The following is a 52,592-nucleotide window of genomic DNA, read 5'->3' as shown; positions in this document are numbered from 1 at the left end:
AAGTCCTGGCCCAGGGCGCGGAACTCCTGGGGGACCTCCGCGGCGTCCTGCCGCGGGTGGCCCGCCGGGGCCCCCCCCGGGGGCCCGCTTACATACCCATTCGCACATTTGAAACCATTTGCCTTTTCCTGTACGATATGGGCAGAGAGAAGGGAGTTGTTTCAAATGTTCAAACGGGAGAAGAAAGTGTATCTGGAACTGACGGACGCGGAGCGCCGCCTTGTGCGGATGTATCTGATGGGCTGGCGGAACAAGCTGACCGCCCAGGGCCGGGACGCCGGGCCAGTCAATGACTTATTGATAAAGCTGATGACATAATCAAAGCATATTCCTCCTGCAATACCGTACATACACCGCTCTCGGTCCGCTGGACACAGGGCGGTGTAAATTTTTGAACAGGAGGAACCAGTGAATGGACCATACACCCTTTGAGTACGGCGGTCTACACTTTATCCCGGAACAGCGGTTTGAACCGCAGGGCCAATACCACCGCCGAATACCGCTCTCCCACATGGGACAGGATGCGGACGCCAACCTATTCCCCAGCAAGTTCGCCTACTCCCACAGCGGCTTTTATAAAGCGTCCATGGTAAAAGACTGCGACATATTCCGCTGTGTGGAGGATGGGCAGTTGTATGCCCCCTGCGGGGACGGCTTGCGATACTACAATGAAAGGCCCGCCCCTGAAAGGGGGCGGAAGTATGAACGCTGACGGAGAGAAGCACATAGAGGGCAATTTCCATGCTGTCTCCCTTTCCGGAGGCAAGGACAGTACAGCCATGCTTCTGTTGATGATCGAACAGGATATGCCCATCGATGTGGTGCTGACCGCCGATACCGGCATGGAGTTCCCAGAGATGTATGAGCATCTTCAAAAACTGGACGACCTGCTCTGCCGTGAGCGTGGCATCCATATCACTACCCTGCGGCACCCCAAAGGCTTTGAATGGCTCATGTTTGAGGAACCAAAGATGAGGCAATCCAGCATTGAGAACCGGCAACGGCTTGGGGTATCTCTCTATGGCAACGGTTGGCCTGGCCCCCGTGTGCGCTGGTGTACGGGCCAGTTAAAAACGCACCTTATCCGCAAAGAAGTGAACCGCCTGAAAAAAGAGCGGAACGCCCTGCACTATGTCGGGATCGCCGCAGATGAACCAAACCGTATCAAGGGGGAACAATATCCTCTGGTGGATCAGGGTATCACAGAAGCCGAAGCACTGAGGATATGCTATGACCGGGGGTTTGACTGGGGCGGTTTGTATCAGATATATAACCGCTGTTCCTGTTGGTGCTGCCCTCTCCAACGGATCGGGGCACTGAAAAAGTTCCGCACCCATCACCCTGAATTGTGGGCACGGCTCCGGGAGATGGACCGGCGGGCCATTGAGCAGTTTGGGCACAACGCTTTGGGACAATTTACAAAAAATTGGACAGTAGAGCAGTTAGAGCGGAGATTTGCCAACGAGGACAGGCAGATCTCCGTTTCTGTTAGAGAGGAGCGATAGTCATGGGCAAAGGAAAAGACATAAGCGAGGAATTGTCAGGTATGCTGCGAGGTGTTCCATCGCAAAACATTCTAATCGCCTTCGATGATAAACCCGCCAAATCCCTAGCGGATCTGAAAGAACAGCAGAAAAAGTCCACCCAGAAGAAACGTAGACCGCGTCATGACCGGGAGAGGTGACGGAAATGTTGGGTAAAAAACGAATAATCGAGAACTTTGAAATCATCCACTCAATCCAAATCGGGGCGCGGGAGCTTGTAGTAGGCGTCAGCCCGGAGCTGGAGTTTATGTGCTGCTTCTGCACACAGGATGATATTGCTGAGTATTATTCCGAGGCCATGAGCAGCAGCGAGTATCTGGAGATCATGGAGCTTTACGCGGACAGGCTGAAAGGACAGATAGCGGCAGTTCAGGCCCAGCGCAATACCCTCCACATCCCACTGGATATGCTGGGCCGTGAGCATTGTTTCCCGCTGCTGGACGGCGATGACATCGCCAATAAGGTAGTGGCGATCAACCCGGCTTCCCTGCGCTATGAATATCAAAGAGCGGACTGCCAGTTGATTCTAGTGACAGGAGAAAGCGGGGCACGGAGCAACCCCCGCGGCACTGCGGTCTATGGTATCAACGTATTCACAGGCCGCAGGGCTAGCCAGTGGGAACGTGGTGATATTTTAGGTGAGGTCAGGCCAGAGTGTCTACCGCAGTGGGCAAAGGACCGCTTGCAGGTCATTCAGCGGGAACGCGCTCTGAAAAGGAGTCTATCTGATACCAGGTAAAAGAACAGTTGAAACCACATGCGCAACAGCGGCTTTCAGTGAATAAACTGGAGGTCGCTGTTTACTTAAGAGCGTCTGATACAAACGAAACTTCTGATGGGCGGTTCGCCCTGTACCCATTGGAGCATCGTGCAGACTCCGAACCGGGAAACACAGCCGGAGGGCATGGGCTGGGAGTTATTCCGCAACTATTTGATTGCCAGAGAAGAGCGGCGTAAATTTTTGGAAGGAGGACTTCAAATGAACATAGATCAGGAAAAGCGTATGGCCGGGGACTATGAGATCATCCATGCGCTTCACATTGGCGACCGGGAGATCGTGCTAGGGGAAAACCCGTCAGCGCCGGAGGATGAGCGGTATGTATGCGCGTTCTGCCAGCAGCATGAGATATTCGCAAACTATACCGAGGTCATGGTCAGCGATGACTACCCGGAACTGGTAAAGCTGTTTGGGGAGCGTGTGGCGGAACAGGCGGAAAAGACCCGTATCGCCTTGAACGGCCCGAAAATTCAGGGCATCTCCAATTCGGCCATCACCGCCGAGGACTGTGAACAGGTCAGTTACCAGGAGGACATCCGGGGCAAAGTCGTGGTGATCCGCCCGGAGGTGCTGCGCCGGGAATACCGCCACGCCACCTGCCAGCTCCAGTTGTGTACCAGCGGCTCCGGCGCATACCCCAACAGCCGCGGCACTGCCTGTTACTGCACAGAGCTGTATTCCGGGCAGAGGGCGCGGTTTGAGCGCAGCGACATTCTCGGCGTCATCGCCCCGGAGGACCTGCCCAAATGGGCAAAGCATTACCTGGAGCTGCGACAGGCTGAAAAGGAACGAAACTCTCGTGACAGGGAGGGCCGCTGATATGGGCAACCGTATGAACGCCGGCTATCTCATCACCGACTCCATCCACATCGGGACCACCGAGCTCGTGCTGGGTGTGAGCATAACGGAACGGTCCACGTTTGTGACATGGGCCTGCCAGGGAAGTGATTACTACTACTGGGGCCATTATCACTCCGATCTCCTGGCCGCTAAAAAGGACCTTCTGGAACGGGCCGGGGCGGAACTGGAGTACCAGATGACAAAGCAGGAACGCTCCGGCGAACAGCCGGAGAAATCGGGGAAGGAGCGTGAGCGGGAATGAGCTATGAGCCGGCCTATTCCCCCTGGGGGCTTATCCAGACCCGCAAGACCCTCTGCCCCGGTTTCTTTGATGTTTCCACAGCCAGCCACGGCGGGATCATGGTGGCGCGGGAATTTGTGGCCGGGAATTTATCACCTGCCGCCCAGCGGTACGGGTTCTGGGAAGGCGGCTATCTGTGCTTTGAGGAGGACAGCGACGCGCAGATCGTCCTTCGGGAGTTAATGGACAGAGGGCTTTACACCGCACCGATCAATGAATACTTCGGCCCCGGAGAATACAGCAAATGTATTGATGATACTATCCGGGTATGCCATCCCGACTACTGGCGGGCGCATGAGGCCGGACTGACACAGCCCGCACAGCCGCCGAAGATAAAGGCGCGTGAGCGATAATGGAGCTGACCTTGCGGCCCGCAACCCCTGCCGAGCGGCTTTATGCCTATGAGCAGCCCGGAGAGATTGCCGGTCAATGCGGAAGTCCGGGCTATTTATGGGGAGAACTGGATAAGGACAGCAGTTCGACCTTCTTTAGCGGCTGGGTAGCATTTGACCGTTCTCTCAATACGCCGGAGTTCAAAGCAGAATCTAGATCTGTGCAGGAAATGCTCCGTTTTGATGAGCGATACCATCATCAGCTGAATAATTGGACCGCCATGATTTGCTGCTGCGTGGATAACTCCCAGGGATTATTCCGCAACGGCTATGAATATGTGTTCCGCGCCGACACCCAGGACTATTCCTATCTGATCCGATGTACCCCGATTGGAGAGGAAAACCATGTCCATATCTATCCGTATCGCCGGGGATTGCTTGACCGGCACATGAAGCAGGCCGAAAGAGGCATCCGCTTCATCACCACGGCTGGCAAGGAGAAATTCAGGGTAGCAGACGGCGATATGGTGCGTGTTATCATCGGTGAACACAGGGGGGTGAGCACGTGGCCCGGTATATTGACGACTGCCACACCGCAATCGGCGGCAGCGTTTACCATATCCGTGAGTATGCGTCATACCTGGAGCAGATTGGCGGGAAAGCGATCCCAATACGACCGGGCTTGCCGGAAAAGTGTTATGCCGTACTGCCCAGCGGCGATGAGATCATTACCGTCCGGCACGGTGAGGCCGGTTATTATCACACGGATAAATACGGCCATGACCGCGCTCACGTGCAGGCCATCGTAGATGAATACAACGCACAGATCAATGTGACCAAGGCGCAGGCAGCGGCGATGCTGGCGGGCTCCCTGTTCGGCTGGGAGACGCCAGCTGCCGACCCGAAAAACTATGATGGGCAGGGTCAGCCCATCAAGCCCAAACACCATGACCGGGGCGACGCCCGGTAGAAGTTCTATCAATATCGTTATAGAGAAAGCGGCTATCAGTGAGAAGCTGGTAGCCGTCTTCCTATTGACAAGGAGCGTGATCGTATGGAATTGACCATTCGTGCCGCTGCCCCAGGGGAGCGGCTTTATATCGCCAGGCAAAGCACACAGATCGAGGGCCAGACCGGGAGTGTCGGGCACTTTCGAGCGGATATGGGTGAGGACGGCAAGGGGTTCTTTCCCCAATGGACCAGCCACCGGGAAAACCTGGACACCGAGGAATTTCAGCAGGATCTGGAGTGTGTCATGGAGGCCCTGGTGGGCGACGAGCAGTACGGCGGGTTTCTGAAAAGCCGTGACGCCATGCGGGACTTCTGCCGGGAACACCCGGAGAGCGCGCTTGACCACGGCTTTTTTTCATTCGGCTTCCGGGCGGAAACAGCGCAGTATGCCTACCTGATCCGGCTGCACCCCTACAAGGGGGAGGAAAATCTGTTCATCTACTGCTACCGCCGCGACTGGCTGGACCGGCACATGGAACAGGCTGAAAAGGGCATCCGGTTCATCGACCCGCATTACAAGGAGCTGTTCCGCATCCCGGACGGCGGGCAAATCCGTATTCTCCGGGAGGGCTGCGCGCCTATAGACCGGACCTGCCGCTATATTGATGACTGCCATGTGGAGGTGGGCAACGGCTGGGACAGCCTGTTTCACATCTGCCAGTTTGCCGAACAGATGGAGCGGTGCCACAACGAGGTGATCCCTCTGACGCCGCCCCTGCCGGAGAAGTGCTTTACCGTCCAGCCGTCATCGGGTGAGCTGATCGCCATAGAGCGGTACAAGCCGGGGTATCAGGTGTCCCCCATGGCCCATTTCAAAGGGAAAACGCCCCAGCAGACGGCGGATGTACTCAACGACGATATGGGCGTGACCAGGGCGCAGGCGGCGGCAATGCTGGCCGGGGCGACCCTGGGCTGGACATCCCCTGCCGCCGACCCGAACCGATACAATAAGCGTGGCCGGCCCATCCAGTCCCGCCGCCACGAAAGGAGTGGTTCACGATGACAGAGCAAAGGCACTTAATATGGAGCAACTACGATCTGGACTATGAGGACTGGAGGGACGATCTGGAGGAAGATCATCCGGAGCTGACCGAGGACGAGCGCATGGCCCTGATGTATGAGATCAATAACCGATATCTGGACGATGAGCGCGTCAATCTGAACATCCAGCTTGACCAGCCCATCCTTGTGATTGCTGACCTGGGACTTTGGAATGGGCGGCGTACAGGCTATCAGGAAATCTCCAGCGGCAATATCCGGGACTGCCTTTACAGTGGCCGGGATATTGAATACGCCACATGGTATGTGGATAAGCTGGGCGACCTGCGCTGCGACGCCATACACCACGACGGTACGAACCATCTTCTTTACCGCACATATAAGCCCGGAGCGCGGGACTCACAAATTGACTTGCTGAAAGAAAAACTATATTACGGAAAGGCCGTCCACACCGATATAACCCGCATTACCCGCAGGCTGGGAGACGAGATCGGCAAGGCGTACGGCTGGGATTTTCCCAAGCCCCGGCAGGCCGTTTCCGTGGAAAGGTAGGACGATGATGGCACAAATACCCAACATCAAATTAGAGCTGCACCCCTCTATGTTTGACCTGTTGATGACTGTCCTGGCATACAACGCCGCTAACGCCCCCGTGGAGAGCGTCCGAAGCGGTGCGAAGGACTTGATGGAGAAACGTATGCGCTTTACCCGGCTCTATATGGGTAAGGGTGGCGAACAATACGCCAGTCTGCGTATGTACGAAAATGAAGCGGAAGAAACAATCTGGCAGCTCCTTTTAACCGCAGCCCTCAACTATGATGTGAGCGAGGAATATCACAAAAAGTTGAAGGTGGAAAGCAGGAGTGATCCCCAATGAAGGGCGTACCCATCGACGAGGCCCTGTGCGCCTACCTGAAGAAATACCATAAGGGACAGGAGAACGCGGCTTCCAGCAAGGAGCTGGAGGCCACGGTTCATGTCGGCGGGGCGGAGCTGCGGCGGGCGGTCAACCGCCTGCGCTGTGACGGCCACCCTATTTGCAGCGCCGATGCAGGCTACTTCTACGCGGCGCGACGATCAGAGGTCAGGGCCACCGTCGCCCAGCTCACCGGGCGCATCTCTAAAATCGCCGTGGCAGCAAAGGGCCTGTTGCAATCTTATGAGGAAACGGAGGGATAGAGCATGGCGAAAAAACTGGACTCCATTGTAGAGCTTGCGGCGCAAAAGACTCGTGAAATTTCCGCCAACAGCGGGAATTACATGGCCTTTCTGACCACCGCCGCTCACAACTTCAAGTACGATTTCCGCGACCAGCTTTTGATCTATGCGCAGAAGCCGGATGCCACCGCCTGCGCGCAGATCGACTTCTGGAATAAGCATGGCCGCTATGTCAACCGGGGCACCAGGGGGATCGCCCTGCTAGTGGACACGGACCGGGGTTATAAGCTGCGGTATGTCTTTGATATGTCTGACACCAACAGCCGTCAGGGGCGCACCATCCCCATCTGGAAGATGGAGCCGCGGTATGAGGACACGGTGATCGAGGCGCTGGAGAACAGCTATGGCGAGTTCCCGGACCGCTCTGGTCTTGCCGCCTGCCTGCTGGAAACGGCGAAGGTCATTGTAGAGGACAACTTTGGCGACTACTACACGGAACTGCGGGGCGTCAAGGCGGGCAGCCTGCTGGAAGAGCTGGACGATCTCAGTACCGAAACATGGTTTAAGGGCTTGGTGGAGAGCAGCGTGGCCTTTATCATGCTGACCCGGTGCGGCATCGACCCCATGGACTATTTCAGCGGCGAGGATTTCGCCCATGTCTATGACTTTGACACCCCGGAAACCCTGTCCATCCTGGGCGGCGCGGTGAGCGATATTGCGGAAATGCCCCTGCGGGAGATCGCCACTACGGTCTTGAGCCTGTACCGGACAGAGCAAAGGGAAAATCGCACATTTGACGAAAATTCTGACAGGCAGTATCATGATGGCAGGACAAAACAGGAAAGGAGCGTTGAACATGGAACTGACATACCGAACGGAGGGCGACTACCGTCTGCCCAACCTGGAAGCGCCGGAGGCCCCGAAGGTCGGAAAATATGGGATGCTGCGGCGCAGCTACCTTCAGACCCACAGGAACGCCTACTACACGGGGATGCTCCTCAGCGGCAGGCTGAACGCCCATCTGGAGAAGATCGACCGGCAGGCCACGGAGATGGTGGAGCAGCTGACGGCGCGGATGGCGCGGGAGCAGGGCGTGACGGAGGAGTTGAAGGCCAGCGATCAGATGAAGTGGGTGGGCCTGATGAACAACATCCGGGCAGCGGCGGAGGAAGTGGCGCTGACGGAGCTGGTCTACACGGACGCATAAGCGGCCCGCTCATCGCCGGGGAAGAACTCCCGCAGGCCCCTGTTGACGGGACATCAGGTGCTACCGGACTTCAAAACAAGCACCATGATTTTAATGCCCGCACGGACATCCCTTACTATCACGAGGACAGCGAGAAACAGGAATTACTCCGTATCAGCGACGCCCTGAACGGCCACAGGGCCGAGATCGCCGCGTTCTTTGAAGCCCATGAGGGCAGAAAAGAGCGCGGCGATTTCATTAAGGGCTTCTTTGACAACACCTATGTAGAGAAAATCTTGAGCAATGGCCAGCGGGCCGGGTATCGGGCATGGGACGATGTGCTGAACCTCTGGCGCGGGGCGTACCTCTCCCGCGAGAAAGAGGTGTTCCTGCGGTGGCCCCATGTTGCCGACACCATCTACGGGATGATCTTGCTGGACCAGTGGCTCGACCCGGAGGAACGCCCCCTGCCCAGCGAGGCGGAGCAAATCACATTCATTGAACAGGCTGAAAGAGAAAAGAGAGAAGTTTTCACTCTGCCCCAGGAGGCCATAGACTATGTCCTGTGCGGCGGCAGCGGAGTGTCCGCAGGGAAATTTCGCATTTATGAACAGTTTCAGAAGCAGGAGAGCAAGCAGGAAAATATCAAATTCCTGCGGGATGAGTACGGTATTGGTGGGCGTTCCGACGCTATACCCGGCAGCGGCTATTGGGAAGATCACGACGGTAAGGGTATCACCATCTCCCGCGACCTCCAAGACCCCAACGGCAAATACAAAATTACCTGGGCCAAGGTGGAGAAGCGTATCGGGGAACTGATCGCCGCAGACCGCTATCTGAACCGGGCTGAAAAGGAGCAGTATCCGGCGTACCGGGCTGATGTTCAGCGTCGGACAGAGCGGTGGAAGATCGCAAAAGAGATTCGCTCTATCATCAACGACTATGTAGACTTCAAGACCCAGCTTGGTGAAAAGGATCAATGCGATGAGGTGCTGCTTGCCAAGCGGTGTGCGGACTCGTTTGGTGTTGGGGAAAAGAAGTGCTATGTCCTGCGGAAAAAGGGCGACTTTGTTCTGCCCACCATGCGGTCGGCCATGCAGACCATCATCGCAGACAACACTCACCTGACGGAACGCTGTGAGGCCATGCTTGCCGCCCTGGACGGCCCCCTGGCCGCGCCGCTGGAGCCGACCTATGACGAATTGAACCCGCCCCTGGAGCTGCCGAAAGAGCACCGGCTGTCCCTGGGGGCCACGGTGTATCTCGGCTCCCAAGAATATGAGCTGCTGGCCTTTGACGAGCAGACCGTCCGGCTCTACGACCCGTCATTTCCCATCATCAACAAGGAGATGGCGCGGGACGAGTTTGACCGCCAGCTGGCGGAGAACCCGCTGAACGACAGACTGCTTCAGGTGGCGGAGGACGCGGCTCCTGTGGCTGACGCCGAAGAACCGGACGCTGAGGAACCGCTGAACGCCCCGCTGCCCGTGGGCAGGATCGACTTCCTGGGCACGAATGGCATCGTGGGCGAGAGCGTGGAGTACACCGACGCGGAGGAATTTATGCTGGCGATCAGGGAGGAGAACCGAGTCGGCGCACCCATGCGGATCGTCCTCTACCGGGACAGCGAGGGCCAGACCATCCCCCAGGACTTCCTTGCCGATCTGGACCCGCCGCCCCAGGGCTTCCAGGTCATTGACATGGCGCAGGCCCAGTTGGAGCAGACAAAATGGCTCATCAACGCCTACTGCATGGAGGTCTTTGAGCAGGAGGCCGACTTCTCCGATCTCTCCCATGTCCCCCTGGCGTTCAGCTCCACCAGCGACAGCGCCCATACCGTGGAGATCAGCGCCGACCTGGTATCCTTCCGCCTTTCCTATCTGGTGGACGGTGCGGAGGCAACGGCCATCCAATGCGCCGGCTTCCGTGACCTGAATGAACTTCTCGCCAACCTGGATTTTGACGAGATGGTTGCCTTTACAGAGGAGGAATACAACAAACAGCAGACACAGAAAAAGCAGACGGAAGTGCAGCAGACAGAGGATGACCCTTTCCCGGAGATAGACCCCGCCGCCATCCGCAGAACTCTTGCAGAAAGAGGCATTGTGGACGGAAAAGTCATTGACCCGGATAAACTGAATGCCGACCCCTTTATTCAGCGGGTCATGGCCGATGCGGAACAGGCTTCCGCCCGTGCGCCACAGTCTGATAAACGCTTTTCCCCCATCGAAACTGAGAACGGCTACGCTGTGTGGGACAACATTCGAGATGAGATTTATGTGGATGATGAGGGCGTCAGTGAGGAATTTACCAGCCGGTGGCAGGCGGAGGAGTACGCCCACCAGCTGAATCAGGTGGACACCCTCGCCCGGTATTATGGGGAGGGCGAAACCATCCTGATCCGGCAGTACCCCAACGGCCAGTATTATGTCCAATACTGCTATGACGATCAGGATAACACGGTGTATGCGACGGCGGGTGGCTTTGATACCTTTGAGCAGGCCGAAGCAGCACTTTATACCCATCGTCCCCAGGCAAAAAAAGACCCCATCGCCGCCCAGGACCTCGCGTACCGGCAGGCCGCGGAATATTGGTCCGGCGACGAGCATCTTGTGATCTTTCAGGAACCAAACGGGACCTTCTGCAATCAGTACGGCTTCATTTCCGGCAGGGTGACACCCACGACCGGGAGCTTTGCCACACTGGAGGAGGCGGAGAAACAGCTTTACGCGGACCGCCCTCTGGCCCAGAAGGTCCAGGCACAGGAGAAACCGCCCGCCCATGCCCCGGCAGACCGGGACGAAGCGGAGCGCCGCTATCAGGTGGTGGTCTACCACCACCTGGAAAACGGCATGGACGAGAAGCTGGAATATGCGACGCCGGAGGAAGCGGAACAGGCGGCGCGGGGCTATTTGGAAGGCACAATGGAGCCAGACGGCTTTGCCTACGAGGGGGCGGCTGTCTACGACCTGCTGGAGAAGAAGTGGCTCCGCGTGATCGGGGACTTCCCCACACCGGAACGTCCCGCCGCAAAAGAGGAACAACCTCCGCCTCCGCGGGAGGATACGGAAACGGCTGCTGCGGACCGTGACCTGATCGGTAAAGAGGTGACGCTGGAGGGCCGGCGGTTTCTTGTAGAAAAGATCGACGAGGATGGCCGTGCCTCCCTGCGGGACCTCACCTTTGAAGGGGCTGTGGGCTTTCCAATCGAGCGTGTAGAGCATATTTCCGCCATTCGGCGTCTGATGGGACCGGCTGAAAAGACAGCGGGACCGGAAAAGAGCGCGAAAAGTACAGCGGATGGGCACGGCCAGGGCGGTAAAGAGCCAACTCTGGCCCCACCCCAATCCCAGCGCAGGGCCAGGGTGTCCCCCTTTGTCCTCCATCCTGAAGTCCCCAACGCGGACCGGCATGAGTACTGCATCACCGATGACGCCATCGGCACAGGGACGCCAGGAGAACGGTTCAACAACAATGTCCGGGCCATCCGCCTGTTGAAAAGGCTGGGGGCCGAGGACCGGCTTGCCACCCCGGAGGAACAGGAGGTATTGGCGCGGTATGTGGGCTGGGGCGGTTTGGCAGACTGCTTTGACGAGCGCCACAGCAAGTACGCCGAGCTGAAAGCCCTGTTGACCGAGGAGGAATATGCCGCAGCCAGGGAATCCACCCTCACCGCCTTCTACACCCCGCCCGTGGTCATCCGATCTATCTATCAGGCCCTCACGAACATGGGCTTCCAGACCGGAAACCTGCTGGAGCCGTCCTGTGGCATCGGCAACTTCATCGGTATGCGCCCGGAGGCCCTGGCGGACTCCAAAATCTACGGCGTGGAGCTGGACGGTATCTCAGGCCGCATCGCCCAGCAGCTTTATCAACGATCGTCTATCGCTGTCCAGGGGTTTGAGAAAACAGACCTCCCGGACAGCTTTTTTGACGCCGCTATTGGAAATGTGCCCTTCGGCTCCTTCAAGGTGATCGACAAGCGGTATGACCGATATAATTTCCTCATTCACGACTACTTCTTTGCCCGGACACTGGATAAGGTCAGGCCGGGCGGCGTCATCGCCTTTGTTACCAGCAAAGGCACGATGGACAAGGACACCCCCACCGTGCGGAAGTACCTTGCCCAGCGCGCCGACCTGTTGGGGGCCATCCGTCTGCCCAACAACACCTTCAAGGACGCCGCGGGCACGGATGTGACCAGCGACATCCTCTTTTTGCAGAAGCGGGACGCCCTCTCCAGCGAGGAACCGGATTGGGTACACCTGAACACCGACGCAAACGGGCTGAAAATGAACCAGTATTTTATTGACCACCCGGAGATGGTCATGGGCGAAATGCGGGAGATCAGCGGCCCCTATGGGCCGGAAACCGCCTGCCTGCCCATTGAGGGGCGGGACCTGGGAGAACAGCTTGCCGCCGCCATTCAGAATATCCAAGGCTCCATCACCGAGTATGTCATGGACGACCCGGAAATCGAGGGCGAGGACAAGTCCATCCCCGCGGACCCGGAGGTACGGAATTTCAGCTATACCATCGTGGACGGCAAGGTGTACTACCGGGAAAACAGCCGCATGAACCCGGTAGAGGTGTCGGTGACGGCGGCCAACCGCATCAAGGGGCTGATCGGCATCCGGGACTGTGTGCGGACGCTCATTGAGTACCAGACCGAGGACTGGCCCGACCAGGACATTCAGGCCCAGCAGCGGAAGTTGAACGCCCTCTACGACGCCTTTGTGGACAAGTACGGGCGGATCAACTCCCGCGCCAACAGCTCTGTGTTCAGCATGGACAGCGCCTACTTCCTCCTGACCTCCCTGGAGGTGCTGGACGATGAGCGCAACTTCGTCCGCAAGGCGGATATGTTTACCAAACGCACCATCAAGCAGAAGGTCACGATCACTCATGTGGATACCGCATCCGAGGCCCTGGCCATATCACTGGCTGAAAAGGCAAAGGTGGATATGGACTATATGGTGGAGCTGACCAGCAAGACCGAGCAGGAGATCTACGCTGACCTGACCGGCGTGATCTTCCTGAACCCCATGCACGGGTATGGCAGCAGCTCCGAGGAAAAGTACCTCACCGCCGATGAATACCTCTCCGGCAATGTGCGGGAGAAGCTGGAATGGGCAAAGCGGAGCGCCGAACAGTACCCGGAGGACTACGCCGCCCATGTCCAGGCTTTGGAACGGGTGCAGCCGGTGGACCTGACCGCCAGCGAGATCGCCGTCCGGCTGGGGGCTACCTGGCTCCCCACAGAGGTCATTGACCAATTTATCTATGAACTGTTCGGGACTTCTCTCCGCAGTCGGCGGATGATACGTAGCCATTACTCCCAGCACACCGGCGCATGGAATATCGAAAACAAATTTGCCGACAGGGGCAATATCAAGGCGGAGAACACCTACGGCACCACCCGTGTCAATGGCTACAAGATCATAGAGGAAACCCTGAACCTCCGGGATTTGCGTATTTTTGACTATGTGGAGGACGAACACGGCAACCGCGTTCCTGTCCTGAACAAAAAGGAAACGGCTATCGCCCAGGGCAAGCAGGAACTTATCAAGCAGGCGTTCCAGGACTGGATTTGGAAAGACCCAGCCCGGAGGGAGCGGCTGACGCGGCTCTACAACGACAAGTTCAACAGCACCCGCCCCCGCGAATACGATGGGAGCCACCTGAACTTTGTGGGTATCAACCCGGAGATCACCCTGCGGCCCCATCAGGCGAACGCCATCGCCCACATCCTCTATGGCGGGAACACACTGCTGGCCCATGTGGTGGGCGCGGGCAAGACCTTTGAAATGGTAGCAGCGGCTCAGGAGAGCAAGCGGCTGGGCCTGTGTCAAAAGAGCCTGTTTGTGGTGCCCAACCACCTGACGGAGCAGTGGGCGTCGGAGTATTTGCAGCTCTATCCCTCCGCCAATATCCTGGTAGCCACCCGGAAGGACTTTGAAACCAAAAACCGCAAGCGGTTCTGTGGCAGGATCGCCACCGGCGACTATGACGCCATCATCATCGGCCATAGCCAGTTTGAGAAGATCCCGGTGAGTGTGGAGCGCCAGCGGTTTCTTCTGGAACAGCAGAGGGATGAGGTCCTGAACGGCCTCGCGGAACTGAAAGCCAACCGCGGGGAACGCTTCTCCATCAAGCAGATGGAGCGCACGAAAAAGTCCATTGACGCCAAGCTGGCAAAGCTGAACGACCAGAGCCGTAAGGATGATGTGGTCACATTTGAAGAACTGGGCATTGACCGCCTGTTTGTCGATGAGGCCCACTACTACAAGAACCTCGCCGCCTTTTCCAAAATGCGGAATGTGGGCGGCATCAGCCAGACGGAGGCCCAGAAGTCCAGCGACCTCTATATGAAGTGCCGGTATCTGGACGAACTGACCGGGGGCCGGGGCGTGGTGTTCGCCACAGGCACCCCCATCTCCAACACCATGGTGGAACTATATACCATGCAGAAGTATTTGCAGTACCACGCCCTGGAAGAACACGGCCTGCTCAATTTTGACGCCTGGGCCTCAACCTTTGGCGAAACTGTCACCGCTATTGAACTGGCCCCGGAGGGCACCGGCTACCGGGCCAAGACCCGGTTCTCCCGGTTCTATAACCTCCCGGAACTCATGTCCATGTTCAAGGAAGTGGCGGATATCCAGACGGCGGATATGCTCAAACTCCCCGTGCCCAAGGTCAACCCGCACAATATCGTGCTGAAACCATCGGAACAGCAGAAAGAGATGGTGGCGGCGCTGGGAGAGCGGGCGGAAAAGGTCCGCAACAGGAAGGTAGACAGTACCGTGGACAATATGCTGCTCATTACCAACGATGGGCGCAAACTGGCTCTGGACCAGCGGCTACTCAACCCCTTGCTCCCGGACAGCGACACCAGCAAGATCAACGCCTGCGTTGATAATGTATTCGAGATCTGGCAGCGCACAGCGGACCAGCGTTCCGCGCAGATGGTGTTCTGCGACCTCTCCACCCCTGGCAAAAGCCGCCCCATCGAAATGGTCCCAAACGGGCAGGGCGGCTATGAGATGGTGGAATTTCAGAATGTCTACGATGACCTGCGAAATAAGCTGATCGCCAGAGGCATACCAGCCGAAGAAATAGCCTATATCCACAGCGCCAACACAGAGGCGCAGAAAAAGGAGCTGTTCGGCAAGGTGCGCTCCGGGCAGGTCCGGGTGCTGATCGGCTCCACCCAGAAGATGGGCGCGGGCACCAATGTCCAGAAGAAGCTCGTGGCGCTGCACCACCTGGACTGTCCTTGGCGGCCCTCTGACCTTCAGCAGCGGGAGGGCCGGATCGTCCGGCAGGGCAACGAGAATGACGAGGTGGACATCTACACCTATGTCACCGAGAACACCTTTGACAGCTACCTCTATCAGCTGGTGGAGGGCAAACAGAAGTTCATCGGGCAGATCATGACCAGCAAATCCCCGGTCCGGTCCTGTGAGGATATTGACGAAACCGCCCTGTCCTACGCGGAGATCAAGGCCCTGTGTACCGGCAACCCCCATATCAAGGAAAAGATGGACCTGGACATTGATGTGCAGCGGCTCCGGCTCCTGAAAGCCAACCACCTCAGCCAGCGGTATGCCCTGGAGGATCAGATCATCAAAGAACTGCCCCAGGAAATCGCTAAGTATGAGCAGTATATTGAGGGCTATACCTCCGATATGGCCCGGCTGAAGGAGAACACTCACCCCAATGAGGACGGCTTCTCCCCTATGGAGGTGGAGGGGACCGTCTATACCGACAAAAAAGCCGCGGGCAGCGCCATCCTCGCCGCCTGCAAAGCCATGACCAGCCCCGAACCTGTCCCCCTGGGCCAGTACCGGGGCTTTGCTATGGACCTGTCCTTTGAGAGCTTGTTCCGGGAGTTTAAGATCACGCTGAAAGGGGCGCTTTACTACACCACGGCTCTCGGCACCGATATTTTCGGCAACATCCTCCGCCTGGATAATCTGCTGGAAAGCATGAAGGAGCGGATAAACACCTGCCGGGAACAGTTGGAAAATACCAGGATACAGCTTGAAAACGCCAAACTGGAGGTGGAAAAGCCCTTCCCCCAGGAGGACGAGCTGAAAAGAAAGTCCGCCCGTCTGGATGAATTGAACATCCTGCTGAACATGGACAAGCGGGAGAGCGAGATCGTGGACGGGGATGTGGGGGATGAAGTCACAGCCCCCGCCCGCGGCAACCCCGACCGGGAACGCTGAAAGGGCGAGAAATGTCTGACCCTCAAAAACATGATACGGGAGCAAGCCGCAGACTTGCCCCCGTACATAGTCTGTTGTATCATTTTCGCGGATGGGCGTCCCACGCCTATCTGCATACAGTATCACAATTCATGATAGAATGGAGTGGAACTCTATGGCGACCTATCTCACAGGCGACACGCATGGGAATTTTCTCCGCATGGACGCCTTTTGCCGCACAATGGAAACAAGAAAATCCGATACTATGATTATCCTCGGTGACGCGGGCTTCAATTATTACCTGAATGACCGCGACGCCCGTGCAAAAGAGTATGCCAGCGCCCTTCCGGTCAAATTCTTCTGTATCCACGGCAACCATGAGGCCAGACCCCAGCGCATCCCATCCTATATCGAAGGGGAATACTGCGGCGGGAAAATTCTCTATGAGGAAGCATTTCCGAACATTCTCTTTGCTGTTGACGGCGAGGTTTACAATTTCGATGGGTACAAGTGCATCGTGATCGGGGGCGCGTACAGTGTGGATAAGCACTACCGGCTGGCGCACGGGTGGCATTGGTGGCCGGATGAACAGCCAGACGAGGAGATCAAAGCCGCGGTTGAAGCGCGGCTTGCCGCCTTACACTGGAACATCGACATTGTTTTGAGCCACACCTGCCCCCGCAAATATGAGCCGACCGAAGTATTTCTCTCCGGCCTTGACCAAAGCTCCGTAGACAAGAATACCGAGGACTGGCTGGATGGCATAGAGGACCGCCTGGACTACAAAAAATGGTACTGCGGCCACTACCACACCCGGAAACAGATCGACAAAATGCAATTCATGTTCGAGGACTTTGACACGATGTTTATTCGTCTATGAACACGATGGTCTATTATCTTACCTTTCCTGGCCACGGAAAGCATTCGCGATTGACAAGCATTCGGCGTACCGATACAATAAAGAAAAACAAAGCGGAAAGGACGGGGGAAAGATGGGCCGACAGGATATGATGGCGCAGGCTGGCGGCGATACCGGCCTGCCAGCTGACAGGAGTTACCTGGAGTGCGGCCTGCCTGACTTCCTGCGGGAGTCCATCGCCCAGATGCAGGCGGCCTGGGACCAGCTGGACCGGGGCGAGAAAGATCTGCGCTGGGACTGCGACTACTGCAATTTGCAGACGGACATCAACAACGCGGAGGTCAACCAGGTCATCAGTTCGGAGCAGGCGTGGTATCTCCGGGAGAGGTATCTGCGGATGGAGCTAGAGTAAGGACCTGCGCCTATCAGTGAAGCCGGTTACCAGATGATTTGACATGGAGGGGCTGTTATGAGCGATTAGTTGATGAACCAATCCCGGTCAGACCGTCAAGAGGCGATTTGCGAAGCCCCGAAAATGACCGATCAGGGCGGCCAGAGCGGAACGGAAGGTGCGAGTGTAAATCTCTCATGGGGCGAATAGCGGGGCGTTATAACGATTGCACAGCCGGGGGGCGTTCCAACACTCCCGGCTGTTGATTTCCCTTGTAATCGCATGAAAATTGTGATATAATTTAGATAATCGAGATAATGTCGATAATATACCTTTTAGGAGGTGACGCATCCATGCGGTACGAGGAAAGTGCTGTGCTGGAATTAAAGGAACAGGTCAACGCGGATTTCAAAAAAGAGATCATCGCCTTTGCCAATACGGACGGCGGCGAGATATTTGTCGGCGTTGCGAGGGACGGCAGCATCACGGGCGTAGAAAACGCCGAGGCGGAGATGGAGCGGATCGGCAACATGATCCGGGATGGCATCAAGCCGGACCTGACCGCCTACACCGCTATTGAAAAGGTCATGGAGGGGGGCAAGGCGTTGATCCATGTCACGGTGTCCCGCGGCTTGAAGCGGCCTTACCACCTGATCGACAGGGGGCTGAAACCGTCAGGCGTTTTTGTACGGCATGGAGTTTCCTCCGTCCCGGCCACGGATGAGGCCATCCGCGAGATGATAAGGGACAGTGATGGGACGGCCTTTGACAAAATGCGCTCCATCAACCAGGAGTTGACCTTTCAGTACGCCCAGGACTTTTTTTCCAAATCCAGGGTGGAGTTTGATGAAGTCCACAAGCATACGCTGGGACTGATCGACGGGGACGGCTACTATACCAACACCGCCCTGTTACTCTCAGACCAATGCGGCCACATCATTCGCTGCGCCGTCTACGAGGGAACCGGAAAGAGTAAGTTCAAGACACGCAAGGAGTTCTCCGGCTCTATTCTGAAGCAGGTGGATGATACCTATGAGTTTTTGCAGTTGAACAACGGCCTGCACTCCACCTTTGAGGGGCTGCGGCGGATCGACAATCTGGACTACCCGGAGGCGGCGTTGAGAGAGGCGCTGCTGAACGCCGTTGTCCATCGGGACTATGATTATTCCGGCAGTATCATTATCAACATCTACGATGACCGCATGGAATTTATCTCCCTGGGCGGGCTGGTCAAGGGACTGACACTCCAGGACATTCAAGGTGGTGCCTCCCAGCCCCGGAACATGGTGATTGCCAATATCTTCTACCGTCTGGACCTGATCGAAAGCTATGGGACCGGGATACAGAAGATTATGGAAAGCTACGCTTCCTGTGCGGATCAGCCGGTGTTTAGTCCCGCGCCCGCGTCCTTTGTTGTGACCCTGCCCAACCGCAACCGCGCCCATACCGTTGTTTTTGACGCCACGCAGACATATGAGGAAAACATCTTAAATCTGCTTCAAAATCGGGATCATGTGACCCGTAAGGAAGTGGAGCAGTTTTTGGGATGCTCCGCCTTTCCCGCGACAAACGCACTCAATTCGTTAATCCGGGAGGGGAAGATTGTCAAAACGGGGACGGCGCGGGGAACACGCTATATCTTAGCTGATCAATATATCAAATAAGCTGGCGGAGCAACGGGGCATCGTTGCTCCGCTCTTTACATAGCTGGGAGGTTTTCATTTGGAGATCTCCCGGCTATCACTATTTTACAAGGAGTGATACAGCATGACCAACGAAGAAATGATGCGCCAACTTTATGAACGGATGGCAGCCGAACAGCAGAAGTATAAGGCATGGCTTCTGGAGCAGCCCCCCAATGTGATCCTGGACAATGCCTGCAAATTCACCGTCCGGGAGGACATTGTGATGGAGATGGAGGTACTGGAACTGACAGATGCCCAGGCCGCGGCCCTGCTGCGGTCCCGGACCCCGCTGGCGGATGTTTACCGGGCGTGGGAGCGGGCGGAAACTCACCACATGGACGATGTGCGGGATGTGATCGAGGCCCGCGCAGATACCGTTATACGGGCTGAAAAGGAAAAGGGCCAGCGGGAGGAACGGTAGGATGGGCTATGTCACCCCGGAGCAGATCGCCCAGGCTAAGGAATGGGACCTGCTGACCTATCTCCAGCGGTATGACCCGCACCAACTCGTCCATGTGGGCGGAAGCACCTACTGCACCCGTGAGCATGACAGCTTGAAGATCAGCAACGGAAAATGGAACTGGTTCTCCCGCAAAATCGGCGGGAAAACGGCCCTGGACTATCTCATTAAGGTCCAGGGCTTTTCTTTTACTCAGGCGGTGGAAGCCCTGACGGGGCCGAACCTCTCTCCCCCGCCTCCGGCGGTCCAGGCCGGGCTGAAGGAGCAGGGACCCCGGAAGCTGGTCCTCCCCCAAGCCAGCCGGTGCGCTACCCATGTTGTCAGCTATCTTCATGGGCGGGGCATCGACTACGATGTGATCGACTACTGCATCCAGACCGGGCGCTTGTATGAGAGCCTGCCCTATCACAACGCCGTGTTTGTGGGCCGGGACCGGCAGGGGCAGCCCCGCTACGCCGCCCTGCGGGGCACCGTGGGGGACTTCAAGGGCGAGGCCACAGGCAGCGACAAGAGGTATTCCTTTGCCATCGTGGAGGACCCCACCGAGCCCAGCGTCCACCTGTTTGAGTCGGCCATTGACCTGTTGAGCTACGCCACCCTGCTGAAGATAAAGGGCCGGGACTGGCGGAAGGAGGCCATGCTCTCGCTGGCCGGCGTATTCAAGCAGAAGAAAGAGATCGTTATACCGCTTGCTCTCAGCCAGTACCTTCAGGACCACCCCGGAGTTCACACGCTCTGCCTCCACTTGGACAATGACGAGGTGGGCCGGGATGCGGCGGCAGGCATCATGGCTGGCCTGGGGAACAGATACGAGGTATTGGACAGGCCGCCACCCAGCGGAAAGGATGTAAACGATCTGCTGCTCCAGCGGAGGTTGGGGCAGGTAAAGAGGAAGGAGGAATGGAGCCGGTGAAAGACTATCAGGGCATGAAGATCATCGGGATAGACAATGGCTACGGCAACATCAAGACTGCAAACTGCTGTTTTCCCGCGGGACTAACCGCCCATGACGCAGAGCCGGTATTCAAAGACGATCTGCTGGTCTATGACGGACGCTACTACCTGATTGGGACAGGCCACAAGGAGTTTAAGGCGGACAAGACCGGGGACGATGACTACTATATCCTCACCCTGGCCGCTATCGCCCGTGAGCTGAATGTATATGGCCTGGCAGACGCCACGGTATATCTTGCAGTGGGATTGCCCCTCACCTGGGTAAGCCGACAACGGGAGGATTTCAAAGCCTACCTCATGCGGAACCGGGAACTGGCCTTTACCTTCCGGGGAAAAGCCTACCGGGTGGAGATCGCCGGGGTGGATGTGTTTCCCCAGGGCTTTGCGGCGGTGGCTGGCCAGATCAGGGACTTCCAGGGCGTGAATATGCTCTGTGACATTGGCAACGGCACCATGAACATCATGTTTATCAACGACCGCAAGCCTGTTGTGGACCGGATGTTTACTGAGAAGTATGGCACCCATCAATGTATGCTGGCCGTCCGGGAGAATGTCATGCGGACCCACCATGCTACGGTGGACGAGTCGATCATCAACCGGGTGCTGCGGTTCGGTACGGCGGACATTCGGGAGGACTATCTGACCACCATCCGGGAAACCGCCGCGGAGTATGTGGGCGAGATCTTCCGCATCCTGCGGGAGCGTGAGTACAACCCGGCGCTTATGCGGCTCCATGTGCTGGGCGGCGGGAGCTGCCTGGTCCGAAACTTCGGAGTGTATGAGGCGGAACGAGTGACCATCTATGAGGACATCTGCGTCACCGCCAAGGGCTATGAGTACCTGTGCGAAATGGCGCTTCGTAAAGGGGGTATTGTCCGTGCAGATTAAGCGGATGTCCCTCCGCTTTGACCTTGATAACCCGGAGGACCGGCAGGCATGGGAGTATCTGCGGAGCCTGAACACAGCCTCCATGAACAGAACTGTGCTGTCCATCATCAATCAGGCAGAGCAGTCCGCCCGCATCAGCGGCATGGTACGCAGTATTATCCGCGAAGAACTTTGCGCCGTCCTGCGGCAGCTCCCTGTTCAGCCGGTAGAGGAAGAAAGCGCCAGTAAGGACGGGATGGACGATACGATCATGGATTTCCTAAAATCTTTTGGATGACGCCAAAATTGATGTCACTTTCCCTTCAAAATTCCCTGTGACATTAAAATTGGCGTCACATTTTTGAAGCTCCAGCCGTTTATGGCGTCATTTTTGGCGTCACATCCCGGAAAAGGAGGTGTTTCCCATACAGGGTAAACCATCTCGGAACAGACAGCCTCGCAAACCCGCCCACTGCGTTTCTCCAGCGGAGTGGGCGTGGCTTGCCCGTACCAACCGCCAGCTTGCCCATGACGAGTATATGCAGGCCAGGCGGGAGTTTTGGCTTGCGGCCCGCCCATCCATGAAAAGATAAAATAGTCGGGCGCCAAGCCCATCTAAATCATAATTAGGAAGTGATAAATCTATAAGCGAAAAGGCCCTTTATGAAGTCAGTACGGCCTATCAAGCCATGCGAAGCTAAAACAATGGCGTTTAAGCGGCATTTACTGACTGCTTTAATGGCCTTCCTGCTCGTCCAACCAATCTTCCAAAAGGTGTTCCTTTTTTAGATATTGCTGAACAAGAAGAGGAAAGTCATCATCAAGCTGGGAGATAAGATAGGTGCGTATCTCATAATCAAGAGACTTCTTATCCATGGCATCGTTGCCTAAAGTGACTCCTATCAAAAATTCACGCGCCCCATATTCACCAACAGAAAAAAACAACTCTAAAAAGTAGTACGCATCTTTTTTTCGCGCATCTGGATTCCTGCTGCACTCTGCATAAAAGTAAATGCGATCTTCAAATTCCTCGGAGTACAGCGAAAAATGAGTGGAGTAAAACTCTTCGTCTATAATGTTGAGATTAATCGGCTCTTTCATCTTATACACTCCTGATTGCTTTTATTTTGCAATTTGGGCGCGGAATCATTCATTGTACTATCCTCAATTATAAGCAAGTTCTACAATAAAACAAGGGGGGATATTCCATGTAATGACCAAGCCCGCCCGCTCTCCCGCGCCGCAGGCGCGGAGGATGGAGGTATTGTCTTAGCAAGCAACGAATTTGCTGGGGCAAATTCCGCTTGACAGGGGCTTGCCGCCCCTATGACCCCGCAAAATGGCCGCCAACTGAATAGACATCAGTTGACGGCCATTACCGTGTGCTATCATTCAGTTGTCCCGCCGGTAGTGCGGCTCCGGCGTGTAGTGGTCCCGGTGGTATTTATCTGTTCGCTGGGCTTCGGACTCCACATCTGCCGTCAGTTCGTAGTCCACAGGATTGGTGCAAACAGCATCCAGCAGTATCCGTTCCAAATGCTCATATTCGGAAAATTGGTCCAGTGAGGCCATGACAAAAGCGTCCCGCACATAACCGGCACTCTCCGCTAAAAGCTCCTGGTCCATGTGGTAGCCATAATGCTCCACAAAAAAGGTCAGCAGCATCACCACCGTCCGGGTGTTCCCTTCACGGAACGGATGTATCTGCCAGATCTTCGCAAAGCACCGAACGACAGCCGATACAAACGCTTCTCTGGGCATCGCCGCCCAATCCTGACGCTGAATATCCTGAAAGGCCGCAACCAGATCATCCGCAATGGCGTCATCGTTGCTGTACCACACGCTGCGGCCCGCAAGCAGCTTTTCCCGCTTTGCGATATTGATGATCCGGTACTCGCCTGCCCACTGGTAAATGTCCCCGAACAGAAAACGGTGAATGTTCCGCAGGCCCTCCGGCGTGAAGTCGTGAAAGCCCTGTTCATAGAGCAACATCATGTTTGCGCGGGACTGTTCCGCTTCGATCAGGTCCAGCGTCTTTTCATCCCTGATGTCCAGCGTATTCCGCAGGATAGGAGTATCTTCGTAGCAATACGGATCAACCACGGTCCCGCACCTGTGCGGCCAGCTTTGCGTGGGAGGCCAGAAGCGCCGCCTTCATCTGCGCGCCGCTGATCTCCCCTCTTGCCCAACTGCTGGAAAGCACTTGGGCATACCGGGAAACTGGCATACCCTCAATGGCGTTGATGGCATCAGCCGTTTTGACCGCCGCTATTCTGCGCTTATATTGTACTGCCGTCATATCGACCACCTCAACACTCAGTATATCATACAGCCGCAAAAATGAAAAGATACGCAAACCTGTAAATTTCAATCTAACAAATTCAAGGAGAATGTTATGAGAAACCGAAATCATCGTGTGGAGATTTACTTTACCAAGAACGAATTGGAAACGCTGACGAAAAAGGTCCGTAGGTCCGGCCTGTCCCGCGAGGGCTTCTGCCGCCGTGTCCTGAACGGCACGGAGGTGAAGGAGGCCCCGCCCGCCGACGTGCCTGTGCTGATTCGGGAGGTGCGCCGTGTGGGGAACACCCTCAATCAGATCATGAAGCGGGCCAACGCCCTCGGCCTGATGGATGTGCCCCAGCTCCGCAAGGCCCTGGACGAGAACCGGGTGGTTGAGAAACTGATCGTGGACGCCTACACCACCTCCTCAGACTGATATGGCCGTGACCGCCATCTGGCCCATCAAGGGCCGTGTGGACAAGGTGATCGACTACGTCCGGAACCCGGAAAAGACCACTGAGGCCGGCTTGCCGGAGCTGGCGTCCCTCCATGCCGTTGACGATGTGGTGGAGTACGCCGCCGACGAGATGAAAACGGAGCGCCGGTCCTATGTGTCCTGCCTGAACTGCCGGGAGGACACCGCAGCCGCACAGTTCATGGAGACAAAGCGGCTGTGGGGCAAGCCGGGGGGGCGGGTGTGCTACCACGGCTATCAGTCTTTCAAAGCGGATGAGATCACGGCGGCGACGGCCCATGAGATTGGCGTCAGGCTGGCGGAGGAGCTGTGGGGCGGGCGTTTTGAAGTTGTAGTGGCCACCCACTGCAACACCGGCCATTATCACAATCACTTTGTCATCAATTCCGTGTCCTGGGCTGATGGGAAAAAGTTCTACAATTCCCCCGCCGACTACGCCCGGATGCGGGAGGTATCGGACCGGCTGTGCCGGGAGTACGCCATCTCTGTGATCGAGAACCCAAGCAGGCAGACAAAGAATTATGCCGAATGGCAGGCCGAGCGTGATGGAAAACCCACCTACCGGGGCGCTATCCGGGCCGACATCGACCGGGCCATCCGTGCCTCTACCACGGAACGGGACTTTCTGCGGGTGCTGGGCGAAATGGGCTATCAGGTCAAGACCCACGGGAAGGATGGCAAGCCCCTGAAATATCCCGCCCTGAAGCCCCCGGACGCAAAGGGCTATTTCCGTTTCCACAAGCTGGGCGAGGGCTACACCCTGGAGGAGATTAGGGGACGCATCCTGCGCAATATCCACAAGCAGGCCCCCTTCCCAGAGACCGTGCATTGCCTGCCCCGGCGTTACCGGACGCGGGGAAAGCCCCGGCCAAAAGTCACCGGCCTGCGGGCGCTGTATTTCCGTTACTGCTATGAACTCCACATCATTGTTAAGCGACCGGCATCCGTCAAGCGGGTGTCTTTTTTATTGCGGGAGGACATCGCTAAGCTGGACCGGCTGGACGCGGAAACCCGCTTTTTGGGCAAACACCGCATCGACACGGCTGCGGAACTGACCGCCCACCGGGAGGCGGTCATGGCGAAGGCGGAGGCCCTGACTGCCCAGCGGCAGGAACTCCGAAAGGACCTGCGCAGGCTCACCAAACATAGCGATCCTGCGGTCATTGATGGGGTGAAACAGAATATCAGCTCCCTGTCCGGCCAAATCCGGGCGGCGCGAAAGGAGGTGGTCTTATGTGACGGCATTGTCCAGCGTTCCGGGCAGGTCAGGGAGAACCTGGGGCGGCTGGTAAGTCAAAAAGAAATTGAGCGAAAGGAGCAGTCAAGAAATGAGCTATTCAGGCGACGCGGCGGAGCAAGTCGTGAGGATGTCGCTGGAAACAGGTGAGGTAGCGGTCCGGCTGGCCGGCTCCGGGGCCAAACAGCTTGCCATTTTGCTGTATGCCATCCTGCGTGAGCAGAAAAAAACGGCAGGCAAAGCCCGGTTGACCAATATGCTCCGCAGCGGCAAGGAGTTGAAGGTGTTTGCCGTGAAGGACAGCGACCTTCAGCTCTTTTGCCGGGAGGCGAAGAAGTACGGCGTCCTCTACTGTGTGCTGAAGGACCGGGATGCCACGGACGGGCTGACCGACATCATGGCGAGAGCGGAGGACGCCAGCAAGATCAACCGCATCATTGAGCGGTTCGGCCTTGCCACCGTGGATATGGCACAGGTCAAACAGGAGATCGAGCAGAGCCGGGCGGAACGGCGAGAGGACGCCCCGGAAGCGCCCACGGCGGAGCCAGCAGCCGGGGCGGGCAGTCCCCAGGAATCAATGACCGAACAGGAAATGGACGGTCTGCTGGACGCCATGCTTGCACCGGCCTCGGAAAATGGGCCGACCATACCGGAGCGCGTTGAGCCAGAACAGGACCTGGATGAGTTTTTGAAAGCGGCACGGGGCGCGGCTCCTGCCAGAGAGGAGGGCGGGGCCGAAAACCCCACCGGGGGCCGGACCGAGAAATCCCGTCTGTCCGAGCCTACCTCAAAGCCCAAAGAGGCCGCCGCGCCGGGTATTTCTGATCCGCTGGAGCCTTCCCGTCCCTCCGTCCGTCAGACGTTGAAGGAGATCAAGGAGGAGCAGAAACAGCGGGCGGAGGAGAAAGCCAGAGAGAACGCCGGGCGGCAGAGGCTGCCCCAGCACAAAGCGCCGCCCAAAAAGAAAATCAAAAAGCAAAAGGAGCGATAAATTATGCCGAACTTTGATGATCTGTTTACTGACCAGCCTGCCCAGCAGGGGGAGAAACCCTTTGACAAGGCGGCATGGGCGGCGAGAAAGCAGGCGGAACGTGAGGGTGTCTACGCTATGATTGACAACTATGTGCAGAACATGAGTAAAGAGGGCGGGCTGTTCCAGGCTTACCTGGATGTGCAGGCCCGATTTGACCTCTACTCTGTGAGCAACGCCATCCTGATCGCGGCCCAATGCCCAGAGGCCACTAAACTGGCTGACTTCGACAGTTGGAAGGCCAGCGGTGTGTATGTCAGGCGGGGGGAGGATGCCATCACCATTATGGAACCGGGCAAGGAGTACCAACGGGACGATGGTAGCGTGGGCGTATCCTACAATGTGAAGAAGGTCTTTGATATTTCCCAGACCAGGGTCGCCCAGCGCCCCGCCCCCGCTGTGGTCCGGGATGAACGGCTGCTGCTGAAAGCCCTGATGAACAACGCCCCCTGCCGGTTCGCTATCTCCAACGAACTGCCGGAGGGCGTCAATGTGGCCTATCATCCCCAGGAGCATACCGTCTATATCCGCCAGGGGTTGGACGCCCCCACCATCTTCCGGGGGCTGGCTCAGGAACTTGCCCGCGCCCACATGGACCGGGATGAGATCACCTGCGAAAGCCCCGATTTCACGGCGTACAGCGTGTCTTATATGCTGTGCAGGAGAAATGGTGTGCCGGTAGAGGGCTTTTCCTTTGAATGCCTGCCGGAGAGCTATGCCGGGATGGACGCCAGGGCGCTCCGGGCCGAGGTGGGCATCATGCGGGATGTTGCGGGCAGTATTACAGCCGATATGAACCGGCTTTTTGCCGCCCAGGAAAAGGCACAGAAGAACCGAGATGACGAGGCGAGATGAGGGGGGCGCTCTATGCATGATGAGAAGCGTGTGGTCACGCTGAATGACTACGAACAGAGGCTTATGGTGCGCGGCCTGACTGACTTCCGCAACGACGCACTTCGGGATGGCAAGTCCACCGAGGATGTGGACGATCTCATTCTCAAAGTCATAGATGCACCCCCAAAACGGGAAAAACGGAGGGCTGACCGTGAGGCAAGATAAGTTCTCCAAAGCCCACCTGACCCTCTACGCCTGCGGCGTCATTCCTGTGGTTTGGCTGGCCCTGCTGCTGGCCCCCTATATGGGCGGCGGACTGGCGGGGCTGGTGCGGTACGGCGGGGCGGCGCTGGACCATCCGTTTCACATTATATGGTGTGAGGACAGTTTGAAAACTGTCCTCATTTTTATGCTCTGCTATGGGCTGGGGATCGGAGTCTACCTCTCCACTGACCGCAACTACCGCAGGCGGGAGGAACACGGCTCCGCCAAGTGGGGTGATCCCAAAGCAATCAACAGAAAATATTCCGATAAGGAGCCGAGTGCGAACAAAATTCTCACACAGAATGTCGCCATTGGACTGGATGGCCGCAAACACCGGCGCAATCTGAATGTCCTGGTGGTAGGCGGCAGCGGCGCGGGCAAGACTAGGTTCTACGCCAAGCCCAACATTATGAACGCCAACACCAGCCTGATCGTGCTGGACTGCAAGGGTGAGATCCTGCGCGACACCGGGGGCCTGCTCGAAGCAAGCGGCTACAACATCAAGGTATTGGACCTCATCAACATGGAGAAAAGCCACTGCTACAACCCTTTTGACTATCTTCGGAACGACAACGACATCCAGCGAATGGTGACCAACCTGTTCAAGAACACCACGCCCAAAGGCGCGCAGTCACAGGACCCCTTCTGGGATCAGGCGGCGCAGATGCTCTTGCTGGCGCTGGTGTTCTACCTCCACTACGAGGCCCCAGAGGAGGAACAGAACTTCCCCATGGTGATGGAGATGATCCGGGCCGGCGAGGTTCGGGAGGACGACGACGCCTACCGATCCCCGCTGGATGAACTCTTTGACCGCCTGGAAATGCAGGACCCGGAGCACATTGCCCTGAAATACTACCGTAATTACCGCTCCGGCAGCGGCAAGACCCTGAAATCCATCCAAATCACACTGGTGTCTCGGCTGGAGAAGTTCAATCTGGAATCGCTGGCCGGCATGACGCAGACAGACGAGATGGAATTGTGGAGTTTGGGTGAGAAAAAGACGGCCATTTTTGCCGTGATCCCCGACAATGACTCCAGTTTTAACTTTATTGTGGGGATGCTCTATACCCAACTGTTCCAACAGCTCTACTATCAGGCGGATGTGGTACACGGCGGCAGGCTGCCTGTCCATGTGCATTTCGTTATGGACGAGTTTGCGAATGTTGCCTTGCCTGATGAATTCGACAAGTTGCTTGCCACCATGCGGAGCCGAGAGATCTCCGTGAGCATCATCATCCAGAACCTCGCTCAGCTCAAGGCCCTTTTTGAAAAACAGTGGGAGAGCATTGTGGGAAACTGTGATGAATTTCTCTATTTGGGCGGCAACGAGCAGTCCACCCACGAGTATGTGTCCAAACTGCTGGGCAAGGAGACCATTGACACGAACACCTATGGCCAGTCCAAAGGGCGGAGCGGCAGCTACTCCACCAACTGGCAGCTCACGGGCCGAGAACTGCTCATGCCGGATGAAGTGCGTATGCTGGATAACCAGTACGCGCTTCTTTTTGTCCGCGGGGAGCGGCCCGTGCGGGACCTCAAGTATGACATCCTCAAGCATCCCAATATCAAACTCACCACAGACGGCGGGGCGGAACCATACCGGCACGGTGAGGATACCCACAGCATCGTGTCTATCCGCTTTGACAAGGAGCTATTGAAGCAGGCAGTGGAAAAGGATGGTCAGGACGCGCCGAAACATCGCTTTATTCTTCTCACCGAGGAAGAACTGGAGCAGAAATTTATTGAACTGGAGGAACAAGAAAATGCTGAACAACAAAAAGGAAAATAAGCGGCTCCCCATGCCCGCTAAGGTAAAACAGGGCTTCCGCTGCTACTGCACGCTGGTAATGGCCGCGGCCCTGCTGGGCTGCTGCTCCATGACGGCCTTTGCCGCCGATGACCCCCTGGAGGTGGTCAACAATTTGTCGGAGTTCATTTTCGGTTTGATCCGGGCGGTGGGCCTGATCCTGCTGGGCTGGGGCATCGTTCAGGTGGGCCTCTCCCTCCAGAGCCACGACCCGTCCCAGCGGTCCAACGGCTTCCTCACCCTTGCGGGCGGCATTGTCATAACCTTTGCAAAGGAAATTTTGACCCTTATCACCGGCTGATGATGCAAAGTTATCCGAACACACGGGGCAGGCCCCAAAAGCCTGCCCCTGAAGGAGGTGCTTTGCGTGTCGGATAATTGGGTCGTGCAAAACCTGGAAAATGCGCTGGAGGTCTGGAACGGCAAGTTGAGCGAGATCTGGCAGCTTATCACCCAATCCCCCCAGGACTTCAAGGGCGGCGCGATTTGGGCCGTGATAGAGGACATCCATGGCGCGCTTCAGGCCATCGGCTACGCCCTGCTGGTGTTGTTCTTTGTGGTGGGCGTGGTCAAGACCTGCGGCAGCTTTGTGGAGGTCAAAAAGCCGGAACACGCGTTGAAGCTGTTTGTCCGCTTCGCTCTGGCAAAGGCCCTGATTACCTATGGCATGGAGCTGATGCTGGCCCTGCTGGACATCATCCAGGGCGTGGTGTCCTCCATTATGAACGCGGCGGGTTTCGGTGCGCCATCGCCCACTGTTTTACCCGCGGAGATCGTGACAGCCGTTGAGGATTGCGGCTTTTTTGAGAGCATCCCCCTATGGGCGGTGACGCTGATCGGCGGGCTCCTTATTTGGGTCCTGTCTTTTGTAATGATCCTGAGCGTCTACGGGCGCTTTTTTAAGATGTATAGTGCGCCCGGAAGTGCTGTGGCATAAACCAAAACAGCACACGGGCAAGTGGGAATTCCGCCGGTGGCATGGCGGTAGGAAAAGGTAATCCAGAAAGGCAGGTGAAAAAAAGCCTATCATCAGCCAGCTTATCCGTAGGGGAAACCCGACGGGGAGTGTAGCATGCTGGCAACGTCGCAAGTTGGGAAGCTATCTAACCACGACTGCGCGGCAAGATGAAACGATGTGAACGAGGAACAAAGCTAAACTGCTTGAAGGGCAGTCCGAGGCGGCATACTGGAGCCGACGGTGTAGGATAGCTGAACTCGCCGTATGTCATGGCAAATGGTGACATGTAGACACGATTTGCGAGATACCCATGACAGCCAGCCGCAATCAGCGGAAAAGGACGAAAACCCACTCCGACATCACATCATGCCATTCCCATTTGTCTAACCGGGGATTGCCTAAATCGGAACGCCAAATAAAGGCTATGGCCGCAGGGCCTGAATATCCGACAGGGCAACGGAGCCGCCATAGTAGTCCGAGCAAGGGAAAGCCTTGTACATGGCGAAGGGCGGCAGGGTATCCACCAATTCATAAAAGGAAAGGTGTGTGAGACACCATGAGAAGTCCCCAAAATGTATTGGGAAGTCTTAGCTCCAAGGCATGCAACAGCAATTATCAATATCAGCGGCTCTATCGCAATCTGTACAATCCCGACTTTTATCTGCTGGCATATCAGCGAATTCAAGCGAAGCAAGGTAACATGACCGCCGGAACAGACGGCAAGACTGTGGACGGAATGGGCACGAAGCGTATCAACGCGCTGATTGCCAGATTGAAAAATTATAGTTACCAACCCGCCCCGGCCCGCCGGACTTATATCCCCAAAGCCAATGGGAAGAAGCGTCCCCCCGGTATTCCATCTTTTGACGATAAACTGGTGCAGGAAGTGGTTCGTATGATTCTGGAAAGTATCTACGAGCCTACATTCCTAAACACATCCCACGGCTTCCGTCCAAAGCGGAGCTGCCACACGGCGCTCCAATATGTGCAGAAGAATTTTACTGGGGTCAAGTGGTTTGTCGAGGGCGACATAAAAGGATGCTTTGACCATGTTGACCACCACGTTTTGGTCAATATTCTGCGCAGGCGCATCCAGGATGAGCATTTCATAGGGCTTATCTGGAAGTTTCTGAAAGCAGGCTACATGGAGGATTGGGTCTACCACAATACCTACTCCGGCACACCGCAAGGCTCCATCATCAGCCCACTTCTTGCAAACATCTACCTTAATGAGTTGGATATGTTCGTGGCACAGTATGCCGAAACGTTCCGACAAGGAGAAAAACGGCGTATCAATCCGGCGTATAAAAAGCCGCTGGATCAACGCCGGGGCAAACAGGAATGGCTGAAACGGAATGAAAGTAAAATCACCCAGGAGCAAAAGGCGGCAGTCATGGAGCAAATCAAAGCCATAGACCAATATCTGCGAGAAACACCGTATGGCGACCCGATGGACGACACCTATAAACGGCTGGTTTATGTCCGGTACGCGGACGATTTTCTAATTGGCGTGATTGGGAGCAAGGACGACGCACGGCAAGTAAAAGCCGACGTAGGGACGTTTATTCAAGAGCAGCTTCATTTGGAGTTGTCGCAAGAAAAGACGCTTATCACGCACGGAAACGACTTCGCGCACTTCCTCAGCTTCGACATCACCACCAGCACGGAGCAGAACAGCACACGCACCAAGGGGGGCTATACCAAACGCTCCTACACCGGGCGCGTCAAGCTCTATGTTCCAAAGGAGAAATGGGTAAAGCGTCTGTTAGCCTACGGCGCGTTGAAAATACACTATGATAAGGCCAATGGCAACAAGGAAATCTGGGAGCCAGTCCGCAGGCCCGGCCTTTTACGGCTGGATGACCTGGAAATCCTCAACCAATACAACGCAGAAGTCAGAGGATTGTACAACTATTATCGCATTGCTCACAATGCAACCGTGTTAAACAGCTTTCTCTATGTGATGAAATTCAGCATGTATAAGACCTTCGCCGGAAAATATCGGGTAAGCATGCGGAAAATTATCCGGAAGTATACGAGGGACAAGGAATTTGTAGTAGTCTATCAAGGCAAAACCGGTGAAAAATCGGTGGCATTTTACCACCAGGGCATGCGGCGTGATACCCACATAGATGCCCGTGACCCAGACCTTATCGGACGCGCCAATGAAAACAGGAACTATACCAGCCTTGTTCAGCGGTTGCAAAACGGTCAATGTGAGTGGTGCGGAGCGACAGACGTGGAAATTGAAATTCACCACGTCCGAAAGCTGAAAGACCTATCCGGCAAAGTGGAATGGGAACGCCACATGATTGCGCGCAAACGCAAAACGCTGGCGCTCTGCCACGACTGCCATGTCAAACTGCATGCCGGAAAACTAGATTGATACCTGGAAAGCCGGATACATCGAGAGGTGTAAGTCCGGTTTGGAGGGGGGCGTTTGGAAACCTGCCGCCGAAATGCGGTAAGGCGCCGGGCGCCTACCCTACTGTATGCTGCGCTGGCCCCTATCCCCCTGTCTACTTTTGCCGGGGAACCCAGCCAGAATGTGGGCAAGAGCTTTCTCAAAAGTTATGCCGCCGTCTGTCTGGAGGGAGCCGTCATCGTGCTGGCCTGTATCATCTTCTCCGTGTTCGCCAGTTCCCCGCCTGTTGTTGACCCGGACGCTGCGGCGGCCTCGATGGTGTGGAGCTACATTGGCGAAATTACCTTTAATATGCTTATTTTGGTGGGCAGCGTCAAGATGTCCGACCATGTGGTACGGGAAATGATGGGCTTATAAGAGGCGAGTATGAAACGGTTTTATGTATTCAAGGACGGGACCCAGCAAGGGAGTACCGCCACGAGAGAGCTGGCGGTTGACCTGATCCGTCAATATCAGGAATTGGAAACTCACCCCATCCTGCGCTCGGAGTTCAGCATCATTGAGGGAGAGGAGGAATTTATCCCCTATCCCTCCCGCCAGAAACCGCCCAGGCAGAAACGGGGCATGGAGCGATAAGGAGGATCGACCATGAGTTTTGAAGATGAATATCGTAAATTGATGGAAAAGCCCATTGAGGAGATCAAAGAAGATATTTTCTTTCGCATGGACAATTTTCGGTATGAACCGTGGTATGGTGAATTTGAATTGTTTCTGGTAGCGGGCATCTGTCAGCCCCCGGAGGAACACGTCCCGCAGGTACGCAAAGCCCTCAAGGTGATGGGCTATGATACCCACACCGTTAGCAGAGATGGCGGAACCTATATCCTCCCCGGCGAGGCCCGGCAAGCCGCACGGGAACTGAAAAAGCACGATGACCGGGAGCGATAACCGCCAGCGGGAAAGGAGCAGATCATGCGCCGGTTTTATCTATTCAAAGACGGGGTACAGAAGGGAAGCATGGAAACACGGGAGGAAGCGTTAGAGATGATCCGCCTGTGGCAGAGCCGCGAAACCCACCCCTTTCTGCGTCCGCAGTTCAGTATCATTGAGGGAGAGGAAGAAGTGATCCCCTATCCCTCCCACCAGAAACCGCCCAGGCAGAAGCTGGGCATGGAGCGATAAAGGAGGAGATTTTTTGGAAGTCAAAATCAACCGTGAAATACGCAACTACACGGAGAGTATGTTTTTCGGGCTGTCTCTGCGGCAGCTCATTTTTTCTGCCCTGGCGGTGGCCGTGGCCGTAGGGCTGTACTTTCTGCTGAAACCCTATGTCGGCACGGAAACCGTGTCCTGGGTATGCGTCTTGGGCGCGGCCCCCTTCGCCGCCCTGGGCTTTTTCACCTACCACGGCATGGCGGCGGAGCAATTCATCTGGGCGTGGCTGCGCTCGGAGGTGCTGGAACCCAGAGAGCTGCACTTTGAAGCGTCCACCCTCTACTACGATCTCTTGAAGCCCAGCATAGACAAGCGGGAAAAGGAGGAATACAAGCACCATGATTAGAAGTATCAAGACCATCATGCGTCAGGACCGAGAGCCATACCGCGTCCCCCGCAGGGTGCAGGATGTGATCCCCATTCAATGTGTCTGGCCGGACGGCATTTTTAAGGTAGGCGTCAAGTTCTCCAAGACCTACCGCTTCACCGACATCAATTACAAGGTGGCCGGTCAGGAGGATAAAGAAACCATGTTTCGGACCTACTCGGAGCTGCTGAACAGTCTGGATTGCGCCGCCACCACTAAACTCACCATCTGCAACCGCCGTCAGAGCCAGGCGGACTTTGAGCAGTCCATCCTCATGCCCATGCGGGAGGACAGACTGGACAAGTACCGCAGGGAGTACAATCAAATGCTCATGGACAAGGCGACCGGGGCCAACGGCATCACTCAGGAGAAGTATATCACCATCACGGTCTACAAGCGGGATATTGAGGACGCCCGCGCCTACTTCACTCGCATCGGAGCCGATTTGACCGCCCGCTTCGCCGCCCTCGGCTCCAAGTGCGTGGAGCTGGACGCCACGGACCGGCTTCGTATTCTCCACGACTTCTACCGGGCCGGGGACGAGGGCTGTTTTCACTTCGACATGGCGGATATGGCCCGGAAGGGCCACGACTTCAAGGACTACATCTGCCCGGACGGAATCGAGAAGCACAGCGACTATTTGAAGCTGGGCGACCGCTATTGCCGGGTGCTGTTCCTGAAGGACTACGCCAACTATATCCAGGACGAGATTGTGACGAACCTGACCGACCTGGACCGCAATATGATGTTGTCCATCGACATCCTCAATGTGCCCACGGACGAGGCTGTGCGGGAGGTGGAGAACCGTCTGCTGGGGGTAGAGACGAATATCACGAACTGGCAGCGCCGGCAAAATCAGAACAACAACTTCTCCGCCATTGTCCCCTACGATATGGAATTACAGCGTAGGGAGAGCAAGGAGTTTTTGGCCGACCTGACCACCCGCGACCAGCGGATGATGCAGGCCGTTCTGACCCTGGTCATCACCGCCGACAACAAACAGCAGCTTGATACCGACACAGAGAAGATACGCTCCCTGTCCGGGCGGTGCCAGCTGGCGGTGTTGAAATACCAGCAGATCGACGGTCTTAACACGGTCCTGCCCATCGGCACCCGGAAGATCAACGCCTTCCGTACCCTGACCACCGAGAGTCTGGCCGTGTTCATGCCCTTCAAGGTGCAGGAAATCATGGACCGGGGCGGCATCTACTTCGGGGAGAACGCCATTTCCCACAACCTTATCATGTGCAACAAGGCCAATCTGCTCAATCAGTCCTCCTTCCGGCTGGGCGTTCCCGGCTCCGGCAAGTCGTTCAGTGTGAAAGAGGAAATTGTGTTCCTCATTCTCAATACGGATGATGACATTCTCATAGCAGACCCGGAGGGCGAGTACGCCCCTCTCATTGAAGCTATGGACGGTCTGGGCGCTGTGATTCGGGTGGCCGCTGGTGGGAAAGACCGGCTCAACGCCATGTATATGGTGGATGGCTACGGCGAAAACAACCCCATTGTGGTGAAGTCGCAGTTCATCATGTCCCTGGTGGAGCGCATCGACCCCAAGGGCGTGGGGGCCAAGCAGAAGTCCATCATTGACCGATGCACGGGGGACTTGTATGAAGAAGCGGAGCAGAATAGTACAGTTCCCACCCTCGCTGCTCTCCGTGAAAAGTTGATGGAACAGCCGGAGGCGGAAGCGAGGGAGATCGCCCTGGCGCTGGAGCTGTTCACCACCGGCTCCCTGGACATCTTTGGCCACGACAACACCGTGGATCTGGACAAGCGGGTGGTGGTGTTCGACATCCACGGCCTGGGCGAACAGTTGAAGCCCATCGGCCACCTGGTCATCACCGACACCATGCTCAACCGCGTCACCTTAAACTGGAAGAAGGGCAGGCGCACCCATGTCTTTATTGACGAGTTCCATGTGATGTTTGAGAACGAGTTTTCCGCTGCCTTTTTCAACTCCGCGTGGCGGCAGTTCCGCAAGCGCAACGCCTATCCCACCGCCATCACCCAAAATGTGGAGTATCTTCTGGACTCCGTACAGGCCAGCACCATGCTTAGTAACTCTGAGTTCATCGTCATGCTCAATCAGGCGGCGGGCGACCGGGAGAAGCTGGCCCATCTGCTGAATATCTCCGAGGAGCAGATGAGCTATATCACCAATGCGGACGCCGGGTGCGGCCTGATCAAATACGGTTCTGCCCTGGTGCCTTTCGTCAACCGTTTTCCGCACAACACGGAGCTATACCGCTTGATGACCACCAAGCCCGGTGAGGGCCGCTTTTCCGGGGGGCGGGCTTGATGCCCGCCCTCTTCTTATGGATAAAGGAGGTGTGTAAATTGCCGCTGAACATCAAGCCCTGCCACCTGCGGGCGGCGAGGGACTATGTAAGCCGGTATCACCGGCACAGTATCCCGCCCGTGGGCGGTAAATTTGCCGTGGCCTGCTATGATGGGGACCGCCTGTGCGGCATCGCTATCTGTGGCCGGCCCGTTGCCCGGTATCTGGATGACGGGCTGACCCTTGAGATCCTGCGCTGCTGCACGGATGGGACTTACAACGCCTGTTCCAAGCTCTACGGAGCCTGCTGCCATATCGGGTTTGATATGGGCTATGACCGCATCGTCACCTACACGCTGGCGTCGAAAACTGGGGCATCCCTGCGGGCCTCTGGCTTTGTCTTTGACGGCATAGCCGGGGGCCAGATGTGGACGGGCCAGCGCCGTAGGGACTACTATGTGGCCCCCTCTGAACTGAAACATCGCTGGATGAAAAGACGGGCAGGTGAGCGGCCATGAGTAAGATCAAGACCCGTGAAAAGACGAAAGACATTAAAGTGCTGGATAGATCCGCCATAATCGGCCAGCGCATGAAAAGCGCCTTCATCCGTTCTAAAAAGAACGCGGAGGCCCTAATAGATGACCGGCAGGCCACCCCCAATGAATATGCCACAGACAAGACAGGGCTTGCCGCGGATGATTTGGCCCACGATGCGGCAAATGTGGCTGCGTCCGGCACGAAAACGGCGGTGCGACAGGGTCGGAAGCTGTTGCAGCGCCAGCGGGAGAAATGGGCGGCAGAAAAGCGCCAGGAGAATACGGCCCCAGCTGAACAGTCCCACTCCCCTGGACCGGCCCAGGGGAGTGCCCCGTATAGGCACACCCCGCAGCGAAGCGGAGGGACAGTCCCAGAGCGCCAGCGCCTTCCACAGCATAAGTGCATGATGGAGCATCCACCCACCCAGGCCGGCATAGAGCGCCCAACGGATACCACAATCTCTTATGTAGAGAGAGGTCGGGCCTTTGCCAAGAAGCAGGCCGAGTGGAATCAACAGGTCAAAAACCAGACCGTCCCGCCTGATCGGACGCCGCATATTAAGAGCCCAGACGCCGTCCAAGCGTCCCGGCAGAAGGAACTCCCCGTAAAAACAGCAAAGCAGCCCGCCCAGGCTATGGGGCAGGCCGCGAAGGACACCGGCACGGGCGCGAAGAACACCATCAAACGCGCCCAGAGAACGATAAAAACTGCCCAGCATACCGCCAAGACTGCTCCACGCACGGCGAAAACCGCCATCAATACGGCGGCTCGGAAAACGGCACAGACTGCTGCAAAGACCGCGAAAGCGACCGCCCAGGACGCCCGCATCACGGCAAAGTACGCCGCCGCTGCCGCGAAAACCACCGCAAAGGGCGCTTCTGCTGCGGCAAAGGCCCTGCTTGCATCTCTTAAGGCGCTGGTGACCGCTATTGCCGCTGGAGGCTGGATTGCTATCCTTGCCATTGTGATGATCTGCTTGATTGGTCTGATCGTTGCCTCTCCCTTTGGCATCTTCTTTTCTGGGGAGGACAGCGGCATGGGTCAGACCATACCCACCGTTGTCAGGGAAATCAACCAGGAATACGAGGGCAAGCTGGGAGAAATTGAGAGCAGCGCCGCACATGACCGCCTGAAACTGTCCGGTTCCCGCGCCCTCTGGCCCGAAGTGCTGGCGGTCTATGCCGTGAAAACTACCACTGACTCGGATGATCCACAGGAAGTCGCCACGATGGATGATAGGAAAAAAGGACTTCTGAAAGAGATATTTTGGGCCATGAACGAGATCAGCCACCGAACAGAAACGGCGACCACCACCCAAACTGTGGAAACCGATGATGGAAAAGGAAATATCATTATGGAAGAAGTAGAGGTAACAGCCACGACCCTTTATATCACCGTGACCCATAAAACCGCTGATGAAATGGCGGACATCTATAATTTTACCGCTGACCAGCGAGAGATGCTTGCGGAGCTACTGGCTGAAGAAAACAGCGGTATGTGGAGCATCGTCCTGTACGGCATTGGCACGGGTAGCGAGAAGATCGTGGCGGTGGCCCTCTCCCAGATCGGGAATGTGGGTGGGGAACCTTATTGGTCCTGGTACGGCTTCGAGAGCCGGGTGGACTGGTGTGCCTGCTTCGTTTCCTGGTGTGCCAACGAGTGCGGCTATCTGGACACTGGCGCGATCCCCAGATTCGCAAACTGTTCCACCGGCATCCGGTGGTTCCGGGAGAGAGGGCTGTGGCAGGACGGCAACTATGAGCCGCGCCCCGGTGACCTGATTTTCTTCGATTGGGATGATGAGGACGAGGGCCAGAACGGAGTGGCGAATCATGTTGGCATCGTGGAAAAGGTGGAAGACGGGATCGTCTACACCGTGGAGGGCAACTCTGACAATGCCTGCCGGGAACGCCAGTACACCGTTGGGCACTACGAGATTTATGGGTACGGGACTCCATTGTATTGAAAGCTACAAATGTCACGAATGAGTAAAAAACATGCCCCTGTGGCCGTGAAAAGGCTGCGGGTGGCATAACCTAATACCATTGCATGATAATATGGTGAAGTGTTGGAAATCTTACGGAGTTTTGTCTCGTCAAAATAAAAATATTAAAACATCAAAATAAGTTATTGACAATATTGTGACAATATATTAAGCTTAAAGTCAATGTTTACTATATGTGCGAAGGATTGCGCGGAATAGAAAATGTCATAGTTTCCGCTGAGGAGACCAATGTCGAGCACGAGGAGGGAATGATATGGGGAGCAGATATTACTACCTGGGGCTTGACCAGGGAACGACTGGTACCACGGCACTGCTGCTGGATGAATCCTGGAATCAAATTGCCCGGGGACATGTAGATATTCGTCAATATTACCCGAAGGCTGGATGGGTCGAGCATGATCCGATTGAGATATATGATTCGCTGTTAGAGGCAGCGGTCCAGGCACTGCGCAGCGCAGGGGCCAGTGCTCGGGAAGTTCGATGTATTGGACTGGACAACCAGGGAGAGACCATTGTGTTCTGGGACAAGCAAAGCGGCGACCCCGTATATCCCGCCATTGTGTGGCAGGACCGCCGGACTGCGGCGGAGGTGGACCGGCTTAACAGACAGTATGGTCCCGTTTTCCAGAAATCAACGGGGTTGAAATTGGATTCCTATTTCGGCGCATCGAAAATCCGCTGGGTTCTTCAACATGTACCCCGGGCGCAAGAACTGCTGGCGCAGCATCGGCTTGCCGCAGGAACAACGGATAGCTGGATGATCTGGAAGCTGACTAATGGAAAAGAGTTTGTCACAGATTGTGTTACTGCCAGCCGGACCTGCCTGATGAATTTGGAACGTCAGGAGTGGGATGAGCAGCTGTTATCTATTTTGGAGATCCCTAGGGAAATCCTTCCCGAAATCCGGGAAAATGCAGGCTTCTTTGGAAAGACCTCTCCAGAGACCTTTTTGGATGCAGAAATCCCGATTACGGCCAGCATTGCAGACCAACAGGCTGCCCTGTTGGGGCAGGCCTGCTGCACTCCGGGCAGCGTGAAAACAACCTATGGGACCGGATGTTTTATGCTGATGAACACCGGGAGCAGACCTTTCCCGGTTCAAAACGGCCTGCTCAGCACCTTGGCCTGGGTGGAACAGGGAAAAGCGAATTACGCTCTAGACGGTGGAATCTACATTGCCGGTGCCGCCGTACAGTGGCTTCGAGATGGCCTGGGCATCATTCAATCTGCCGCTCAGGCGGATGCTATGGCGCTTTCAGTTCCGGACAATGGCGGAATATCGTTTGTTCCGGCCTTCTCCGGATTAGCAGCCCCCTATTGGGACTCCTATGCCCGGGGGACTATTACCGGCATCACCGCCGGAGTGAAAGCGGAGCATCTGGCCCGAGCTACGCTTGAGGCGGAAGCCTATCAGGTGCGGGATATTTTAAAATTACTGGAACAGTCCACTGATATGCATATATTATCCATGCGCGTAGACGGCGGCGGGACGGCTAGCCGCTTTTTGATGCAGTTTCAGGCCGATCTGCTGGGAATTCCGGTGGAGATTCCTGTGATTCAAGAGACGACCGCTCTGGGTAGCGCTTATATGGCCGCCTTAGGTCTTGGAGATCTTTCACGGATTGAGGACACGATAGACCTCTGGCACTGCCATAAACGATATGAGCCAGGGATGTCGGAGGACTGCCGGGACGCCCTGATGGATCAGTGGTACCGGGCGGTGGAGCGATCCCGTGGTTGGATTACGCCCAACTCTTGACAAGGTCTCCCTCCTGTGGTATATCCAAGTTGTACAGATCCATTCACACGATTATTATTGAGCAGGAGGAGTTGGAATTCCTGTGAATCAAGAGAGACGCAATCAGATTGTGGAGTTAATCAACCAAAAGCGAACCATAAAAAATACAGAACTTATAGAGCGCTTCGGCATCTCCATTGAGACGGTCCGCCGGGATCTGGAATACTTGGAGAATCAGGGCTGTCTGCAGCGAGTCTATGGCGGTGCGGTCCTGAAGACTTCGTTGGGCAGTGAGCCGGAGTATAACAGCCGCTCCAAAGACCACGCGGACGAAAAAAATGTCATCGCCGCAGCGGCCGCTCGGTTAGTAGAACCAGGAGACAGTATTTTCTTAGGCGTGGGGACTACCGTACAGGCCATGGCGCAGTATTTAAAAAACATTCCCAATCTGACCGCGTTCACCAACTCCCTGCGGACTGCGGTGGCGTTAAGTGAACTGGCGGAGTGCTCAGTGGTACTCACCGGTGGGCAGTTGCGGGCAAAAGAGTTGGCGCTGTCCGGATTTCCTGCGGAGGAAAACATGCTTCATTTCAATGCCAATAAGGCGTTTTTGGGAATTGGTGGAATCACCGAGGCAGGGGTGACTGATTTTCACATTGAGGAAGCGAAGCTCCACCGGCAGATGATTCAGAATGCGGACCAGGCTGTCGTTTTAGCCGATTTCAGCAAATTTGGAGTGCGGGGCATGACCAACGTATGTCCCCTTTCTATGCTAGATGCGGTGGTAACGGATCGAGGGACTGCCCCCAAATATCTCGAACAGCTGGAGCAGGCAGGGGTTCAGGTAATCCTGGCAGAATCATAGAATATACTGGCCTGATATTGTGTATCAAGTCGCAGTAGCGGTCCATGAGCGTATGGGCGTTGCATTGTTTTTGTAGCCCTGCTACGCTCCGAGCCGTTTTTGCATACCTTCCGTTCTCAGAACAGACTGGGTCTGAACAGAGCGTATCCATTGAGACATGTCCCTGCGGGGACATGTCTTTTTTGCTAAAAATTTTGCCGCATTTTTGACATATCTTGAAAAGATCCTGAAGACTTTCTCAAATGCCATAAAAATATATTGACAATATTATGACGAGATGATATGTTTCTTTTGGCGAGATTTTAACGGATGTTGTTAAGTTTCTGCCAACTTCATGATGGGAGGATGCTTCGCATGAAAAAGACGGACGTTGTCATTGTTGGTGCGGGTGCAGTAGGCTGCGCCGTGGCCCGCGAGCTATCCAAATATGAAATCAGCGTCATCGTTGTGGACCAGAACGAGGACGTGGGAGGAGACGCCTCCAAATCCAACAGCGCCATTATTCATACTGGCTACGATGCCGCCCCTGGGACGCTGGAGTCCCAGCTGGTTGTGGCGGCCAATCCAATGTATGACAAGATTACGGAGGATCTGGATGTTCCCTTTGCACGGATCGGCGCGGTCCTACCAGCCATCACCGAAGAGCAGTACGAGCAACTGCCGGGGATTCAAGAGAAGGCCTTCCGTAACCATGTGTACGATGTAGAGTTCAAAACTCGGGAAGAACTGCTTGAAATGGAGCCCAACCTGAATCCGGAGGTAAAGGGCGGTCTGTACATTCCTCGGGAGAGTATCATTGACCCATTTATTCTGGTGCAAGCCTATGCAGAAAACGCCTGTGCCAACGGGGTGGAATTCCAGCTGGAAACTCAGGTAACCGGCATTGAAACGGAACAGGGGAAAATCAAGCGGGTCCTCACAACAACGGGAGAGATTGAAACTAAGTATATAATCAACTGCGCCGGTCTCCACTGTGACGACATCGCCGCCATGGTGGGAAAGGCGGACTATAAAGTGGTGCCGCGAAAGGGACAGTTTTTCATTCTGGATAAGAATACATCCTGCAAGGTACAGCACATTGTGCTGCCAATCCCCACCAAAGTGACCAAGGGCAAGCTCATGTGCCCCACCATCCACGGAAACATGCTGGTAGGGCCTACCGCCGAGGATCAGGAATCCAAAGTAGACAAGTCTACCACTGCCCAGGGGCTGGAGAGTATCGCGGCGGATGTGCGGAATCTGGTTCCCAATGTAAATATCCGGGATACTATCACTCAGTACAGCGGCCTGCGACCCAACCGGGTGCCCGAGGGGCTTCATTTTGATATGTACGACGATTTGGAAGGGTATATCAACCTCTCTGGTGTCCGATCCACCGGGTTGACACTCTCTGTGGCCATGGGCAAATATGTGGTCCAGCAGATGCAGTACCACGGGGCCGGTCTGGAATTCAAGAAGCATTTCGTGGAGAAGCGCAAGGGAATCGTCAAATTCAACGAGTGCTCCCGGGAGGAGCAGGAGGCCCTGATTCGGGAAAATCCGCTCTACGGCAACGTCATCTGCCGGTGTGAGACTATCACTGAGGCGGAAATTCTACAGGCTATTCACCGTCCCCTGGGCGCCCGGAGCATGGACGCCGTCAAACGCCGGGTCCGTGCCGGGATGGGGCGCTGCCAGGCGGGATTCTGCGGCCCCAAGGTGTTGGAGATTTTGGCCCGGGAGCTGGGCTGTGATCCGACCCAGATCAACAAGAATAATCCGGGCTCCTATATGGTGACTGGGAAGACCCGTTGACAGCAGATGGAAAGGTGGGATTGTCCATGTATTGTGTGAAATGTGACGTGGTCGTCATCGGCGGCGGCCCTGCGGGACTGGCAGCGGCGGTAGCGGCCAAAGAGGAGGGGGCGGAAAAGGTCCTGATTCTGGAGCGGGACAACGCCCTGGGCGGGATTCTCCAGCAGTGTATCCACCCTGGCTTCGGACTGACCCGCTTTCATGAGGAGATGACCGGCCCGGAATACTACGGGCGCTTTGTCAAGCAGGCGGAGGAGCTGGGCGTAGAGGCCATGCTCAACTCCATGGTCCTTCAGGTGGACCACGAGAAGCACGAAATCCTCTGTACCAGTAGCCAGTACGGCCTGACCTGTGTCCAGGCAGGTAGCATTGTGCTTGCCATGGGATGCAGGGAGAAAACCCGGGCCAACATCATGGTGCCGGGGACCCGGCCCGCTGGGTTGTATACTGCGGGAGCCGCGCAGCGGCTGGTGAACCGACAGAATATCATAGTGGGCCGCCGGGTTGTCATCCTGGGTTCCGGCGATATTGGAATGATTATGGCCCGGCGTATGACCCTGGAGGGAGCTCAGGTGGTGATGGTGGTGGAACTGATGAGCTACTTGGCCGGCCTGACACGCAACCGGGTCCAGTGTCTGGATGATTTTCAGATTCCCCTGAAGCTAGCCCACACCATTACCCGCATCGAGGGCGACGAGCGGGTTACCGGCGTGTGGGTAGCCCCAGTGGATGAGCAGAAGCGTCCCATTTTGGAGCAGGAAGAGTTTGTTCCCTGTGACACGGTTTTGTTCTCTGTGGGACTGATGCCGGAAAATGAGCTGACCCGAAAGGCGGGCATTCAAATCCATCCGGTCACCAACGGCCCAGTGGTCAATCAGTTTATGCAGACCTCCACTCCAGGGGTGTTTGCCTGCGGCAACGTGGTACATGTAAATGATCTGGTGGACAATGTCAGTGCTGAGAGCGCTTTGGCAGGCTGTTATGCAGCGAAATATGCCATGGGAACTCTTCCCCAAGCAGAGCGGACGGTTGCCTGTGAGCCGGGGCGAAATGTACGGTATCTCTGCCCACAGGGAATCCAGGTGACTAACGTCCCCCAAAAGGTCAGTCTTTACTTCAGGGTTCTCCAGCCCGAGCCGGATGTCACATTGGTGGCGCGCTGCGGCGAACAAATCATTGCCCAGCAAAAGGAATTTCGGGTTAATCCGGGAGAGATGAACCATATCACTGTTGAGACGGAAAAACTTATCAGCGGCATTGTGACTGTGGAAGTGCAAAAGGAGGGGTAAAAATGGAGAAGGAAATTATCTGTACGGTCTGCCCCCGGGGCTGCCACATTCAGGTGGAGGGCGAAAGAGAGACGGTTCGCCAGGTCACAGGCTATATCTGCAAGCGCGGGCTGGAGTATGCCACGGCGGAATTCACACACCCAGTGCGTATCCTGACGACAACCGTCAAGTTGGATGGAGAGGAGCATGATTTGCTGCCCGTACGCTCGGCCAAGCCGATTCCGAAGGAAAAGCTGTTTGCGTGTATGGAGGTGATTCGAACCGCTGTGACCGTGCGGCCTGTGGCGCTCTACGATGTGATTGTACCGGATATCTGCGGCACCGGAGTGGATATTGTGGCAACCAAAGCAGTCAGTGCGTAGCTCTTTGCATAAGAATCAACCGCAGTTAAAAAAATTTTTGAATGATACAAAATTATAATTGTGGTTGGTTCTGTAAATATGTAAAATCTATAATTACAATGAGGTATATTGTTTAAAGTTTAATGTGCTAAATAGAATGGACTTTTAATGCTAAACTGAAAAAACGCCCCGCACGCTTCAGCCTTGTTCGTGAGGAAAGGATTATAGAGATATGTTGCACGAAAATCACCTGCGCTATTTTTTCTCAATTCAACCTTTCTGGGACATGGGAAGGATGGAAAACTTTATCCGTAGCGATCATATTTCAGTGAGTGAGTTTCGATGGATTCATGACGTAATGTCCTGCGTGCCGGGAAACGGTCAGCTTGGCATTATGCTCTCTAATCCAGAAGATTTTTCCGGATACTGCTTCGGCGTGGCGGACTGTCGGGACGAGATTCCTCTCTATGGGATGACAAAAGGGTATTTCATTCGGTTTTCTCCAGGCGCCTTCTCCGCAGTGTTCAAAATTCCTTCTGTGGAAATTCCAGCTCGAGGGATTGAGCTTTCCTTGGTGCTCCCGCAGGAAAAGTTGGAGCGGATCAAGGATGCTGTGGCCAGCAAGTGCCCTGGGGAGACGTTGCTCAGAATGTTTGAGGGGTGGGGGGGAGGTTTCTGCCAATCGCAAAAGGAGCAGAAACTGGCCAATGAGGTGGTCCAGCTGATCTGGTCGAACCGTGGCGCATTGCGGATCAAGAATCTGGAGCAGGAGACTCTCTATTCCGCCCGCCGGCTGCAGGAGGTCGTTACCCGTCAGGTGGGGATCGGCCCAAAACAGTTGTGCAGGCAGACACGCTTTCAAAATGCGCTCAAACTGATTACCTCACCCAAAGCGGAGGTTTATACCCAGGCGGAGGCTGCCCAGATTTTAGGCTACAGCGATCAGGCCCATTATAATCGAGAATTCAAAGAGTTTTCAGGCGTTAGTCCGTGCCAATTTCAAAAAATCAATTAGGCGATCTTTTCAGACAGGCACTTCTTGCTTAAGAAGACAAGATGTGCCTGTCCTTTTTTACCAAAATTATTTATCATTGATGACAATATATTTCCGATTTATACAATAAACTTGTCATAAACTGTGATAAAGTTGTGTAAGAATCCGGATGGGGGATATCTAAAAAACAAAGGAGGAATTTCTTTATGCTGATCGCGACCTGGATTATCACTTTTGTTCTAATCGTGGGTATCGGCGTCTATGCCGGGACCAAGATCACCAACTCCGGCCAGTGGTCCGGCAACGACAAGTCCATGGGCATCTTTGCCGTGGGAGCGGTGTTAGGCGCCTGGCAGATTGGCGGTATGAGTATCGTGGGCGCGGCCCAAAACGGCTATGTCATGGGCATCGCTGGTAGCTGGTACTCCATCGCCAACGGCCTGTACATCCTGGCCCTGGGTGTACTGGCCAAGACTATGCGCCGCAACTTCCCCAGCGACGCCCTTCCGGACTATCTGGAGAACCGCTACTCCACCCGAGTGGCCCGGCTGCAGTCCTATGTGTGGATTATCTTCGGACTGGTGTACATCCCCATCCAGCTGAAAACCGTGGCCTCCATCCTGCAGATTGTGCTCCCCGGCTTCAACACCTACCTGTGCATGTTCATCGGTGTGACCATCGCCGTGGCCTATACCGCATTCGCCGGCATGAAGGGCGCCTCCATCGTGGGCCGGGTGGTGTGCATCGCCACCTACGTCCTGCTGGGCTGGTTTATCTTTACCAACATCGGTGACTTCGGCGGCTATTCCGGCCTGATTGCCCAGCTACCCAAGGGCTATGATCAGCTCAGCGCCATGTCCACCCAGCAGATCGTAGCTTGGATGATTGGCGGTATCCTCACCTCCATCGTCCTCCAGTCTGCCCTGCAGCCCGTCCTGGCCGCCAAGAGCGACAAAGCCGCTACCTGGGGCTGCGTCCTGGGCTATGTGATTGCCGGCCCCATCTGTATCCTCACCGCCATAATTGGCATGATGGCCAGGGCCAAGACCGACGGGCTGGGCGACGGCGCCACCGCCTTTGCCTGGGCCATTAAGGACATGAGTTCCCCCGTCATGGCCGGTATCATCTTCGCCGTCATGACCATGATCATCGCTGCTACCCTGGCCACTATGATGATGGCCACCGGCACCATCGTGACCAACGTCTACAAGAAGCAGATCAACCCCAAGGCAGACGAAAAGAAGCTGCTGACCATGTCCCGGCTGGGTACGGTAGCCGTGGCCTACGTCTCCCTGCTGCTAGGCTTCTTCATCCCCTCTGCCCAGATGACCAACATGTTCCTGACCGTCAACTATGTGGTTACGGCCCCCTTCAGCTTCTCTGTGCTGGCCGGTATGTTCTGGAAAAAGGCTAACGCGAAGGGATCTTTCTGGAGCATCGTTGCCGGTATCGTCGTGGCTCTGATTTGGGTGCTTGCGGGCCTGAACGAATCCATCAACGTGGTGTATCCCACCATCATCGTCTGCTACATCGTGGGCGTTATCGTGTCTCTTACCACCAACAAGCAGACTTTTTCCGCACAGTAAGTCTCGTTCCCACCGCTCACACCCGTCGGGCGGAGCGGCGGGGGACGTCCCTGAAATTTACGATTCAGGGGCTCCCAAACCAATTCACAAAGAAAAGGAGTAATGGATTATGCCCAATCGACCCTATCTCGGCCGGATGGTGGACGATGCCATCGCCATGTTTAAACCCCATGTCTCCGGTACGGAGGGCGCGGTAAGCGCTAACAACCCCTACGCTGCCGAGGCAGGCCTGGAGATCCTCAAGGCTGGCGGCAACGCTTTCGACGCGGCTTGTGCCATTTCCCTGGTGCTGGGCGTAGTGGAACCTTACCACAGCGGCATTGGCGGCGGCTGCTTCCATGTCTTCTACGACAAAAAGACCGACGCCTTCCATGCGATGGATGCCCGTGGCGTGGCCCCCAAGAACGCCTATCAGGACATGTTCCTAGATAAAAACGGGGATGTGGACCTGAAGCTGACAGAGTTTTCCGGCCGCTCGGTGGCTGTTCCCGCCCTGTACCGGGCTATGGACAATCTGCTGAACCAGTACGGCACCATGACCTGGGAGCAGGTTTCCGCCCCCGCCATCCGCCTGGCCCGGGAGGGCTTCTACTGCGGCTTTGCCTATGCCCGAATCAGCAACACCCCCGAGGCCGAGCACAACAAGGCGGAGTACGAGGGTTTCTCAGAGCTCTATCAGAACAACGGCCAGCCCCGGCAGTTCGGCGAGCTGGTAAAGAACCCCGACCTAGCCGACACCATGGAGGCGGTGGCCAAGAACGGCGCTGACTGGTTCTATGAGGGGCCGGTGGCCGACGAGATTGTCCGCCAGGTGAACAAGTACCAGGGCCTGCTGGTGAAGGAGGACCTGACCGGCTGCGCGCCCAAGGAGCGCCCGGTGGTCCGCGGCACCTATCGGGGCTGCGACATCATCTCCATGTCCCCTCCCTCCTCCGGCGGCAGCCATATCATCCAGATGCTCAACATCCTGGAAAACTTCGATTTGAGGGGAATGGGCTTCCACTCCGCCGACAGCACCCATGTGATCGCCGAGACCATGAAGCTCATGTTCGCCGACCGGTCCGTGGCCATGGGCGACCCGGACTTCGTCCAGGTGAATATAGAAAAGATTACCTCTAAGGAGTACGCCAAGGAGCTGGCCGCCAAGATCGATATGAACAAGGCCCAGGAGTACGCCCCCACCGAGGGCATCGAGGCCAAGGAGTACCGGGGCTGCACCTCCAACTTCACCGTCATGGATAAGGAGGGCAACGTCCTTTCCCAGACCCAGACCATCCGGAACTGGTGGGGCTGTGGCGTAGTCATTCCCGGCCGGGGCTTTGTCATGAACAACACCATGGCCGACTTCAGCGCCAAGGTGGGGGTGCGCACCACCCAGGGCCTGGCCTATGGTATGGCCAACGCAGTCCGCCCCGGCAAGACCCCCCTGTCCAGCATGTCCCCCTCCATCGTCATGAAGGACGGCAAGCCCTTCCTGTCTGTGGGCGCGGCGGGCGGCCCCCGGATCATCACCAGCACTCTGCAGCTGATCATCAACGCCATCGACTACGGCATGATGATGGATTCTGCGGTGAAGAGCCCACACATGTGCTGCCTGACCCTGGACCAGGGCCTGGAGTTAGAGGAGGGCTTCTCCCCCGACACCATCCGCATCTTGAAGGAGCGGGGCCACAAGATCAAGGAGACTAGCGACTTTGGCGTCCTCCTGGTGCTGCCCAACGGCATCGAGAACCTGGACGGCGCCTTCTTTCCCGGCGGTACCAGCCGGGTGGATGGCGGCGGAGGTGTCCTGACTGAATCCGGCGCAATTTGTATTGACGGCTTTTGTTTTTGTAAATGAGTCCTGTCGCAGTGCACTCTGTCCAAACAGAGTGCGCTGCACATTTCCTGAATTTTTTATTCTTGGATACGGCATAACTTCCTATTAAATTAGCAATAATAAGGTATGAATAAGTAACATTTGCGAGAGAGTGTGTTGTGTGCATGTCCTGACACGCTCTCTCGTGAATTTATATAAACATGGTGACGCAGCTAAATAAATTAAAAATAAAAAGAACGACAAAAACTGACTCACAAGGTAAAAAACACTTGTACTTAAAAAAAGATAATACAGTCTGATTACCTCTGGCAATAAGGAAGTGTCAGCGGACATAGACCAATCCCTGATAAATCTGAGGCCGATTGTCCCGTCTCCCCCGAAACCTACATAATTATTTTCAATGAAAATAGCGGTACAGTCTCCCAGACGTCCATGGAGACCGGGACGGACGAAACACTGGATACTTTGCCCACTGACTCTCGAGACGGGAATTATCGATTTGACGGCTGGTTTACTGACCCTACCGGCGGTGTACAGATTACAACGAGTACCGTCTTTACTGAGGAAACCACAGTTTATGCTCACTGGGTCTACATTGACAGACCTACAGATGATGATCATCTCTCTGGTAGCGATTCTTCCAGCGATCCCAGCTATCGTATTGACGTGGACGTGATCACCCGAGGCGGTAATGTGTCCGTGCGGCCCACCAGTGCATCTGTTGGCACTCGTGTGGCCCGGATAGTGGTTATGAACTGGACCGGATTGTCATGCTTAACGAGGCCAGAACTGAACTTGCTCTCACCCAGCGGAACGAGAATACCTACACCTTTATCATGCCTGACGGCCGCGGCAGCATTGACGCTTACTTTGTGTGAGTGGAGATGCCCAGTACCTCTAATGTGTTCTACGATGTGGCTCAGGGTGCGTGGTATTACGATGCAGTCCAGTATGTGACCCAGAGTGGTCTAATGACCGGGGGGTCCGACAAACAGTTCGCCCCAAATACGATTCTGTCCCGGGCCCAGGTGGTCCAGATCCTGTATGCCCTGGCGGGGGGGGCCTACTGTATCTGCGTCCAATGACTTTGCCGATTTGAACCGTGGGGACTGGTACGCCGATGCGGTGTCCTGGGCAACTGCTAACGGTGTGGTTTCAGGTATGGGAAAGGGAATGTTCGGCCCCAACGCCCCTTTGACCCGAGAGCAGCTGGCCCTGATTCTCTATCACTATGCCCAGGTGGCAGAATATGTTCCCCACCAGGGTAGTATGGCCGTCCAGAAGTTCAGTGATTCCGCATCCATCTCCGGCTGGGCATTGGAGGCTGTACAGTGGGCAGTAAATGCTGGCCTGATTTCTGGTACTGGAGGCGGGATGCTAGACCCAGACGGAACTGCAACCCGCGCTCAGGTGGCGCAGATTTTTATGAATTTCTGCCAGGACAACGCAATCGAATAAGTTTTCCCAAAGATGGCCCCATATCGTTTCGGACAGTGTGGGGCCATTTCCTAGGAATGCAGTTTAGAATGGACATGAACGTCTATGTCCCCAGCGCTCAAAGTGTTCTTACCCGACTGGACTACCAATATGCCAGCCCTTTTATTTCTTTTGCCTTGACAGGAGGTGATTCCAGTGTATGATAGCAATATGAAAAAAGACAGCGGAGGGGAGTTTGTGTCTGAGGGTGAGAGAGTGTTCTTTCCGGAGCAACCATGCTATCATATTGAAATATTGGAATGGATTGACGAAGAAGATATCACAGATGAGTGGCGCTATGTCTGGAGGTACGATCCGCCGGAGCCGGTCTATGCGGTCACACTGGGAGGCTTTGTTGAGCCTTTAAGCCGTGCCTTTGTGTACGAGTGCATATATACCAAATCTGAATATGAACAAATCAAACAAACTGGGTTTGACTATCAAACGCTTTCCTGGATGACCCATATCCTCACAGACTGCCCTGATGATTTCGACTACGAAAAAGACGAACCACGGAAAGCTGGAGGTGTGACCAAGCAGTTGCCCAGATTTCTGCGCTTTTTACGGCGCAAAACAAATTGAGCCGTATTTTCTCTCTACTGGAGACTCCAAAAGCCTTGCAGTTTTAGCGTCTGACTCTTTCAGTATCTCTCCTTCCACTTTGCCTGTGCAGATAAATAGTAGGGTTTGACTGGACAGCTTTTCCTATCTGTGCTATAATTTCGGCCACCAGCTGCAAATCAATTTATCTAAAAGAACAGGGAGCAACGTATGAAAAGAAAAATTTTATGGGGAGCTATGGCCTCGTTTATCTCGTTTATGATCATAGCAATAGCCTTGATGACAGCCATGTTTATCCGAATGGTCCAAATGACCGTTCCTGAATCTTCAAGTGTGTCCCCGTCGGGGCCATATTACGATGGCCTATATATTGATCTCGTACAGGAAGCGGATTATCAGAACTATTTGGACAATGGAGACAGCGCAGTGGACAGCCACATTATAAAGATTTCCAATGATACAGGATATCTGGCCTGTGCCTCGGCTTCCTCCGGCGATTTAGAGATCGTGTATCCGAAGTTTGTTCATGAGGGGGTTCCTGTTGAACTGCGTTTTGAGAACCGTGTGCTGACTGGTTACCGGCTGACTTATGAGGGAGAAATACAGAGCATGCTCGGAGCCCGTGAGCAGATAGCACTCACAGAAGATGATCAGACTACCATTGAAGATGTGGCGCTTGAGCTGGCTTGGAATGACGAAACTTGGGTGACTGATCAGCCATCACTGGAAGCGGTTCTGGTGGACTATATGGAACAGGTGAATGCTTTTGTAGCTAAAAATGGGCCGCACACTAATGTCACCTTATAAATTTGGTAAAGGGTGCAAGTCACCTAAAAGCGGCAAGAGTATAAGAAGAGCCGGCGTGTTATTTCGCGGAGAAATAACACGCC

At 55.6% G+C, this 52,592-nt stretch carries 51 protein-coding genes and 4 pseudogenes; 52 read left to right on the top strand and 3 right to left on the bottom strand.

Translation table 11 applies throughout. The features are described from left to right. The first annotated feature begins 165 nt into the window (after nucleotides 1–165). The 22 genes and pseudogenes from NE584_RS11065 (at nucleotide 166) to NE584_RS10960 (ending at nucleotide 21,876) form a co-directional block, all read left to right on the top strand. Entirely contained in the window at nucleotides 166–318 is a 153-nt protein-coding gene (locus tag NE584_RS11065; protein WP_256182826.1) for a hypothetical protein, read from the top strand. Nucleotides 319–412: 94 nt separating this feature from the next. After that, complete coding sequence (locus NE584_RS11060) at nucleotides 413–712, top strand: hypothetical protein (protein ID WP_256182825.1); 300 nt, start codon at nucleotides 413–415, stop codon at nucleotides 710–712. Continuing rightward, on the top strand, nucleotides 702–1,505 hold the full coding sequence (locus tag NE584_RS11055) for a phosphoadenosine phosphosulfate reductase family protein (RefSeq protein ID WP_256182824.1): 804 nt from the start codon (nucleotides 702–704) through the stop codon (nucleotides 1,503–1,505). Before NE584_RS11060 ends, NE584_RS11055 begins: the two co-directional genes overlap by 11 nt. Nucleotides 1,506–1,507: 2 nt before the next feature. Further along, on the top strand, nucleotides 1,508–1,684 hold the full coding sequence (locus tag NE584_RS11050) for a hypothetical protein (RefSeq protein ID WP_256182823.1): 177 nt from the start codon (nucleotides 1,508–1,510) through the stop codon (nucleotides 1,682–1,684). A 5-nt stretch (nucleotides 1,685–1,689) separates the two neighbouring features. Next, the gene (locus NE584_RS11045; protein ID WP_256182822.1) at nucleotides 1,690–2,283 is read left to right on the top strand and encodes a hypothetical protein; all 594 of its coding nucleotides are present in this window, start codon (nucleotides 1,690–1,692) and stop codon (nucleotides 2,281–2,283) included. Nucleotides 2,284–2,523: 240 nt separating this feature from the next. Then, complete coding sequence (locus tag NE584_RS11040) at nucleotides 2,524–3,141, top strand: hypothetical protein (protein ID WP_256182821.1); 618 nt, start codon at nucleotides 2,524–2,526, stop codon at nucleotides 3,139–3,141. A gap of 1 nt (nucleotide 3,142) precedes the next feature. Then, a complete protein-coding gene (locus NE584_RS11035) occupies nucleotides 3,143–3,424 on the top strand; it encodes a hypothetical protein (RefSeq protein ID WP_256182820.1) in 282 nt (93 codons plus the stop codon). After that, nucleotides 3,421–3,816, top strand: coding sequence for a hypothetical protein (locus tag NE584_RS11030; RefSeq protein WP_256182819.1), 396 nt, complete (start codon nucleotides 3,421–3,423; stop codon nucleotides 3,814–3,816). Before NE584_RS11035 ends, NE584_RS11030 begins: the two co-directional genes overlap by 4 nt. A gap of 544 nt (nucleotides 3,817–4,360) precedes the next feature. Continuing rightward, nucleotides 4,361–4,765 (top strand): hypothetical protein, encoded by a 405-nt coding sequence (locus NE584_RS11025; protein WP_256182818.1) that lies wholly within the window; start codon nucleotides 4,361–4,363, stop codon nucleotides 4,763–4,765. 84 nt (nucleotides 4,766–4,849) lie between these two features. Continuing rightward, the gene (locus NE584_RS11020; RefSeq protein ID WP_256182817.1) at nucleotides 4,850–5,809 is read left to right on the top strand and encodes a hypothetical protein; all 960 of its coding nucleotides are present in this window, start codon (nucleotides 4,850–4,852) and stop codon (nucleotides 5,807–5,809) included. After that, nucleotides 5,806–6,357 (top strand): hypothetical protein, encoded by a 552-nt coding sequence (locus tag NE584_RS11015; RefSeq protein ID WP_256182816.1) that lies wholly within the window; start codon nucleotides 5,806–5,808, stop codon nucleotides 6,355–6,357. The genes NE584_RS11020 and NE584_RS11015 overlap by 4 nt, the downstream gene beginning before the upstream one ends. Nucleotides 6,358–6,361: 4 nt before the next feature. Next, nucleotides 6,362–6,682: a hypothetical protein gene (locus NE584_RS11010; protein ID WP_256182815.1), complete on the top strand. Its 321-nt coding sequence runs from the start codon at nucleotides 6,362–6,364 to the stop codon at nucleotides 6,680–6,682. Continuing rightward, nucleotides 6,679–6,984 carry a hypothetical protein gene (locus NE584_RS11005; protein WP_256182814.1) on the top strand — a complete coding sequence of 102 codons (306 nt, stop codon included), beginning with the start codon at nucleotides 6,679–6,681 and terminating at the stop codon, nucleotides 6,982–6,984. The genes NE584_RS11010 and NE584_RS11005 overlap by 4 nt, the downstream gene beginning before the upstream one ends. A 799-nt stretch (nucleotides 6,985–7,783) precedes the next feature. Then, nucleotides 7,784–8,170, top strand: a complete 387-nt coding sequence (locus NE584_RS11000) for a TnpV protein (protein WP_368670723.1) — start codon at nucleotides 7,784–7,786, stop codon at nucleotides 8,168–8,170. Nucleotides 8,171–8,574: 404 nt separating this feature from the next. Beyond that, nucleotides 8,575–16,383 (top strand): DEAD/DEAH box helicase family protein, encoded by a 7,809-nt coding sequence (locus NE584_RS10995; RefSeq protein ID WP_338078597.1) that lies wholly within the window; start codon nucleotides 8,575–8,577, stop codon nucleotides 16,381–16,383. A 154-nt stretch (nucleotides 16,384–16,537) separates the two neighbouring features. Further along, nucleotides 16,538–17,242, top strand: coding sequence for a metallophosphoesterase (locus NE584_RS10990; RefSeq protein WP_256182812.1), 705 nt, complete (start codon nucleotides 16,538–16,540; stop codon nucleotides 17,240–17,242). Between the two features lie 112 nt (nucleotides 17,243–17,354). Then, the gene (locus NE584_RS10985) at nucleotides 17,355–17,633 is read left to right on the top strand and encodes a hypothetical protein (protein WP_256182811.1); all 279 of its coding nucleotides are present in this window, start codon (nucleotides 17,355–17,357) and stop codon (nucleotides 17,631–17,633) included. A gap of 332 nt (nucleotides 17,634–17,965) precedes the next feature. Beyond that, entirely contained in the window at nucleotides 17,966–19,276 is a 1,311-nt protein-coding gene (locus tag NE584_RS10980; RefSeq protein ID WP_256182810.1) for an ATP-binding protein, read from the top strand. 103 nt (nucleotides 19,277–19,379) lie between these two features. After that, nucleotides 19,380–19,694 (top strand): annotated as a pseudogene (locus NE584_RS10975) (DUF3848 domain-containing protein); the annotation flags it as partial. A 25-nt stretch (nucleotides 19,695–19,719) separates the two neighbouring features. Then, nucleotides 19,720–20,670 carry a DUF3991 and TOPRIM domain-containing protein gene (locus NE584_RS10970; protein ID WP_256182809.1) on the top strand — a complete coding sequence of 317 codons (951 nt, stop codon included), beginning with the start codon at nucleotides 19,720–19,722 and terminating at the stop codon, nucleotides 20,668–20,670. Next, a complete protein-coding gene (locus NE584_RS10965) occupies nucleotides 20,658–21,599 on the top strand; it encodes a ParM/StbA family protein (protein WP_256182808.1) in 942 nt (313 codons plus the stop codon). Before NE584_RS10970 ends, NE584_RS10965 begins: the two co-directional genes overlap by 13 nt. After that, on the top strand, nucleotides 21,589–21,876 hold the full coding sequence (locus tag NE584_RS10960) for a hypothetical protein (protein ID WP_256182807.1): 288 nt from the start codon (nucleotides 21,589–21,591) through the stop codon (nucleotides 21,874–21,876). Before NE584_RS10965 ends, NE584_RS10960 begins: the two co-directional genes overlap by 11 nt. A 437-nt stretch (nucleotides 21,877–22,313) precedes the next feature. Here NE584_RS10960 and NE584_RS10955 read toward each other — a convergent pair whose 3' ends face one another. The 3 genes from NE584_RS10955 to NE584_RS10945 all read right to left on the bottom strand — a co-directional run bounded on the left by NE584_RS10955 (nucleotide 22,314) and on the right by NE584_RS10945 (nucleotide 23,877). Further along, nucleotides 22,314–22,679 carry a hypothetical protein gene (locus NE584_RS10955; protein WP_256182806.1) on the bottom strand — a complete coding sequence of 122 codons (366 nt, stop codon included), beginning with the start codon at nucleotides 22,677–22,679 and terminating at the stop codon, nucleotides 22,314–22,316. Between the two features lie 291 nt (nucleotides 22,680–22,970). After that, nucleotides 22,971–23,681, bottom strand: coding sequence for a Fic family protein (locus tag NE584_RS10950; RefSeq protein WP_256182805.1), 711 nt, complete (start codon nucleotides 23,679–23,681; stop codon nucleotides 22,971–22,973). Further along, nucleotides 23,674–23,877 (bottom strand): antitoxin VbhA family protein, encoded by a 204-nt coding sequence (locus NE584_RS10945; RefSeq protein WP_256182804.1) that lies wholly within the window; start codon nucleotides 23,875–23,877, stop codon nucleotides 23,674–23,676. Before NE584_RS10945 ends, NE584_RS10950 begins: the two co-directional genes overlap by 8 nt. 96 nt (nucleotides 23,878–23,973) lie before the next feature. On the opposite strand from NE584_RS10945, the gene NE584_RS10940 reads away from it, so the two are divergent. The 30 genes and pseudogenes from NE584_RS10940 to NE584_RS10795 all read left to right on the top strand — a co-directional run bounded on the left by NE584_RS10940 (nucleotide 23,974) and on the right by NE584_RS10795 (nucleotide 52,509). Further along, nucleotides 23,974–24,297 carry a hypothetical protein gene (locus NE584_RS10940; RefSeq protein WP_256182803.1) on the top strand — a complete coding sequence of 108 codons (324 nt, stop codon included), beginning with the start codon at nucleotides 23,974–23,976 and terminating at the stop codon, nucleotides 24,295–24,297. 1 nt (nucleotide 24,298) lies between these two features. Continuing rightward, nucleotides 24,299–25,723: a relaxase/mobilization nuclease domain-containing protein gene (locus tag NE584_RS10935; RefSeq protein WP_256182802.1), complete on the top strand. Its 1,425-nt coding sequence runs from the start codon at nucleotides 24,299–24,301 to the stop codon at nucleotides 25,721–25,723. Next, the gene (locus NE584_RS10930; protein ID WP_256182801.1) at nucleotides 25,665–26,564 is read left to right on the top strand and encodes a PcfB family protein; all 900 of its coding nucleotides are present in this window, start codon (nucleotides 25,665–25,667) and stop codon (nucleotides 26,562–26,564) included. The genes NE584_RS10935 and NE584_RS10930 overlap by 59 nt, the downstream gene beginning before the upstream one ends. Nucleotides 26,565–26,567: 3 nt before the next feature. Further along, on the top strand, nucleotides 26,568–27,458 hold the full coding sequence (locus NE584_RS10925; RefSeq protein ID WP_256182800.1) for a hypothetical protein: 891 nt from the start codon (nucleotides 26,568–26,570) through the stop codon (nucleotides 27,456–27,458). Nucleotides 27,459–27,470: 12 nt separating this feature from the next. Next, nucleotides 27,471–27,662: a hypothetical protein gene (locus NE584_RS10920; RefSeq protein ID WP_256182799.1), complete on the top strand. Its 192-nt coding sequence runs from the start codon at nucleotides 27,471–27,473 to the stop codon at nucleotides 27,660–27,662. Continuing rightward, entirely contained in the window at nucleotides 27,649–29,490 is a 1,842-nt protein-coding gene (locus NE584_RS10915; RefSeq protein WP_256182798.1) for a VirD4-like conjugal transfer protein, CD1115 family, read from the top strand. Before NE584_RS10920 ends, NE584_RS10915 begins: the two co-directional genes overlap by 14 nt. Then, nucleotides 29,465–29,809 (top strand): glutamyl-tRNA amidotransferase, encoded by a 345-nt coding sequence (locus NE584_RS10910; RefSeq protein ID WP_256182797.1) that lies wholly within the window; start codon nucleotides 29,465–29,467, stop codon nucleotides 29,807–29,809. Before NE584_RS10915 ends, NE584_RS10910 begins: the two co-directional genes overlap by 26 nt. A gap of 66 nt (nucleotides 29,810–29,875) precedes the next feature. Continuing rightward, nucleotides 29,876–30,418: pseudogene (locus tag NE584_RS10905) on the top strand (hypothetical protein); the annotation flags it as partial. Nucleotides 30,419–31,022: 604 nt separating this feature from the next. Beyond that, nucleotides 31,023–32,852, top strand: coding sequence for a reverse transcriptase/maturase family protein (locus NE584_RS10900; RefSeq protein ID WP_256182796.1), 1,830 nt, complete (start codon nucleotides 31,023–31,025; stop codon nucleotides 32,850–32,852). Nucleotides 32,853–32,954: 102 nt separating this feature from the next. After that, nucleotides 32,955–33,248, top strand: a pseudogene (locus NE584_RS10895) (hypothetical protein); the annotation flags it as partial. 9 nt (nucleotides 33,249–33,257) lie between these two features. Beyond that, a complete protein-coding gene (locus tag NE584_RS10890; protein ID WP_256182795.1) occupies nucleotides 33,258–33,467 on the top strand; it encodes a hypothetical protein in 210 nt (69 codons plus the stop codon). Nucleotides 33,468–33,479: 12 nt separating this feature from the next. Next, entirely contained in the window at nucleotides 33,480–33,779 is a 300-nt protein-coding gene (locus tag NE584_RS10885; RefSeq protein ID WP_256182794.1) for a hypothetical protein, read from the top strand. A 69-nt stretch (nucleotides 33,780–33,848) separates the two neighbouring features. Next, entirely contained in the window at nucleotides 33,849–34,013 is a 165-nt protein-coding gene (locus NE584_RS10880) for a hypothetical protein (RefSeq protein WP_256182793.1), read from the top strand. A 13-nt stretch (nucleotides 34,014–34,026) separates the two neighbouring features. Next, nucleotides 34,027–34,392, top strand: a complete 366-nt coding sequence (locus NE584_RS10875) for a PrgI family protein (RefSeq protein ID WP_256182792.1) — start codon at nucleotides 34,027–34,029, stop codon at nucleotides 34,390–34,392. Beyond that, entirely contained in the window at nucleotides 34,385–36,718 is a 2,334-nt protein-coding gene (locus NE584_RS10870; RefSeq protein ID WP_256182791.1) for a VirB4-like conjugal transfer ATPase, CD1110 family, read from the top strand. Before NE584_RS10875 ends, NE584_RS10870 begins: the two co-directional genes overlap by 8 nt. Nucleotides 36,719–36,756: 38 nt before the next feature. Next, entirely contained in the window at nucleotides 36,757–37,215 is a 459-nt protein-coding gene (locus NE584_RS10865; protein WP_256182790.1) for an XF1762 family protein, read from the top strand. Beyond that, nucleotides 37,212–39,200, top strand: coding sequence for a CHAP domain-containing protein (locus NE584_RS10860; protein ID WP_256182789.1), 1,989 nt, complete (start codon nucleotides 37,212–37,214; stop codon nucleotides 39,198–39,200). The genes NE584_RS10865 and NE584_RS10860 overlap by 4 nt, the downstream gene beginning before the upstream one ends. Before the next feature lie 292 nt (nucleotides 39,201–39,492). Beyond that, nucleotides 39,493–40,998, top strand: a complete 1,506-nt coding sequence (glpK, locus tag NE584_RS10855; RefSeq protein WP_256182788.1) for a glycerol kinase GlpK — start codon at nucleotides 39,493–39,495, stop codon at nucleotides 40,996–40,998. Nucleotides 40,999–41,080: 82 nt separating this feature from the next. Then, nucleotides 41,081–41,842: a DeoR/GlpR family DNA-binding transcription regulator gene (locus tag NE584_RS10850; protein WP_256182787.1), complete on the top strand. Its 762-nt coding sequence runs from the start codon at nucleotides 41,081–41,083 to the stop codon at nucleotides 41,840–41,842. A 354-nt stretch (nucleotides 41,843–42,196) separates the two neighbouring features. Then, nucleotides 42,197–43,636, top strand: a complete 1,440-nt coding sequence (locus NE584_RS10845) for an NAD(P)/FAD-dependent oxidoreductase (protein WP_256182786.1) — start codon at nucleotides 42,197–42,199, stop codon at nucleotides 43,634–43,636. 26 nt (nucleotides 43,637–43,662) lie between these two features. Next, nucleotides 43,663–44,925, top strand: a complete 1,263-nt coding sequence (locus tag NE584_RS10840; RefSeq protein WP_256182785.1) for an NAD(P)/FAD-dependent oxidoreductase — start codon at nucleotides 43,663–43,665, stop codon at nucleotides 44,923–44,925. A 2-nt stretch (nucleotides 44,926–44,927) separates the two neighbouring features. Continuing rightward, nucleotides 44,928–45,287, top strand: coding sequence for a DUF1667 domain-containing protein (locus NE584_RS10835; protein WP_256182784.1), 360 nt, complete (start codon nucleotides 44,928–44,930; stop codon nucleotides 45,285–45,287). Between the two features lie 211 nt (nucleotides 45,288–45,498). Beyond that, on the top strand, nucleotides 45,499–46,281 hold the full coding sequence (locus tag NE584_RS10830) for an AraC family transcriptional regulator (protein WP_256182783.1): 783 nt from the start codon (nucleotides 45,499–45,501) through the stop codon (nucleotides 46,279–46,281). Between the two features lie 185 nt (nucleotides 46,282–46,466). After that, nucleotides 46,467–47,846, top strand: a complete 1,380-nt coding sequence (locus NE584_RS10825) for a sodium:solute symporter family protein (protein ID WP_256182782.1) — start codon at nucleotides 46,467–46,469, stop codon at nucleotides 47,844–47,846. Nucleotides 47,847–47,955: 109 nt separating this feature from the next. Continuing rightward, nucleotides 47,956–49,686 (top strand): gamma-glutamyltransferase, encoded by a 1,731-nt coding sequence (ggt, locus tag NE584_RS10820; protein ID WP_256182781.1) that lies wholly within the window; start codon nucleotides 47,956–47,958, stop codon nucleotides 49,684–49,686. A 318-nt stretch (nucleotides 49,687–50,004) separates the two neighbouring features. After that, nucleotides 50,005–50,238 (top strand): annotated as a pseudogene (locus NE584_RS10815) (InlB B-repeat-containing protein); the annotation flags it as partial. A 311-nt stretch (nucleotides 50,239–50,549) separates the two neighbouring features. Then, a complete protein-coding gene (locus tag NE584_RS10810) occupies nucleotides 50,550–50,750 on the top strand; it encodes an S-layer homology domain-containing protein (protein WP_256182780.1) in 201 nt (66 codons plus the stop codon). Then, a complete protein-coding gene (locus NE584_RS10805; protein WP_256182779.1) occupies nucleotides 50,710–51,123 on the top strand; it encodes an S-layer homology domain-containing protein in 414 nt (137 codons plus the stop codon). Before NE584_RS10810 ends, NE584_RS10805 begins: the two co-directional genes overlap by 41 nt. A 174-nt stretch (nucleotides 51,124–51,297) precedes the next feature. Continuing rightward, nucleotides 51,298–51,723 carry a hypothetical protein gene (locus tag NE584_RS10800; RefSeq protein ID WP_256182778.1) on the top strand — a complete coding sequence of 142 codons (426 nt, stop codon included), beginning with the start codon at nucleotides 51,298–51,300 and terminating at the stop codon, nucleotides 51,721–51,723. Nucleotides 51,724–51,912: 189 nt separating this feature from the next. After that, on the top strand, nucleotides 51,913–52,509 hold the full coding sequence (locus NE584_RS10795) for a hypothetical protein (protein WP_256182777.1): 597 nt from the start codon (nucleotides 51,913–51,915) through the stop codon (nucleotides 52,507–52,509). The last annotated feature ends 83 nt before the right edge of the window (nucleotides 52,510–52,592 follow it).

This window comes from Clostridium sp. DFI.5.61 (assembly GCF_024462915.1).
GTDB classification, from domain to species: Bacteria; Bacillota; Clostridia; order Oscillospirales; family Oscillospiraceae; genus Lawsonibacter; species Lawsonibacter asaccharolyticus.
The sequence above is the reverse complement of the archived record's forward strand: the minus strand, read 5'-3'. Positions and strand labels throughout refer to the sequence as shown.

Excerpts from the sequence above, each read along its gene's own strand:
- NE584_RS11065 (WP_256182826.1), top strand. The coding sequence starts at position 166 with ATGTTCAAACGGGAGAAGAAAGTGTATCTGGAACTGACGGACGCGGAG.
- NE584_RS11060 (WP_256182825.1), top strand. The coding sequence starts at position 413 with ATGGACCATACACCCTTTGAGTACGGCGGTCTACACTTTATCCCGGAA.
- NE584_RS11055 (WP_256182824.1), top strand. The coding sequence starts at position 702 with ATGAACGCTGACGGAGAGAAGCACATAGAGGGCAATTTCCATGCTGTC.
- NE584_RS11050 (WP_256182823.1), top strand. The coding sequence starts at position 1,508 with ATGGGCAAAGGAAAAGACATAAGCGAGGAATTGTCAGGTATGCTGCGA.
- NE584_RS11045 (WP_256182822.1), top strand. The coding sequence starts at position 1,690 with ATGTTGGGTAAAAAACGAATAATCGAGAACTTTGAAATCATCCACTCA.
- NE584_RS11040 (WP_256182821.1), top strand. The coding sequence starts at position 2,524 with ATGAACATAGATCAGGAAAAGCGTATGGCCGGGGACTATGAGATCATC.
- NE584_RS11035 (WP_256182820.1), top strand. The coding sequence starts at position 3,143 with ATGGGCAACCGTATGAACGCCGGCTATCTCATCACCGACTCCATCCAC.
- NE584_RS11030 (WP_256182819.1), top strand. The coding sequence starts at position 3,421 with ATGAGCTATGAGCCGGCCTATTCCCCCTGGGGGCTTATCCAGACCCGC.
- NE584_RS11020 (WP_256182817.1), top strand. The coding sequence starts at position 4,850 with ATGGAATTGACCATTCGTGCCGCTGCCCCAGGGGAGCGGCTTTATATC.
- NE584_RS11015 (WP_256182816.1), top strand. The coding sequence starts at position 5,806 with ATGACAGAGCAAAGGCACTTAATATGGAGCAACTACGATCTGGACTAT.
- NE584_RS11010 (WP_256182815.1), top strand. The coding sequence starts at position 6,362 with ATGATGGCACAAATACCCAACATCAAATTAGAGCTGCACCCCTCTATG.
- NE584_RS11005 (WP_256182814.1), top strand. The coding sequence starts at position 6,679 with ATGAAGGGCGTACCCATCGACGAGGCCCTGTGCGCCTACCTGAAGAAA.
- NE584_RS11000 (WP_368670723.1), top strand. The coding sequence starts at position 7,784 with ATGATGGCAGGACAAAACAGGAAAGGAGCGTTGAACATGGAACTGACA.
- NE584_RS10995 (WP_338078597.1), top strand. The coding sequence starts at position 8,575 with ATGATCTTGCTGGACCAGTGGCTCGACCCGGAGGAACGCCCCCTGCCC.
- NE584_RS10990 (WP_256182812.1), top strand. The coding sequence starts at position 16,538 with ATGGCGACCTATCTCACAGGCGACACGCATGGGAATTTTCTCCGCATG.
- NE584_RS10985 (WP_256182811.1), top strand. The coding sequence starts at position 17,355 with ATGGGCCGACAGGATATGATGGCGCAGGCTGGCGGCGATACCGGCCTG.
- NE584_RS10980 (WP_256182810.1), top strand. The coding sequence starts at position 17,966 with ATGCGGTACGAGGAAAGTGCTGTGCTGGAATTAAAGGAACAGGTCAAC.
- NE584_RS10970 (WP_256182809.1), top strand. The coding sequence starts at position 19,720 with ATGGGCTATGTCACCCCGGAGCAGATCGCCCAGGCTAAGGAATGGGAC.
- NE584_RS10965 (WP_256182808.1), top strand. The coding sequence starts at position 20,658 with ATGGAGCCGGTGAAAGACTATCAGGGCATGAAGATCATCGGGATAGAC.
- NE584_RS10955 (WP_256182806.1), bottom strand. The coding sequence starts at position 22,679 with ATGAAAGAGCCGATTAATCTCAACATTATAGACGAAGAGTTTTACTCC.
- NE584_RS10945 (WP_256182804.1), bottom strand. The coding sequence starts at position 23,877 with ATGACGGCAGTACAATATAAGCGCAGAATAGCGGCGGTCAAAACGGCT.
- NE584_RS10940 (WP_256182803.1), top strand. The coding sequence starts at position 23,974 with ATGAGAAACCGAAATCATCGTGTGGAGATTTACTTTACCAAGAACGAA.
- NE584_RS10935 (WP_256182802.1), top strand. The coding sequence starts at position 24,299 with ATGGCCGTGACCGCCATCTGGCCCATCAAGGGCCGTGTGGACAAGGTG.
- NE584_RS10930 (WP_256182801.1), top strand. The coding sequence starts at position 25,665 with ATGAGCTATTCAGGCGACGCGGCGGAGCAAGTCGTGAGGATGTCGCTG.
- NE584_RS10925 (WP_256182800.1), top strand. The coding sequence starts at position 26,568 with ATGCCGAACTTTGATGATCTGTTTACTGACCAGCCTGCCCAGCAGGGG.
- NE584_RS10920 (WP_256182799.1), top strand. The coding sequence starts at position 27,471 with ATGCATGATGAGAAGCGTGTGGTCACGCTGAATGACTACGAACAGAGG.
- NE584_RS10910 (WP_256182797.1), top strand. The coding sequence starts at position 29,465 with ATGCTGAACAACAAAAAGGAAAATAAGCGGCTCCCCATGCCCGCTAAG.
- NE584_RS10900 (WP_256182796.1), top strand. The coding sequence starts at position 31,023 with ATGAGAAGTCCCCAAAATGTATTGGGAAGTCTTAGCTCCAAGGCATGC.
- NE584_RS10890 (WP_256182795.1), top strand. The coding sequence starts at position 33,258 with ATGAAACGGTTTTATGTATTCAAGGACGGGACCCAGCAAGGGAGTACC.
- NE584_RS10885 (WP_256182794.1), top strand. The coding sequence starts at position 33,480 with ATGAGTTTTGAAGATGAATATCGTAAATTGATGGAAAAGCCCATTGAG.
- NE584_RS10880 (WP_256182793.1), top strand. The coding sequence starts at position 33,849 with ATGGAAACACGGGAGGAAGCGTTAGAGATGATCCGCCTGTGGCAGAGC.
- NE584_RS10870 (WP_256182791.1), top strand. The coding sequence starts at position 34,385 with ATGATTAGAAGTATCAAGACCATCATGCGTCAGGACCGAGAGCCATAC.
- NE584_RS10860 (WP_256182789.1), top strand. The coding sequence starts at position 37,212 with ATGAGTAAGATCAAGACCCGTGAAAAGACGAAAGACATTAAAGTGCTG.
- glpK (WP_256182788.1), top strand. The coding sequence starts at position 39,493 with ATGGGGAGCAGATATTACTACCTGGGGCTTGACCAGGGAACGACTGGT.
- NE584_RS10845 (WP_256182786.1), top strand. The coding sequence starts at position 42,197 with ATGAAAAAGACGGACGTTGTCATTGTTGGTGCGGGTGCAGTAGGCTGC.
- NE584_RS10840 (WP_256182785.1), top strand. The coding sequence starts at position 43,663 with ATGTATTGTGTGAAATGTGACGTGGTCGTCATCGGCGGCGGCCCTGCG.
- NE584_RS10835 (WP_256182784.1), top strand. The coding sequence starts at position 44,928 with ATGGAGAAGGAAATTATCTGTACGGTCTGCCCCCGGGGCTGCCACATT.
- NE584_RS10830 (WP_256182783.1), top strand. The coding sequence starts at position 45,499 with ATGTTGCACGAAAATCACCTGCGCTATTTTTTCTCAATTCAACCTTTC.
- NE584_RS10825 (WP_256182782.1), top strand. The coding sequence starts at position 46,467 with ATGCTGATCGCGACCTGGATTATCACTTTTGTTCTAATCGTGGGTATC.
- ggt (WP_256182781.1), top strand. The coding sequence starts at position 47,956 with ATGCCCAATCGACCCTATCTCGGCCGGATGGTGGACGATGCCATCGCC.
- NE584_RS10810 (WP_256182780.1), top strand. The coding sequence starts at position 50,550 with ATGCCCAGTACCTCTAATGTGTTCTACGATGTGGCTCAGGGTGCGTGG.
- NE584_RS10805 (WP_256182779.1), top strand. The coding sequence starts at position 50,710 with ATGCCCTGGCGGGGGGGGCCTACTGTATCTGCGTCCAATGACTTTGCC.
- NE584_RS10795 (WP_256182777.1), top strand. The coding sequence starts at position 51,913 with ATGAAAAGAAAAATTTTATGGGGAGCTATGGCCTCGTTTATCTCGTTT.